General features: G+C 62.9%; 49 protein-coding genes and 1 pseudogene (2 of these 50 cut by a window edge). 29 read left to right on the top strand and 21 right to left on the bottom strand.

The genetic code is table 11. The features are described 5' to 3' along the window. Positions 1–353, top strand: the 3' portion of a protein-coding gene (locus ACSVIK_RS03855; protein WP_442443051.1) for an START domain-containing protein. Its footprint begins 253 nt before the window's first position; 353 of the gene's 606 nt are visible here — the last part of the coding sequence; its start codon lies off the left edge, out of view; its stop codon occupies positions 351–353. A gap of 49 nt (positions 354–402) precedes the next feature. On the opposite strand, the gene gltA is transcribed toward ACSVIK_RS03855, so the two are convergent. Then, a complete protein-coding gene (gene gltA / locus ACSVIK_RS03850; RefSeq protein ID WP_442443050.1) occupies positions 403–1,683 on the bottom strand; it encodes a citrate synthase in 1,281 nt (426 codons plus the stop codon). A 361-nt stretch (positions 1,684–2,044) separates the two neighbouring features. Between gltA and sdhC the strand changes: the two genes are divergently transcribed. From sdhC to ACSVIK_RS03790, 12 genes are all read left to right on the top strand, one after another. Further along, on the top strand, positions 2,045–2,419 hold the full coding sequence (gene sdhC / locus ACSVIK_RS03845; RefSeq protein WP_003240853.1) for a succinate dehydrogenase, cytochrome b556 subunit: 375 nt from the start codon (positions 2,045–2,047) through the stop codon (positions 2,417–2,419). Continuing rightward, a complete protein-coding gene (gene sdhD / locus ACSVIK_RS03840) occupies positions 2,413–2,781 on the top strand; it encodes a succinate dehydrogenase, hydrophobic membrane anchor protein (RefSeq protein WP_442443049.1) in 369 nt (122 codons plus the stop codon). Before sdhC ends, sdhD begins: the two co-directional genes overlap by 7 nt. A 3-nt stretch (positions 2,782–2,784) precedes the next feature. Continuing rightward, positions 2,785–4,557 (top strand): succinate dehydrogenase flavoprotein subunit, encoded by a 1,773-nt coding sequence (sdhA, locus tag ACSVIK_RS03835; protein ID WP_442443048.1) that lies wholly within the window; start codon positions 2,785–2,787, stop codon positions 4,555–4,557. Positions 4,558–4,568: 11 nt separating this feature from the next. After that, a complete protein-coding gene (locus ACSVIK_RS03830) occupies positions 4,569–5,276 on the top strand; it encodes a succinate dehydrogenase iron-sulfur subunit (RefSeq protein WP_442443047.1) in 708 nt (235 codons plus the stop codon). A 250-nt stretch (positions 5,277–5,526) separates the two neighbouring features. Then, the gene (locus tag ACSVIK_RS03825) at positions 5,527–8,358 is read left to right on the top strand and encodes a 2-oxoglutarate dehydrogenase E1 component (protein ID WP_442443046.1); all 2,832 of its coding nucleotides are present in this window, start codon (positions 5,527–5,529) and stop codon (positions 8,356–8,358) included. Positions 8,359–8,423: 65 nt separating this feature from the next. Beyond that, positions 8,424–9,665 (top strand): 2-oxoglutarate dehydrogenase complex dihydrolipoyllysine-residue succinyltransferase, encoded by a 1,242-nt coding sequence (gene odhB, locus ACSVIK_RS03820; protein ID WP_442443045.1) that lies wholly within the window; start codon positions 8,424–8,426, stop codon positions 9,663–9,665. Positions 9,666–9,756: 91 nt separating this feature from the next. Continuing rightward, the gene (lpdA, locus tag ACSVIK_RS03815; RefSeq protein ID WP_442443044.1) at positions 9,757–11,193 is read left to right on the top strand and encodes a dihydrolipoyl dehydrogenase; all 1,437 of its coding nucleotides are present in this window, start codon (positions 9,757–9,759) and stop codon (positions 11,191–11,193) included. 238 nt (positions 11,194–11,431) lie between these two features. Continuing rightward, a complete protein-coding gene (gene sucC / locus ACSVIK_RS03810) occupies positions 11,432–12,598 on the top strand; it encodes an ADP-forming succinate--CoA ligase subunit beta (protein WP_268177728.1) in 1,167 nt (388 codons plus the stop codon). Next, the gene (gene sucD, locus ACSVIK_RS03805) at positions 12,598–13,485 is read left to right on the top strand and encodes a succinate--CoA ligase subunit alpha (protein ID WP_003240843.1); all 888 of its coding nucleotides are present in this window, start codon (positions 12,598–12,600) and stop codon (positions 13,483–13,485) included. The genes sucC and sucD overlap by 1 nt, the downstream gene beginning before the upstream one ends. A gap of 346 nt (positions 13,486–13,831) precedes the next feature. Further along, positions 13,832–15,145, top strand: coding sequence for a branched-chain amino acid transport system II carrier protein (gene brnQ / locus ACSVIK_RS03800; RefSeq protein WP_442443043.1), 1,314 nt, complete (start codon positions 13,832–13,834; stop codon positions 15,143–15,145). Positions 15,146–15,248: 103 nt separating this feature from the next. Beyond that, the gene (locus ACSVIK_RS03795) at positions 15,249–15,983 is read left to right on the top strand and encodes a DUF599 domain-containing protein (RefSeq protein WP_442443042.1); all 735 of its coding nucleotides are present in this window, start codon (positions 15,249–15,251) and stop codon (positions 15,981–15,983) included. Beyond that, the gene (locus ACSVIK_RS03790; protein ID WP_442443041.1) at positions 15,980–16,372 is read left to right on the top strand and encodes an MAPEG family protein; all 393 of its coding nucleotides are present in this window, start codon (positions 15,980–15,982) and stop codon (positions 16,370–16,372) included. Before ACSVIK_RS03795 ends, ACSVIK_RS03790 begins: the two co-directional genes overlap by 4 nt. Before the next feature lie 193 nt (positions 16,373–16,565). On the opposite strand, the gene ACSVIK_RS03785 is transcribed toward ACSVIK_RS03790, so the two are convergent. Next, the gene (locus ACSVIK_RS03785) at positions 16,566–16,856 is read right to left on the bottom strand and encodes a hypothetical protein (RefSeq protein ID WP_442443040.1); all 291 of its coding nucleotides are present in this window, start codon (positions 16,854–16,856) and stop codon (positions 16,566–16,568) included. A 271-nt stretch (positions 16,857–17,127) separates the two neighbouring features. On the opposite strand from ACSVIK_RS03785, the gene ACSVIK_RS03780 reads away from it, so the two are divergent. From ACSVIK_RS03780 to ACSVIK_RS03760, 5 genes are all read left to right on the top strand, one after another. Continuing rightward, positions 17,128–18,369 carry an MFS transporter gene (locus ACSVIK_RS03780; RefSeq protein WP_442443039.1) on the top strand — a complete coding sequence of 414 codons (1,242 nt, stop codon included), beginning with the start codon at positions 17,128–17,130 and terminating at the stop codon, positions 18,367–18,369. 139 nt (positions 18,370–18,508) lie between these two features. After that, positions 18,509–20,407: a molecular chaperone HtpG gene (htpG, locus tag ACSVIK_RS03775; RefSeq protein ID WP_442443038.1), complete on the top strand. Its 1,899-nt coding sequence runs from the start codon at positions 18,509–18,511 to the stop codon at positions 20,405–20,407. Between the two features lie 244 nt (positions 20,408–20,651). After that, positions 20,652–24,332: a PAS domain S-box protein gene (locus ACSVIK_RS03770; RefSeq protein WP_442443037.1), complete on the top strand. Its 3,681-nt coding sequence runs from the start codon at positions 20,652–20,654 to the stop codon at positions 24,330–24,332. Further along, the gene (locus ACSVIK_RS03765) at positions 24,329–25,330 is read left to right on the top strand and encodes an HD-GYP domain-containing protein (RefSeq protein WP_442443036.1); all 1,002 of its coding nucleotides are present in this window, start codon (positions 24,329–24,331) and stop codon (positions 25,328–25,330) included. Before ACSVIK_RS03770 ends, ACSVIK_RS03765 begins: the two co-directional genes overlap by 4 nt. Before the next feature lie 81 nt (positions 25,331–25,411). After that, complete coding sequence (locus ACSVIK_RS03760) at positions 25,412–26,197, top strand: dienelactone hydrolase family protein (protein WP_442443035.1); 786 nt, start codon at positions 25,412–25,414, stop codon at positions 26,195–26,197. A 377-nt stretch (positions 26,198–26,574) separates the two neighbouring features. Here ACSVIK_RS03760 and ACSVIK_RS03755 read toward each other — a convergent pair whose 3' ends face one another. The 3 genes and pseudogenes from ACSVIK_RS03755 to ACSVIK_RS03745 all read right to left on the bottom strand — a co-directional run. Then, positions 26,575–27,435, bottom strand: a complete 861-nt coding sequence (locus tag ACSVIK_RS03755) for a pirin family protein (protein WP_442443034.1) — start codon at positions 27,433–27,435, stop codon at positions 26,575–26,577. Continuing rightward, the gene (locus ACSVIK_RS03750) at positions 27,432–27,833 is read right to left on the bottom strand and encodes an OsmC family protein (RefSeq protein WP_442443033.1); all 402 of its coding nucleotides are present in this window, start codon (positions 27,831–27,833) and stop codon (positions 27,432–27,434) included. The genes ACSVIK_RS03755 and ACSVIK_RS03750 overlap by 4 nt, the downstream gene beginning before the upstream one ends. 57 nt (positions 27,834–27,890) lie before the next feature. Next, a pseudogene (locus ACSVIK_RS03745) lies at positions 27,891–28,796 on the bottom strand (methyl-accepting chemotaxis protein); the annotation flags it as partial. A 725-nt stretch (positions 28,797–29,521) separates the two neighbouring features. Between ACSVIK_RS03745 and ACSVIK_RS03740 the strand changes: the two are divergent. Further along, the gene (locus tag ACSVIK_RS03740; protein ID WP_442443144.1) at positions 29,522–30,532 is read left to right on the top strand and encodes an amidohydrolase family protein; all 1,011 of its coding nucleotides are present in this window, start codon (positions 29,522–29,524) and stop codon (positions 30,530–30,532) included. A gap of 427 nt (positions 30,533–30,959) precedes the next feature. Here ACSVIK_RS03740 and ACSVIK_RS03735 read toward each other — a convergent pair whose 3' ends face one another. Together ACSVIK_RS03735 and ACSVIK_RS03730 are read right to left on the bottom strand one after the other, a co-directional pair. Then, on the bottom strand, positions 30,960–31,271 hold the full coding sequence (locus ACSVIK_RS03735; protein WP_442443032.1) for an SCP2 sterol-binding domain-containing protein: 312 nt from the start codon (positions 31,269–31,271) through the stop codon (positions 30,960–30,962). A gap of 57 nt (positions 31,272–31,328) precedes the next feature. Next, positions 31,329–32,027, bottom strand: a complete 699-nt coding sequence (locus tag ACSVIK_RS03730; protein WP_442443031.1) for a histidine phosphatase family protein — start codon at positions 32,025–32,027, stop codon at positions 31,329–31,331. A 219-nt stretch (positions 32,028–32,246) separates the two neighbouring features. On the opposite strand from ACSVIK_RS03730, the gene sohB reads away from it, so the two are divergent. Together sohB and ACSVIK_RS03720 are read left to right on the top strand one after the other, a co-directional pair. Continuing rightward, positions 32,247–33,266, top strand: coding sequence for a protease SohB (sohB, locus tag ACSVIK_RS03725; protein ID WP_442443030.1), 1,020 nt, complete (start codon positions 32,247–32,249; stop codon positions 33,264–33,266). A 30-nt stretch (positions 33,267–33,296) separates the two neighbouring features. After that, the gene (locus ACSVIK_RS03720) at positions 33,297–34,286 is read left to right on the top strand and encodes a YhdH/YhfP family quinone oxidoreductase (RefSeq protein WP_442443029.1); all 990 of its coding nucleotides are present in this window, start codon (positions 33,297–33,299) and stop codon (positions 34,284–34,286) included. A gap of 33 nt (positions 34,287–34,319) precedes the next feature. On the opposite strand, the gene ACSVIK_RS03715 is transcribed toward ACSVIK_RS03720, so the two are convergent. After that, the gene (locus ACSVIK_RS03715) at positions 34,320–34,757 is read right to left on the bottom strand and encodes a hotdog fold domain-containing protein (protein ID WP_442443028.1); all 438 of its coding nucleotides are present in this window, start codon (positions 34,755–34,757) and stop codon (positions 34,320–34,322) included. Between the two features lie 104 nt (positions 34,758–34,861). Between ACSVIK_RS03715 and ACSVIK_RS03710 the strand changes: the two genes are divergently transcribed. Beyond that, positions 34,862–35,446, top strand: coding sequence for a TetR/AcrR family transcriptional regulator (locus ACSVIK_RS03710; protein WP_442443027.1), 585 nt, complete (start codon positions 34,862–34,864; stop codon positions 35,444–35,446). Here the strand turns inward: ACSVIK_RS03710 and ACSVIK_RS03705 are convergent. Both ACSVIK_RS03705 and ACSVIK_RS03700 read right to left on the bottom strand, forming a co-directional pair. Next, positions 35,443–35,940: a DUF934 domain-containing protein gene (locus tag ACSVIK_RS03705; protein WP_442443026.1), complete on the bottom strand. Its 498-nt coding sequence runs from the start codon at positions 35,938–35,940 to the stop codon at positions 35,443–35,445. The genes ACSVIK_RS03710 and ACSVIK_RS03705 overlap by 4 nt on opposite strands. Next, positions 35,924–37,582: a nitrite/sulfite reductase gene (locus ACSVIK_RS03700; RefSeq protein ID WP_442443025.1), complete on the bottom strand. Its 1,659-nt coding sequence runs from the start codon at positions 37,580–37,582 to the stop codon at positions 35,924–35,926. Before ACSVIK_RS03700 ends, ACSVIK_RS03705 begins: the two co-directional genes overlap by 17 nt. Before the next feature lie 491 nt (positions 37,583–38,073). On the opposite strand from ACSVIK_RS03700, the gene ACSVIK_RS03695 reads away from it, so the two are divergent. Continuing rightward, entirely contained in the window at positions 38,074–39,105 is a 1,032-nt protein-coding gene (locus tag ACSVIK_RS03695; RefSeq protein ID WP_442443024.1) for an ABC transporter substrate-binding protein, read from the top strand. On the opposite strand, the gene ACSVIK_RS03690 is transcribed toward ACSVIK_RS03695, so the two are convergent. Then, complete coding sequence (locus ACSVIK_RS03690) at positions 39,106–39,333, bottom strand: DUF2970 domain-containing protein (RefSeq protein ID WP_442443023.1); 228 nt, start codon at positions 39,331–39,333, stop codon at positions 39,106–39,108. A gap of 150 nt (positions 39,334–39,483) precedes the next feature. Between ACSVIK_RS03690 and ACSVIK_RS03685 the strand changes: the two genes are divergently transcribed. Beyond that, positions 39,484–40,890, top strand: coding sequence for an NAD(P)/FAD-dependent oxidoreductase (locus ACSVIK_RS03685; RefSeq protein WP_442443022.1), 1,407 nt, complete (start codon positions 39,484–39,486; stop codon positions 40,888–40,890). 19 nt (positions 40,891–40,909) lie between these two features. Here ACSVIK_RS03685 and ACSVIK_RS03680 read toward each other — a convergent pair whose 3' ends face one another. From ACSVIK_RS03680 to ACSVIK_RS03670, 3 genes are read right to left on the bottom strand one after another with little or no spacing between them, the layout of a single operon-like run. After that, positions 40,910–41,806: an alpha/beta hydrolase gene (locus ACSVIK_RS03680; protein WP_442443021.1), complete on the bottom strand. Its 897-nt coding sequence runs from the start codon at positions 41,804–41,806 to the stop codon at positions 40,910–40,912. A gap of 28 nt (positions 41,807–41,834) precedes the next feature. Next, positions 41,835–42,893 carry an RNA methyltransferase gene (locus ACSVIK_RS03675; RefSeq protein ID WP_442443020.1) on the bottom strand — a complete coding sequence of 353 codons (1,059 nt, stop codon included), beginning with the start codon at positions 42,891–42,893 and terminating at the stop codon, positions 41,835–41,837. A gap of 15 nt (positions 42,894–42,908) precedes the next feature. Further along, the gene (locus ACSVIK_RS03670) at positions 42,909–43,934 is read right to left on the bottom strand and encodes a DUF5924 family protein (protein ID WP_442443019.1); all 1,026 of its coding nucleotides are present in this window, start codon (positions 43,932–43,934) and stop codon (positions 42,909–42,911) included. A 140-nt stretch (positions 43,935–44,074) separates the two neighbouring features. On the opposite strand from ACSVIK_RS03670, the gene ACSVIK_RS03665 reads away from it, so the two are divergent. Then, on the top strand, positions 44,075–44,374 hold the full coding sequence (locus ACSVIK_RS03665) for a DUF1883 domain-containing protein (RefSeq protein WP_268183847.1): 300 nt from the start codon (positions 44,075–44,077) through the stop codon (positions 44,372–44,374). A 77-nt stretch (positions 44,375–44,451) separates the two neighbouring features. After that, complete coding sequence (locus ACSVIK_RS03660; RefSeq protein ID WP_442443143.1) at positions 44,452–44,538, top strand: hypothetical protein; 87 nt, start codon at positions 44,452–44,454, stop codon at positions 44,536–44,538. 41 nt (positions 44,539–44,579) lie between these two features. Here the strand turns inward: ACSVIK_RS03660 and osmE are convergent, their stop codons facing one another. Together osmE and metH are read right to left on the bottom strand one after the other, a co-directional pair. Continuing rightward, positions 44,580–44,912 (bottom strand): osmotically-inducible lipoprotein OsmE, encoded by a 333-nt coding sequence (osmE, locus tag ACSVIK_RS03655; protein WP_268183851.1) that lies wholly within the window; start codon positions 44,910–44,912, stop codon positions 44,580–44,582. A 113-nt stretch (positions 44,913–45,025) separates the two neighbouring features. Next, the gene (gene metH, locus ACSVIK_RS03650; protein WP_442443018.1) at positions 45,026–48,748 is read right to left on the bottom strand and encodes a methionine synthase; all 3,723 of its coding nucleotides are present in this window, start codon (positions 48,746–48,748) and stop codon (positions 45,026–45,028) included. A gap of 292 nt (positions 48,749–49,040) precedes the next feature. Here metH and ACSVIK_RS03645 point away from each other — a divergent pair, with 292 nt between their 5' ends. From ACSVIK_RS03645 to nfuA, 3 genes are all read left to right on the top strand, one after another. Continuing rightward, positions 49,041–51,320 carry a fatty acid cis/trans isomerase gene (locus tag ACSVIK_RS03645; protein WP_442443017.1) on the top strand — a complete coding sequence of 760 codons (2,280 nt, stop codon included), beginning with the start codon at positions 49,041–49,043 and terminating at the stop codon, positions 51,318–51,320. A 148-nt stretch (positions 51,321–51,468) separates the two neighbouring features. Then, entirely contained in the window at positions 51,469–52,488 is a 1,020-nt protein-coding gene (locus tag ACSVIK_RS03640) for an acyltransferase family protein (RefSeq protein WP_442443016.1), read from the top strand. A 70-nt stretch (positions 52,489–52,558) separates the two neighbouring features. Then, positions 52,559–53,143 carry a Fe-S biogenesis protein NfuA gene (nfuA, locus tag ACSVIK_RS03635; protein ID WP_442443015.1) on the top strand — a complete coding sequence of 195 codons (585 nt, stop codon included), beginning with the start codon at positions 52,559–52,561 and terminating at the stop codon, positions 53,141–53,143. Positions 53,144–53,455: 312 nt separating this feature from the next. Here the strand turns inward: nfuA and ACSVIK_RS03630 are convergent, their stop codons facing one another. The 5 genes from ACSVIK_RS03630 to ACSVIK_RS03610 form a co-directional block, all read right to left on the bottom strand. After that, complete coding sequence (locus ACSVIK_RS03630) at positions 53,456–53,965, bottom strand: HPP family protein (RefSeq protein WP_442443014.1); 510 nt, start codon at positions 53,963–53,965, stop codon at positions 53,456–53,458. Further along, positions 53,959–54,195: a DUF1272 domain-containing protein gene (locus ACSVIK_RS03625; RefSeq protein WP_442443013.1), complete on the bottom strand. Its 237-nt coding sequence runs from the start codon at positions 54,193–54,195 to the stop codon at positions 53,959–53,961. The genes ACSVIK_RS03630 and ACSVIK_RS03625 overlap by 7 nt, the downstream gene beginning before the upstream one ends. Beyond that, the gene (locus ACSVIK_RS03620; RefSeq protein ID WP_442443012.1) at positions 54,188–55,210 is read right to left on the bottom strand and encodes a GlxA family transcriptional regulator; all 1,023 of its coding nucleotides are present in this window, start codon (positions 55,208–55,210) and stop codon (positions 54,188–54,190) included. Before ACSVIK_RS03620 ends, ACSVIK_RS03625 begins: the two co-directional genes overlap by 8 nt. Positions 55,211–55,337: 127 nt before the next feature. Next, positions 55,338–55,610 (bottom strand): hypothetical protein, encoded by a 273-nt coding sequence (locus tag ACSVIK_RS03615; RefSeq protein WP_268183866.1) that lies wholly within the window; start codon positions 55,608–55,610, stop codon positions 55,338–55,340. A 206-nt stretch (positions 55,611–55,816) separates the two neighbouring features. Further along, positions 55,817–55,916, bottom strand: the final stretch of a protein-coding gene (locus tag ACSVIK_RS03610; RefSeq protein ID WP_442443011.1) for a catalase family protein. 1,064 nt of this gene lie beyond the right edge of the window; 100 of the gene's 1,164 nt are visible here — the last part of the coding sequence; its start codon lies off the right edge, out of view; it ends in the stop codon at positions 55,817–55,819.

Raw genomic sequence — 55,916 nt, 5'->3', positions numbered from 1 at the left:
TGCAACGTGAAGGCGACAAGAGCTGGCTGTACACCCAATTCAAGATGCCCTGGCCGGTAGAGGCGCGCGACTCGGTGATCGAGGTGACGACGCGCAAGGAAGCCGACGGCAGCGTGACGCGCATGCTCGAAGGTGACCCAGGGCGTTTGCCCAAGGTAAAGGGCTACGTGCGTGTACCCAGCCTGGAGGGGGAATGGCTGCTCAAGCCGGAAGGCGAGCATCGGGTGGAAGTGATCTACGAAGCCCATACCGAGCCGGGTGGCAGTGTGCCGTCCTGGCTGGCCAACAGCTTCGTGGTCGATGCGCCGTTGCAGACGCTCAAGGCCCTACGGGCCAAGGCGGAGGCAAAGTAGTACAAATGAAAAGGGCTGCCATTGGCAGCCCTTTTTCTTTCAGCGGCGATCAGCCCCGGTCGTCGGGCAGGTCGCGCTTGGTATGGCCAGTGTAGAGCTGGCGCGGACGGCCGATCTTGTACGGGCCGGAGAGCATTTCCTTCCAGTGCGAGATCCAGCCGACGGTGCGTGCCAGGGCGAAGATCACGGTGAACATGGAGGTGGGAATACCGATGGCCTTGAGGATGATGCCCGAGTAGAAGTCCACGTTCGGGTAGAGGTTGCGCTCCTTGAAGTAAGGATCGTTGCGCGCGATCTCTTCCAGCTTCATCGCCAGTTCCAGTTGCGGGTCGTTGATGCCCAGCTCGGCCAGGACTTCGTCGCAGGTCTGCTTCATGACCTTGGCGCGCGGGTCGAAGTTCTTGTACACGCGGTGGCCGAAGCCCATCAGTTTGAACGGATCGTCCTTGTCCTTGGCCTTGGCCACGAACTTGTCGATGTTCTCCACGCTGCCGATCTCGTCGAGCATGGTCAGCACCGCTTCGTTGGCGCCGCCGTGTGCCGGGCCCCAGAGGGCGGCGATGCCGGCGGCGATACAGGCGAAGGGGTTGGCGCCCGAGGAGCCGGCCAGACGTACGGTGGAGGTGGAAGCGTTCTGTTCGTGGTCGGCGTGGAGGATGAAGATCTTGTCCATCGCCTTGGCCAGCACCGGGCTGATCGGTTTGATCTCGGCCGGGGTGTTGAACATCATGTGCAGGAAGTTTTCCGCGTAATTGAGGTCATTGCGCGGGTACATCATGGGCTGGCCCATGGAGTACTTGTAGGCCATGGCGGCGATGGTCGGCATCTTGGCGACCAGGCGCATGGCGGAGACTTCACGGTGCTGCGGGTTCTTGATGTCCAGCGAGTCGTGATAGAAGGCGGACAGGGCGCCGACCACGCCGCACATGATGGCCATGGGGTGAGCATCACGGCGGAAGCCGTTGAAGAAGGTCTTGAGTTGCTCGTGCACCATGGTGTGGTTCTTGATGGTGCTGACGAACTGGGCTTTCTGCGCCTGGGTAGGCAGTTCGCCGTTGAGCAGCAGGTAGCAGGTTTCCAGGTAGTCGGATTTCTCGGCAAGCTGTTCGATCGGATAGCCGCGATGCAACAAAATGCCTTTTTCACCGTCGATGTAGGTGATCTTCGACTCGCAGGAGGCGGTGGCCATGAAGCCGGGATCGAAGGTGAAGCGGCCCGTGGAGGTCAGCCCTCGCACGTCGATTACGTCGGGACCAACGGTGCCGGTCAGAACAGGCAGGTCTACGGGGGCATCGCCCTCGATGATCAACTGCGCTTTTTTGTCAGCCATGTGTGGCCTCCTAGTTATGCTTGAAATCATCAGACAGCCCCCCACGCAGGGCCCGCACCACTATAGTGGGATAAATCCGAATGTCAATTTGCGAAAACCCCGTCGCAGAAGGCTTCTGGCGCGGTTTTCAACGAAAAAAGCGGGCTATTTACGCCATTTGTACGAAGGCTGCAATGCGCTTTTTGGGGGAGGGCATTGCATTGTCATTAGTCTGCTAACTGTCTATACTCTGCGCCCGACCGTCAGGGGCTTTAGGGCCATATAATGGCGGTCGTCACTCCTTGGGTGATGGGTACCTGACCAGTGCACTTCCCAACAACTTTGCCCTGATAGTTAGGGGCTCTCAGTGTGATAAAAAGCCGTGAATAGCCAACGACCTGTAAACCTAGACCTTAGGACTATCAAGCTCCCGATCACCGCTTACACGTCCATTCTTCACCGTATCTCCGGTGTCATCCTCTTCGTCGGTATCGCCATTCTGCTGTTCGGCCTCGACAAGTCGCTGACCTCCGAAGAGGGCTTCGCCCAGGTGAAGGAATGCCTGACCAGCCCGCTGGCCAAGTTCGTGATCTGGGGTCTGTTGTCCGCTCTGCTGTACCACCTGGTGGCCGGTGTGCGCCATCTGATCATGGACATGGGCATCGGTGAGACGCTGGAAGGCGGCAAGCTGGGCTCGAAAATCGTCATCGCCGTCGCGGCGATCGTGATCGTGCTGCTGGGGGTGTGGATATGGTAACTAACGTCACGAATTTCTCGCGTTCGGGCCTCTATGACTGGATGGCGCAGCGCGTTTCTGCAGTCGTTCTCGCGGCTTATACGCTGTTTTTGCTGGGCTATGTGATCTGCAATCCGGGCATGGGTTACGCCGAATGGCACGGCCTGTTCTCGCATACCGCAATGCGCATCTTCAGCCTGCTGGCACTGGTTGCACTGAGCGTGCACGCCTGGGTTGGCATGTGGACCATCTCCACTGACTACCTGACGCCGATGGCGCTGGGCAAGTCGGCGACCGTGGTGCGTTTCCTGTTCCAGGCCGCGTGTGGCATCGCCATGTTCGCGTTTTTCGTCTGGGGCGTGCAGATTCTGTGGGGTTTCTGATTCATGGCTAGCATCCGTACTCTTTCCTATGACGCCATCATCGTAGGTGGCGGCGGCGCCGGCATGCGTGCTGCGCTGCAACTGGCTCAGGGCGGTCACAAGACTGCCGTGGTCACCAAGGTGTTCCCGACTCGTTCGCACACCGTTTCCGCTCAGGGTGGCATCACCTGCGCCATCGCTTCGGCCGACCCGAACGACGATTGGCGCTGGCACATGTACGACACCGTCAAGGGCTCCGACTACATCGGTGACCAGGACGCCATCGAATACATGTGCTCCGTTGGCCCGGAAGCCGTGTTCGAGCTCGAGCACATGGGCCTGCCGTTCTCCCGTACCGAACAGGGCCGCATCTATCAGCGTCCGTTCGGTGGTCAGTCCAAGGGGCCGGACAATCCGACTCAGGCTGCCCGTACCTGCGCCGCTGCCGACCGTACCGGTCACGCGCTGCTGCACACCCTGTACCAGGCCAACCTGAAGGCTGGCACCTCGTTCCTCAATGAGTGGTACGCCGTTGACCTGGTGAAGAACCAGGACGGCGCCATCGTCGGCATCATCGCCATCTGCATCGAGACCGGCGAAACCGTCTACATCCGCTCCAAGGCCGTGGTTCTGGCCACTGGCGGTGCCGGTCGTATCTACGCCTCCACCACCAACGCCCTGATCAACACCGGTGACGGCGTGGGCATGGCCCTGCGTGCCGGCGTGCCGGTGCAGGACATCGAGATGTGGCAGTTCCACCCGACCGGCATCGCCGGCGCTGGTGTACTGGTCACCGAAGGTTGCCGTGGTGAGGGTGGTTACCTGATCAACGCCCATGGTGAGCGCTTCATGGAGCGTTACGCGCCGAACGCCAAAGACCTGGCCGGCCGTGACGTGGTTGCCCGCTCCATGGTCAAGGAAGTCATCGCCGGCAACGGTGTTGGCCCGAACAAGGATCACGTACTGCTCAAGCTCGATCACCTCGGTGAAGAAGTGCTGCACAGCCGCCTGCCGGGCATCTGCGAACTGTCCAAGACCTTCGCGCACGTCGACCCGGTGGTCGCGCCGATTCCGGTCATCCCGACCTGCCACTACATGATGGGCGGCGTTGCCACCAACATTCATGGCCAGGCCATCACTCAGGATGCCAGCGGCAAGGACACCATCATCGAAGGCCTGTTCGCCGTGGGCGAAGTGGCCTGCGTATCGGTGCACGGTGCCAACCGCCTGGGCGGCAACTCGCTGCTCGACCTGGTGGTGTTCGGTCGCGCCGCTGGCCTGCACCTGGAAAAAGCGCTGAAAGAAGGCGTGGAAGTCCGTGGTGCCAGCGAAACCGACATCGAGCAGTCGCTCGCTCGCCTGGCTGGCGTCAACGAGCGCAGCACCGGTGAAGAAGTGGCTCCGCTCAAGCGTGAGCTGCAACAGTGCATGCAAAACTACTTCGGCGTGTTCCGCACTGGCGAGTACATGCAGAAGGGCATCCAACAACTGGCCGACCTGCGCGAGCGTATCGCCAAGGTGAAGATCTCCGACAAGAGCCAGGCGTTCAACACTGCGCGTATCGAGGCGCTGGAACTGCAAAACCTGCTCGAAGTCGCCGAAGCGACTGCTGTGGCTGCCGAGGCTCGCAAAGAGTCCCGCGGTGCGCACGCTCGCGAAGACTTCGAGGAGCGCGACGATCAGAACTGGCTGTGCCATTCGCTCTACTTCCCGGGCGAGAAGCGCGTAGCCAAGCGTGACGTGAACTTCGCGCCGAAGACCGTTCCGGCATTTGAACCCAAGGTTCGGACTTATTAAGGGTGACCGATATGTTGCAAGTCAGTGTTTATCGCTACAACCCGGAGAAGGACGCTGCGCCCTTCATGCAGGACTTCCAGGTTGATACCGGCGGCAAGGACATCATGGTTCTCGACGTGCTGGCGCTGATCAAGGAGCAGGACGAGGGGTTCTCCTATCGTCGCTCCTGCCGCGAAGGCGTGTGCGGCTCCGACGGCATGAACATCAACGGCAAGAACGGCCTGGCCTGTATCACGCCGATCTCCGCTGCTGGCCTCAAGGGCGGCAAGCTGGTGATTCGTCCGCTGCCGGGCCTGCCGGTGATTCGTGACCTGGTCGTCGATATGAGCATCTTCTACAAGCAGTACGAGAAGGTGCAGCCGTTCCTGCAGAACGATACTCCGGCTCCGGCCATCGAGCGTCTGCAGAGCCCGGAAGACCGCGAGAAGCTCGATGGGCTGTACGAGTGCATTCTGTGCGCGTGCTGCTCCACCAGCTGCCCGTCGTTCTGGTGGAACCCGGACAAGTTCCTCGGTCCCGCTGCGCTGCTGCAGGCCTATCGTTTCCTGGCCGACAGCCGTGACACCAAGACCGCTGACCGTCTGGCGTCGCTGGATGATCCGTTCAGCGTGTTCCGCTGCCGTGGCATCATGAACTGCGTGAACGTGTGCCCCAAGGGCCTGAACCCGACCAAGGCCATCGGTCACGTGCGTAACATGCTGCTGCAGAGCGGCACCTGATGCGCAAATCGCTGTACCCGTAGCACCTGCAGTACCGGCTTCGGCCGGTATTGCAGCAAAAGCCGGAATCACAGCCCAAAAAGCCGTGATTCACATTTGAAAAACATGACGACCAGCAGGGGCATCCGGGCTGGTACCCGGACTATCTGCGGGAACCCAAGTGGCTTTATCCGAGTCGCAGCAACATGACTTTGATTGGAGCCATGCGGTATTCACGCCGGTGGTGTCCCCTTACCGAGGGTGACCAAGCATGCAAGAAAGCGTGATGCAGCGCATGTGGGAAAGCGCCCACCTATCCGGTGGTAACGCTGCCTACGTGGAAGAGCTCTATGAGCTCTACCTGCACGATCCCAACGCTGTGCCAGAAGAGTGGCGCACTTACTTCCAGAAACTGCCGACCGATGGCAGCGGTACCACGGACGTATCGCACTCGACCATCCGTGATCATTTCGTTCTGCTCGCCAAGAATTCGCGCCGTGCTCAGCCGGTTTCCGCCGGGGCTGTGAGCAGCGAGCACGAAAAGAAGCAGGTGGAAGTGCTGCGCCTGATCCAGGCCTATCGCATGCGTGGTCATCAGGCAGCTCAGCTCGACCCGCTGGGGCTGTGGGAGCGCACTGCGCCCTCCGACCTGTCGATCAATCACTATGGTCTGACCGACGCCGATCTGGACACCACCTTCCGCACCGGCGAGCTGTACATCGGCAAGGAAGAAGCAACGCTACGCGAAATTCGCGATGCGCTGCAGCAGACATATTGTCGCACCATCGGTGCCGAGTTCACCCACATCGTCGATTCCGGCCAGCGCAACTGGTTCGCCCAGCGTCTGGAGAGCGTGCGCGGTCGTCCGCAGTTCTCGCCCGAGCTGCGCGGCCACATCCTCGAGCGCGTGACCGCTGCCGAAGGCCTGGAGAAGTACCTGGGCACCAAGTACCCGGGCACCAAGCGTTTCGGCCTCGAAGGCGGTGAAAGCCTGATCCCGATGATGGATGAGATCATCCAGCGCTCAGGCTCCTATGGCACCAAGGAAATCGTCATCGGCATGGCCCACCGTGGCCGCCTCAACGTGCTGGTCAACACCCTGGGCAAGAACCCGCGTGATCTGTTCGACGAGTTCGAGGGCAAGAAGACCGAAGGCCTGTCCTCCGGTGACGTGAAGTACCACCAGGGCTTCTCCTCCAACGTCATGACCCAGGGCGGCGAAGTGCACCTGGCGCTGGCGTTCAACCCCTCGCACCTGGAGATCGTTTCTCCGGTGGTCGAGGGTTCTGTGCGTGCCCGTCAGGATCGTCGCAGCGACGCCACTGGCGACAAGGTACTGCCGATCTCCATTCACGGTGATGCCGCTTTCGCAGGGCAGGGCGTGGTCATGGAGACCTTCCAGATGTCGCAGACCCGTGGTTACAAGACGGGCGGCACCATCCACATCGTGATCAACAACCAGGTCGGCTTCACCACCAGCAGCCCGCTGGACGCGCGCTCCACCGAGTACGCCACCGACGTGGCCAAGATGATCCAGGCGCCGATCTTCCATGTGAACGGCGACGACCCGGAAGCCGTGGTGTTCGTCACCCAGTTGGCGGTCGACTACCGCATGCAGTACAAGCGTGACGTGGTCATCGACCTGGTCTGCTACCGCCGCCGTGGCCACAACGAGGCCGACGAGCCGAGCGGCACCCAGCCGCTGATGTACCAGCAGATCGCCAAGCAGCGCACCACCCGTGAGCTGTATGCCGAGGCCCTGGTCAGCGCTGGCGTTCAGACCAGTGAAGAGGTTCAGGCCAAGGTCGACGACTACCGTACTGCGCTGGACAACGGCCAGCATGTGGTCAAGAGCCTGGTCAAGGAGCCGAACAAGGAGCTGTTCGTCGACTGGCGCCCCTACCTGGGCCATGCCTGGACCGCGCGTCACGACACCCGTTTCGACCTCAAGACCCTGCAGGATCTGTCCGCCAAGCTGCTGGAGATACCAGAAGGCTTCGTGGTGCAGCGTCAGGTCTCGAAGATTCTCGAAGATCGTCAGAAGATGGGCGCCGGTGGCCTGCCGATCAACTGGGGCTTCGCCGAGACCATGGCTTACGCCACCCTGCTGTTCGAGGGCCATCCGATCCGCATGACCGGCCAGGACATCGGCCGTGGCACCTTCTCGCACCGTCACGCGGTGCTGCATAACCAGAAGGACGCTGCCGCCTACGTTCCGCTGAAGAATCTGTACGACGGTCAGCCCAAGTTCGAGCTGTACGATTCCTACCTCTCCGAGGAAGCGGTACTGGCGTTCGAGTACGGTTATGCCACCACCACGCCGAATGCGCTGGTGATCTGGGAAGCCCAGTTCGGTGACTTCGCCAACGGCGCTCAGGTGGTGTTCGACCAGTTCATCTCCAGCGGTGAAACCAAGTGGGGCCGTCTCTGTGGCCTGACCATGCTGCTGCCGCATGGCTATGAAGGCCAGGGCCCCGAGCACAGCTCGGCGCGCCTGGAGCGTTACCTGCAACTGTGCGCCGAGCACAACATGCAGGTCTGCGTACCGACCACGCCGGCTCAGGTCTACCACATGCTGCGTCGCCAGGTGATCCGCCCGCTGCGCAAGCCGCTGGTGGTGCTCACGCCGAAGTCGTTGCTGCGTCACAAGCTGGCCGTGTCGACCCTGGAAGAACTGGCCGAAGGCTCCTTCCAGACCGTGATCGGCGAGATCGATGCACTGGATCCGAAGAAGGTCGAGCGCATGGTGCTGTGCAGCGGCAAGGTCTATTACGACCTGCTGGAGAAGCGTCGTGCCGAAGGTCGCGAAGACATCGCCATCGTGCGTATCGAGCAGCTCTATCCGTTCCCGGAAGAAGATCTGACCGAGGCCCTGGCGCCGTACAAGAACCTCAAGCACGTGGTCTGGTGCCAGGAAGAGCCCATGAACCAGGGCGCCTGGTACTGCAGCCAGCACCATATGCGTCGTGTCATCACCGCGCACAAGAGAACCCTGTTCCTCGAGTACGCCGGCCGTGACGCTTCGGCAGCCCCCGCTTGCGGTTACGCGTCGATGCACGCCGAGCAGCAGGAAAAACTGCTGCAGGACGCCTTTACTGTTTAACGCCTTCATCCGGGAGGTGGCAGGTGCCACCTCCCGGCCAAACCGAATTTAAGGAAACACACACAATGGCTATCGAGATCAAAGCCCCAACCTTCCCGGAATCGGTTGCCGACGGCACCGTCGCTACCTGGCACAAGAAGCCGGGTGATGCGGTCAAACGTGATGAGCTGATCGTCGACATCGAAACCGACAAGGTGGTGATCGAAGTCCTGGCCGAGGCCGACGGCGTTCTGGCCGAGATCATCAAGAACGAAGGCGACACCGTTCTCTCCAACGAGCTGCTGGGCAAGCTCAACGAAGGTGAGGCTGGCGCTTCCGCTCCGGCGGCCAAATCGGAGGAGTCGAGCAAGGCCGCCGAGCCGGCTGCAGAGGCCGCTCCGGCTGCCGCTTCCGGTGACGACGCCATCCTCTCGCCGGCCGCGCGCAAGCTGGCCGAAGAGAACGGCATCGACCCGAACAGCATCGCCGGCACCGGTAAGGGTGGCCGCGTGACCAAGGAAGACGTGGTCGCCGCCGTCGAAGCGAAGAAGAAGGCCCCGGCCGCTGCCGCCAAGCCTGCTGCTGCCCCGGCCGCTGCCGCCGCTCCGGTAGTCGCCACTGGCGATCGCACCGAGAAGCGTGTGCCGATGACCCGCCTACGCGCCAAGATCGCCGAGCGTCTGGTCGAGGCTCAGTCCTCCATGGCCATGCTGACCACCTTCAACGAAGTGGACATGACCGAAGTCATGGCCCTGCGCTCGAAGTACAAGGAGCTGTTCGAGAAGTCCCACAATGGCGTGCGCCTGGGCTTCATGTCGTTCTTCGTCAAGGCTTGCACCGAGGCGCTGAAGCGCTTCCCGGCGGTCAACGCCTCCATCGACGGCAACGACATCGTTTACCATGGTTATGCCGATGTCGGCGTCGCCGTGTCCAGCGACCGTGGCCTGGTGGTGCCGGTACTGCGCAACGCTGAGCTGATGAGCCTGGCCGAGATCGAGAACGGCATCGCCACCTTCGGCAAGAAGGCCCGTGACGGCAAGCTGTCCATCGAAGAAATGACCGGCGGCACCTTCACCATCACCAATGGTGGTACTTTCGGTTCGATGATGTCGACCCCGATCGTCAACCCGCCGCAGGCCGCCATCCTGGGTATGCACAACATCATTCAGCGTCCCATGGCGATCAACGGTCAGGTGGTGATCCGTCCGATGATGTACCTGGCGCTGTCTTACGACCATCGCCTGATCGATGGTAAGGAAGCCGTGACCTTCCTGGTGACCATCAAGAACCTGCTCGAAGATCCGGCTCGCCTGCTGCTGGACATCTAAAAATCAGCGGCAAGCTGCAAGTTCCAAGCTGCAAGTTGCTCAGCTTCGACTTGTGGCTTGCCGCTTGACGCTTGAGGCTTAGGAGAAAGTTATGACCCAGAAATTCGACGTGGTAGTCATCGGCGCTGGCCCAGGTGGCTACGTAGCGGCCATCAAGGCTGCACAACTTGGTCTGAAGACCGCCTGCATCGAGAAGTATCAGGGCAAGGACGGCAAGATCGCCCTCGGTGGTACCTGCCTGAACGTCGGCTGCATCCCCTCCAAGGCGCTGCTGGACAGCTCCTGGAAGTACCACGAAGCGAAAGAAGGCTTTGCCGTTCACGGTATCGAAGCCAAAGGCGTGAGCATTGACGTGCCGGCGATGATCGGGCGCAAGGCCACCATCGTTAAGAACCTGACCGGCGGCATCGGCGCGCTGTTCAAGGCTAACGGCGTGACCCTGCTGGAAGGCCACGGCAAGCTGCTGGCCGGCAAGCAGGTGGAAGTCACCGGCACCGACGGCAAGACCCAGGTGGTCGAAGGCGCCCACGTGATCATCGCTTCCGGTTCCAAGCCGGTCGAGATCCCGCCGGCCCCGGTCGACCAGGACGTGATCGTCGACTCCACCGGCGCCCTGGAATTCCAGGCCGTACCGAAGAAGCTGGGCGTGATCGGCGCTGGCGTCATCGGTCTGGAGCTGGGCTCGGTATGGGCTCGCCTGGGCTCGGAAGTCACCGTACTGGAAGCCATGGACAAGTTCCTTGCCGCTGCCGACGAGCAGATCGCCAAGGAAGCCCAGAAGACCCTGACCAAGCAGGGCCTGGACATCCGCCTGGGCGCTCGTGTGACCGCTACCGAAGTCAAGAAGAAGCAGGTGACCGTCACCTTCACCGACGCCAATGGCGAACAGAAGATGGTGTTCGACAAGCTGATCGTGGCCGTGGGCCGTCGCCCGGTGACCACCGATCTGCTGGCTGCCGACAGCGGTGTGGATCTGGACGAGCGTGGTTACATCTACGTCAACGACCAGTGCGAAACCAGCGTTCCGGGCGTCTACGCCATCGGTGACGTGGTGCGTGGCGCCATGCTCGCGCACAAGGCCTCGGAAGAGGGCGTGATGGTGGCTGAGCGCATCGCCGGTCACAAGGCACAGATCAACTACGATCTGATCCCGTCGGTGATCTACACCCACCCGGAAATCGCCTGGGTCGGCAAGACCGAGCAGCAACTGAAAGGCGAGGGCGTGGCCATCAACATCGGTACCTTCCCGTTCGCGGCCAGTGGTCGTGCCATGGCGGCCAACGACACCACCGGTCTGGTCAAGGTCATCGCCGATGCCAACACCGACCGCGTGCTGGGCGTTCACGTGATCGGCCCGAGCGCGGCCGAGCTGGTACAGCAGGGCGCGATCGGCATGGAATTCGGCACCAGTGCCGAAGACCTGGGCATGATGGTCTTCTCCCACCCGACCCTGTCCGAGGCGCTGCACGAAGCCGCCCTGGCAGTGAACGGTGGCGCCATCCATATCGCCAACCGCAAGAAGCGCTAAGCGTGACAGTGGCCGACAGGTTCGGCCACTTCGAGTTTCGTGCAGGGTCATCGACAGATGAGGCTTTTCGCCCCGTCATCCTGTCGGCCCTGCAATGCAGAACCACGTCGGAAGGCCCGCAGCCGGTTGCTCAACCTGTTGCGGAATGCCCGGCGGACTGCTTAGGCAGTCACAGGTGGCGCGGTATCACAAGTACAGCGCCGAATGCGCAATACCTAAACGAAGACGGTAGACAAGCATGAATCTTCACGAGTATCAGGGTAAGCAGCTGTTCGCTGAATACGGCCTGCCTGTATCCAAGGGCTTCGCGGTGGACACCCCGGAAGAAGCCGCAGAGGCCTGCGAAAAAATCGGCGGCAGCGAGTGGGTCGTCAAGGCTCAGGTCCACGCTGGTGGCCGCGGCAAGGCCGGTGGCGTAAAGCTGGTCAAGAGCAAGGACGACGCCAAGGCGTTCGCCGCCAACTGGCTGGGCAAGCGTCTGGTGACCTACCAGACTGACGCCAATGGTCAGCCGGTCAGCAAAATCCTGGTCGAATCCTGCACCGACATCGCCAAGGAACTGTACCTGGGCGCGGTCGTCGATCGTTCCAGCCGTCGCATCGTGTTCATGGCCTCCACCGAAGGTGGCGTGGACATCGAGAAAGTGGCTCACGAAACCCCTGAGAAGATCCTCAAGGCCACCATCGATCCGCTGGTTGGCGCTCAGCCCTACCAGGGTCGCGAGCTGGCGTTCCAGCTGGGCCTGGAAGGTGATCAGATCAAGCAGTTCACCCACATCTTCGTCAACCTGGCCAAGCTGTTCCAGGACTACGACCTGGCCCTGCTGGAAGTGAACCCGCTGGTGATCAAGGCCGACGGCAACCTGCACTGCCTGGACGCCAAGATCAACATCGACTCCAACGCCATGTACCGTCAGCCCAAGCTGCGCGCCATGCACGACCCGTCCCAGGACGACGCTCGTGAAGCCCATGCGCAGAAGTGGGAGCTGAACTACGTCGCGCTGGAAGGCAACATCGGCTGCATGGTCAACGGTGCTGGCCTGGCCATGGGCACCATGGACATCGTCAACCTGCACGGCGGCAAGCCGGCCAACTTCCTCGACGTTGGCGGCGGTGCGACCAAGGAGCGCGTGACCGAAGCGTTCAAGATCATCCTGTCCGACAGCAACGTGGCTGCCGTTCTGGTGAACATCTTCGGCGGCATCGTGCGTTGCGACATGATTGCCGAAGGCATCATCGGCGCCGTGAAAGAAGTCGGCGTGAAAGTCCCGGTCGTCGTCCGTCTGGAAGGCAACAACGCTGAGCTGGGCGCCAAGGTCCTGGCCGAAAGCGGTCTGAACATCATCGCGGCAACCAGCCTGACCGACGCTGCCCAGCAGGTCGTCAAGGCCGCGGAGGGTAAGTAATGAGCATCCTGATCAACAAAGACACCAAGGTCATCTGCCAGGGCTTCACCGGCTCGCAGGGCACCTTCCACAGCGAACAAGCCATCGCCTACGGCACCAAGATGGTTGGCGGCGTGACCCCCGGCAAGGGCGGTTCCACTCACCTGGGCCTGCCGGTGTTCAACACCGTCAAGGAAGCCGTTGAAGCCACTGGCGCTGAAGCGTCGGTGATCTACGTTCCGGCTCCGTTCTGCAAGGACTCGATCCTGGAAGCGGCCAACGGCGGCATCAAGCTGATCGTGTGCATCACCGAAGGCATTCCGACCATCGACATGCTGGAAGCCAAGGTCAAGTGCGACGAGCTGGGCGTACGCCTGATCGGCCCGAACTGCCCGGGCGTGATCACTCCCGGCGAGTGCAAGATCGGCATCATGCCGGGTCACATCCACCTGCCAGGCAAAGTCGGCATCGTGTCCCGTTCCGGCACCCTGACCTATGAAGCCGTGAAGCAGACCACCGACGCCGGCTTCGGCCAGTCCACCTGCGTGGGCATCGGCGGTGACCCCATCCCGGGTTCCAACTTCATCGACATCCTCAAGCTGTTCCAGGAAGACCCGAAAACCGAAGCCATCGTCATGATCGGTGAAATCGGTGGTTCGGCCGAGGAAGAAGCGGCGGCCTTCATCAAGGCCAACGTCACCAAGCCTGTAGTTTCCTACATCGCTGGTGTGACCGCTCCGCCCGGCAAGCGTATGGGCCACGCTGGCGCCATCATCTCCGGCGGCAAAGGCACTGCGGACGAGAAGTTCGCCGCCCTGCAGGACGCCGGTGTGAAAACCGTGCGTTCCCTGGCTGACATCGGCAAGGCCCTGGCCGAGCTGACCGGCTGGGAAGTCAAGAACGCCTAAGCGTTCTTGGCGGATCGAGAGAGGCCACCTTCGGGTGGCCTTTTTCATTTTGCGCGAGCTGCCAGACCATGAGGCTGGGGAAGGTACATGGGGCAGGGCAGCCGTATGTGGAGCTCTGCAACTATCACGCATGCGACAGCGAGTTACGGCACTTCGACAGCTTTGCCCCATCCTCAGCTGCTGTAGGGCCGTTTTCGTTACCATGGCCTGCTAACCCTGTCCGTGGCGCCACAAGCGCCGGGCGACGCTCCCAGTGGTTCGAGCCAAACGCTCGAGCGACGTTTCCCTTGATCCCTGAAGGAAACCTGCGCGACTTTCTGAATTCCTGCCTGTGGTATTTCTCTCTATGACTCGTTTGAAAGGCCTGGATGTCCTGGCCCTTGGTTTCATGACTTTTGCGCTGTTTCTTGGCGCCGGCAACATCATCTTCCCGCCCAGCGCCGGATTGGCCGCAGGGGCCAATCTGCTGCCTGCCGCCCTGGGCTTTCTGCTGACGGGCGTGGGCCTGCCGTTGCTCACCGTGGTGGCGCTGGCTCGTGTCGGCGGTGGCATGGACAACCTGACCGCGCCGCTGGGCAAGGTGGCCGGCTCGCTGCTGGCGGTCGCCGTGTACCTGGCCATCGGCCCGCTGTTCGCCACCCCGCGCACCGCCGTGGTGTCTTTCGAGATGGGCGTGGCACCTTTCACGGGTGACGAGGCGCTGCCTCTGGCGCTCTACACCCTGGCTTACTTTGCCGTGGTGCTGTTCCTTTCCCTCAATCCAGGGCGCCTGGTGGATCGCATCGGCAAATTCATCACCCCGGTGCTGCTCAGCGCCTTGCTGGTGCTCGGCGGTGCGGCACTGTTCGCGCCGGCCGGCGAGATCGGCGTGGTCAGCGCCAGCTATCGCGAAGCGCCGCTGGTGCAAGGCTTCCTGCAGGGTTACCTGACCATGGATACCCTGGGCGCGCTGGTGTTCGGTATCGTCATCGCCAGCGCCATTCGTGATCGCGGTGTCAGCGACAGTGCTCTGGTGACGCGCTACTCGATGATCGCCGGGGTGATCGCGGCCATTGGTCTGTCGCTGGTGTATCTGGCGCTGTTCTACCTCGGCGCCACCAGCCAGGGCATAGCCGGTGACGCGGAGAACGGCGTGCAGGTGCTGACCACCTACGTCAATCACACCTTCGGCACCACTGGCAATCTGCTGCTGGCCGTGGTCATCACCCTGGCCTGCATGACCACGGCGGTGGGGCTGCTGACGGCCTGTGGCGAGTTCTTCAGCAAGCTGCTGCCGGTTTCCTATCGCCTGGTGGTGGTCGTTTTCGGTCTGTTCAGCCTGCTCGTGGCGAACCAGGGACTGACCCAGCTGATCAGCTTCTCCATCCCGGTGCTGGTGGGCTTGTATCCGCTGGCCATCGTGCTGATCGCCCTGAGCCTGGCCAACCGTCTGTGGTGTTCGCAGACGCTGGTGTTCGTGCCGGTGATGGCGGTGACGCTGATCTTCGGTGTGGCCGACGGCCTGGCCGCATCGGCCTTTGCTGAGCATGTGCCGGCCTGGTTCGGCCAGTTGCCGCTGGCCGGGCAGAGCCTGGGCTGGCTGGTGCCGGTGCTGGTCACCCTGGTAGTGGTCGCCTTGCTCGACCGCATCCTTGGCAGCCGGCAGACCAGCGCCGCCTGAATCGACGAAACGCCGCGAAATCGCGGCGTTTCTCTTTGCCTTTTGTCGAACCAGCAAGCTTGCGCTCCGGCTATAATTCGCGGCAGTCATACAAGGAGTTGGCATGCCCATCAGCAACACGCTTGTTCCCCATTTTCTCGCCGCGCTCTGGTTCGTTCTGTGCTGGGTCGGCTATACCCGCTATGCCTCCTGGAAGGGCCGTACCACACCTTGCCTGGCCAGTGTTCTGCACCTCTATCGCGAGGACTGGATGCGGCGCATGCTGCTACGCGAGAACCGCATCGCCGATGCCAACGTGATCGGCAACCTGGAGCGTAACGCCTCGTTCTTCGCCTCCAGCACGCTGATCATCCTCGCCGGTATTCTCACCGTGCTGGGCGCCTCCGACCGCGCCCTGTCGTTGCTGGCAGACATTCCCTTCGTGCAGCCGGTCAGCCGTGGCCTGTCCGAGATCAAGCTCTTGTGCCTGGGGATCATCTTCGTCTACGCCTTCTTCACCTTCAGTTGGTGCATGCGCCAGTACAACTTCGCTGCGGTGCTGGTGGGCTCGGCGCCCATGGTGGGTGAGCGGCACGTCACCGAGCCGGAGCGCAGGGCTTTCGCCGAACGGGCTGCACGGGTGATTTCCATGGCCGCCAACCAGTTCAACTTCGGCTTGCGTGCCTACTATTTCGGCATGGCCAATCTGGCCTGGTTCATCAACCCCTGGTTCTTCATGCTGGTCACCACCGGTGTGGTGCTGGTGCTGTATCACCGAGAATTTCACTCGGACGTGCTGGAAGTGATGGTCTACACCCCTACGCCGGCCGCCGAGGCGGCCAAGGAGAAAAGCGAATGACGATACCGTTCTGGTGCATCTTCATCAGCGCCTTGCTGATCTTCATCGCCAAGGCGCCGGTGGCCAAGGCCATGGCCGAGGAGGGGAGTGGTCGCTACGACAACCATCATCCGCGCGCTCAGCAGGCACGCCTGACCGGCTTCGGCGCGCGTGCCCTGGCAGCGCATCTGAACAGTTTCGAGGCCTTTCCGCTGTTCGTCGCCGGGGTGCTGATGGCTCACGTCAGTCAGACCAATGGGCTACTGGTGGATGTGCTGGCGATCACCTTCGTGGCCAGCCGCGTGCTCTATCTGCTGCTGTACTGGTGGGATCTGCACTGGCAGCGCAGCCTGGTATGGATCGTCGGTTTGGCCTGCAGCCTGCTGCTGATGCTCAGCCCGGCGCTATGAAACGAAAGAGGCCCGCAAAGCAGACCGTGTGAAAACGTAGCGAGCGAAGGTCAGGCAAGGCAAAAAACGGCGAAAAAGCGCAGTTTACGAGTTGTAAATGAGCATTTTGAGTCGTTTTTTAACGCAGCATGACCGAGCGCAGTAGTTTTCACACAGTCTGAAAGCGGGCCTCGTTGCATGCTTGATAGGGCGATCAATTGCCGTCAACGGCATCCTTGGCTTCGTCGCCGGCATCTTCGACGGCGTCTGCTGCGTCATCGGCTGCGTTCTGAATCTTCTCGCCAGTGGTGGGCTCGTTACCCAGGGCTTCGTTGGTTTTCTGCTCGATGGCCTCGCCGCTCTCCTTGGCAGCATCGCCGAGGTTCTCCATGGCTTCGGAGGCTGACTCCTTGGCCGACTCCATCTTGTCTTCCGGGGTCTTCTCGCAGGCGGCCAGACCCAGGGCGGTGGCAAGCAGCAGGGCGTAAGTCAGATGTTTTTTCACGATAGCACTCCATGTCTGAGAGTTATGGTGCGGGGCAAGGCCCATACGCAGTCCTTGGAGCCACCCGAATACAACGAAGTTCCCGGCGCTGGCCCCATCCAAGGTTGAGGGCGCTCGCCGTGAGCGGGTGGAGCCCAGAGAATTGCTGAAATCATCGACTTCTCGGTGGATTACCCAGGGGGCGGCCATTATCGTGGTGCCTGGTCGCAGGGCAGCTTGCTGCGATGATGCGCTCTGCCTGCGCAGGCTATAGAATACAAGGAATTGCTGGATGGATGCGTTACTGATTATCGGGGGCTTGCTGTTGATCCTGGCAGGCCTGGTTTGGCTGGTCATGCGGGCTTTCTCCACCAGCTTGCTGTGGGGCTGGGGCAGCCTGATCCCACCGCTGACGCTGCTGTATATCCTGCGGCACTGGGCCAAGGCGCGTAGCGCCCTGATGCTTGTGGGGCTGGGCATCATCCCGCTGGTGGTGGGCATGACGCTGTTGGCCAGCAAGGATGCTGACCGGCTCGCGGCCATCTTGCGTCTGGACTGGTTGCAGCCCGAGGTACAGGCGCCGCGCGAATTGGCCATCGATTTGCGGGGCAAACTCAACGGTTTGCCGTTCCAGCCGCAACAGGGCGAGTTGATCGAGGGTGTGCTGCGGCTGCGCGAGGGTATGGATTTCTTCGCCTTGCGCGAACTGACCATTCGCCTGCCGCAGCCGGTCAGCGGCCCGGTGCGCGTCGATGTGCTGCCACAAGACACAGGCACGCTGCCGGAGGTGGAACTGAGCTGGCTGCTGCCGGAGCAGGATCTGCCCGAGGCACGCCGCCTCGCTCGTGGTTATACCCTGCACCTGGATCTGCGCCCAGAGGCGCCGAACCGCCTGATCGGTGACTTTCATCTGGTGCTGCCGCCGCGTTTCAAGACCAGCCTGAGCGGCCGCGTGGAGCTGTACACGGATCGCCTGCGCTACCGTGACGGTCGGGTGGATCGCCGTTTCGATTCGCGTGACACCATCGCCTACGTGCTCCGTGACTACTTGCAGCGACGCTTCGCCACCGAGGCGGTGGAGCTGTCCAGGCTGCCGACCTTCAGTTTCAAGGGGGAACGCCTGGAGCTGGAGATCGAGGCACAGGTCGGTACGCGGCTCGAGCGTTTGCCGGTCACGCTGAACAAGGGCGCGCAGGGCTGGGTGGTCGAGGCCGATCACTTCCCACCCTTGCCGGCGACCAATGCCCAGCCGGTGGCCGAGAGACCCCAGGTCGTCGAGGAACCCCGAGTCAGCCGGCCGCTGGATCGTCGTGAGCGCTTCAGTCTGGCGCGTCTGCAGCGAAGCCCGGAGCTGTACCGTAATCTGCGCATGCGCCTGGTGCGGGCCAATGGCGGTACGGTGGAGGGGCGCTTCGTCGGCATCGACAGCGACGGCAGCATTCGTCTCAGTCAGCAGATGGGCAGCGGCGGCGGGCAGGCCAGCTTCAGCTTCGCGCCGGACGAGATCGGCCGCCTGGAGCTGTTGGAGCCTTAGCGGCACTCTGTTGCCGTTTCGCCGCGAGTGGTGTGCGAAACGGCAACAGACCCTAAGCCCTTGAAATCCATCGTACTGGCCCCATCTGTAGGTCATCCGCCGCCCGGCGGCTCAGACCAGCATGTGGAGTTAGACGACCATGAGTGTGGAAACTCAAAAAGAAACCCTGGGCTTCCAGACCGAGGTGAAGCAACTGCTTCACCTGATGATCCATTCCCTTTATTCGAACAAGGAAATCTTCCTGCGCGAGTTGATTTCCAACGCCTCCGATGCCGCTGACAAGCTGCGTTTCGAGGCGCTGGCCAAGCCCGAACTGCTCGAAGGCGGCGCCGACCTGAAGATCCGCCTGTCCTTCGACAAGGATGCCAAGACCGTCACCCTCGAGGACAACGGCATCGGCATGAGCCGTGATGAGGTCATCACGCACCTGGGCACCATCGCCAAGTCCGGCACCGCCGACTTCCTCAAGAACCTGTCCGGTGATCAGAAGAAGGATTCGCACCTGATCGGCCAGTTCGGCGTGGGCTTCTACTCGGCCTTCATCGTTGCCGACAAGGTGGAGGTGTTCACCCGTCGCGCCGGCCTGTCGGCGGCCGAAGGCGTGCACTGGTCGTCGCAAGGCGAGGGTGAGTTCGAGGTGGCTACCGTCGAGAAAGCCGAGCGTGGCACCCGCATCGTCCTGCATCTGAAGGCGGGCGAGGAAGAGTTCGCCGATGGCTGGCGTCTGCGCAACATCGTGAAGAAATACTCCGACCATATCGCCCTGCCCATCGAGCTGCCGAAAGAGCACCACGGTGAAGACAAACCCGCCGAGGTGGAGTGGGAAACCGTCAACCGCGCCAGCGCCCTGTGGACCCGTCCGCGCAGCGAGGTGAAGGACGAGGAGTACCAGGAGTTCTACAAGCACGTTGGCCACGATTTCGAGAACCCGCTGACCTGGAGCCACAACAAGGTCGAGGGCAAGCTGGAATACACCTCGCTGCTCTACGTGCCGGGCCGTGCGCCGTTCGACCTGTACCACCGCGAAGCACCCAAGGGCCTCAAACTCTACGTGCAGCGCGTGTTCATCATGGATCAGGCTGATGAGTTCCTGCCACTGTACCTGCGCTTCATCAAGGGTGTGGTGGACTCCAACGACCTGTCGCTGAACGTCTCCCGCGAGATCCTGCAGAAAGACCCGGTGATCGACTCGATGAAGTCGGCACTGACCAAGCGTGTGCTGGACATGCTGGAGAAACTGGCCAAGGACAAGCCGGACGACTACAAGACCTTCTGGAAGGCCTTCGGTCAGGTGCTCAAGGAAGGCCCGGCCGAAGACTTCGCCAACAAGGAGAAGATCGCAGGTCTCTTGCGCTTCGCCTCCACCGCGGGCGAGGGCGACGAGCAGAGCGTGTCGCTGGCCGACTACCTGGGCCGCGTCAAGGAAGGCCAGGACAAGATCTACTACCTCACCGGCGAATCCTACGCGCAGATCAAGAACAGCCCGCATCTGGAAGTCTTCCGCAAGAAGGGCATCGAAGTGCTGCTGCTCACCGATCGCATCGACGAGTGGCTGATGAGCTACCTGACCGAGTTTGACGGCAAGCAGTTCGTCGATGTGGCTCGTGGCGACCTGGATCTGGGCAAGCTGGACTCGGAAGAAGACAAGAAGGCCCAGGAGGAAGTAGCCAAGGCCAAGGAGGGGCTGATCGAGCGCCTCAAGGGTGCGCTGGGCGAGCAGGTGGCCGAGGTGCGTGTGTCCCACCGTCTCACCGATTCGCCGGCGATCCTGGCCATTGGCGAACAGGATCTCGGCCTGCAGATGCGCCAGATTCTCGAAGCCAGCGGGCAGAAGGTGCCGGACTCCAAGCCCATCTTCGAGTTCAACCCGGAGCACCCGCTGATCGAGCGCCTGGATGCCGAGCCCGACGAAGACCGCTTCGCCGACCTCTCGCATATCCTCTTCGATCAGGCCGCTCTGGCTGCCGGCGACAGCCTGAAGGATCCGGCTGCCTACGTGCAGCGCCTGAACAAACTGCTGGTCGAGCTTTCCGCCTGACTCCGAATGCTGGGAGCTTGCTCCCAGCCCGTTTCAAGAAACGCCGCGCTCCGTATTGGAACGCGGCGTTTTTATTGTCTAGGTTTATCGGCAAGACCGCTTCGTCAGCCGCACTTGCCCATTACCCAGGGTAGCTCCAGCGCCGGGCGCACGAGGTTTTTCTATCAGCCCCATAGATTGACAGGCCGAAGGTTGTCGGCTGTGATGGTGGCGCTTTGCCTTTAATTGCTCGGTTCGGGGTTCTATGGCGCTCTTCGATTTACTCTTCATCATGGGCGCGGATCCTGCCGTTCTGGTTCTCAGCAACTATGACCCCGGTCTGGTGCTGCTGTCGTTGACCATCGCCGTGTTCACCGCTGGCATGGCCCTGCAACTGGCTGGCGAGGCACGCGACAGTACCCAGCCCATGGCTCGCCACGTCACCATCCTCACCGGATCACTGGCGCTCGGTGGTGGCATCTGGGCCATGCATTTTCTCGGCATGCTGGCCTTCGAGCTGTGTGCCACCGTGCATTTCGACCTGGGCATCACCTTGCTGTCCCTGTTGCCCAGCCTGGGGGCTTCCTGGGTGGCGTTGAGCCTGCTGGCACGGCGTGATCTGAGCCTGCTGCAGCTCTGCGTAGGGGGCGTACTGGTCGGTGCGGGCATCGGCGCCATGCACTACAGCGGCATGGCCGCGATGGAGATGGCGCCGCTGCTGCGTTACGACCCCTGGATGTTCGCACTGTCGATCATCGTGGCTATCGCCCTGGCCATACTCGCCTTGTGGATACGCTTCGGCCTGGAGGGGCGACTACCCGCATTCTGGACCCTGGCCATCAGCGCCCTGGTCATGGGGCTGGCCATCAGTGGCATGCACTATACCGGCATGGCGGCTGCGCGTTTCGTCGGCACGCCCGAGTTCGCCGAACCGACGGGGGTGATGGACAGTGGCTATATCGCCGTTGCTATCACCCTGCTGACCGTTACCCTGACCGTCTGCGTGGTGGCCGTGAACACCTTGCTGCGTTATCGGCGCATGAGCCAGCAGCTCAAGGCCAGCGAACAGCATCTGCGCTCGATCTTCGACACGGCTCTGGATGCCATCGTCACCCTCGACCCTCAGGGCATCGTGCGTTCTGCCAATCACTCGGTCACGCGCCTGTTCGGCTGGGCGCCGCAAGAGCTGCTGGGCATGCATATGAGCACGCTGGTACCGCATCGCCTGGTGGAAAGCATCGAGGGCCTGCTCAGCGACTACCTGCGCACGGGGCAACTGTCCATGGCCAAGGGCGAGCACGAGCTGATCTGCCTGACTCGTGACGGCGAGGAAAAGCCGGTGCGTATCAGCGTTGGCATCACCCAGACCGGCAGTAACCCTCTGTTCGTGGTCTTCGTCTCCGATATCAGCGAGCGCCAGCGCATGGAGAAGGCGTTGCGCGAAAGCGAACTGCAATACCGCTCGCTGATCGGCAACATTCCTGGGGTGTCGTTCCGCTGTCTGCTTGATCGCGACTGGAGCATGCTGTTCATCAGCGACGCGGTGCAAACGCTGACGGGCTGGAGTGCCGAGGATTTCATCTCCCGGCGTTGCTCCATCGCCGATCTGTATCACCCGGATGACTACCAGCGCGTGGCCGATGAGGTGAACCGTGCCATCGAGCAACAGCGCAACTACACGGTGGAGTACCGGCTGTTCGACCGCGATGGCCGTGAGCACTGGATCTGGGAAAGTGGCAGTGCTGTGTGCGATGAGGAGGGCGTGGCGCGCTGGATCGATGGCGTATTGCTCGATCAGACCGAAACCAAGCGCCGCAACGCCGAATACGAAGGCAAGGTCACCGCCATCAGCAAGGCCATGGCCATGGTGGAGTTCGATCTCGATGGCCGGGTGCTGGCGATCAACGACAATGCTCTGGCGCTGTTCGGCTACTCTCGCGAGGAAGTGATTGGCCAGCCCCATGCCATGTTCTGCGACCCTGAGCTGGCGGCCAGCGAGTCCTACCGGCAGGGCTGGGAGGAACTGCGTGCCGGGCATTTCCGCATGGGCGAGTATAGGCGGCTTGGCAAGGGCGGGCGCGAGTGCTGGATCCAGGCCAGCTACAACCCGATTCTCGATAGCGATGGCAAGCCCTTCAAGGTGGTCAAGCTGGCCACCGACCTGACCCCAAGGCGCCTGATGGAGCAGGAACTGCGTGCCGCCCGTGACCGCGCCGAGGCCGCCGCCGCCGCACGCAGCAGCTTCCTGGCCAACATGAGCCATGAGATCCGCACCCCGATGAATGCCATCATCGGCTTTACCGAGCTGCTGCTGAATACCTCGCTGTCCGCCGAACAGCGGCGTCATCTGAAGACCGTGCATGACGCTTCGCGCTCGCTGCTGGGGCTGCTCAATGACATTCTCGATACGGCCAAGCTCGACCGCGGCGCCGTCGAGCTGGAGGCCCTGGACTTCTCCCTGCGCGAGCTGTGCGAACAGGTCTGCGCCACCCAGCGCCTGGCGGCCGAGAGCAAGGGCTTGCGCTTGTATCTGGATTACCCGGAAACGGTGCCGGAATTCTTCTGCGGCGACTCGCTGCGTATCCAGCAGGTGCTGACCAATCTGCTCGGCAATGCGGTCAAGTTCACCCTTGAGGGCGAAGTATGTCTGACCGTCTCTGGCGAACCGGAGGCGATGCGTCTGGCGGTGAAAGACACCGGCATCGGCATCGCCGCCGATCGTCTGGAAAGAATCTTCGACCCCTTCGCCCAGGCCGATGCCTCGATGAGCCGGCGCTTCGGCGGCAATGGCCTTGGTACCACCATCTCACGCCAGTTGGTTGAGCTGATGGGCGGCCGATTGCGTGTGGAGAGCGTCGAAGGGCAGGGCAGCTGCTTCAGTGTCGAGCTGCCCCTGCGTGCCGGCAAGCAAAGGGCATCGCCGCAGCACGTAGCATTACCGGAGTTGGGGCACCTGACCATTCTCGCCGCCGATGACGTGCCGCAGAACCTCGAGCTGCTGCAAATCAACCTGCAACGCCTGGGGCACCGCGTGCACTGTGTCGGCGATGGCGAGCAGGCGCTCGCCGCCTTCGCCGAAGGCAGCTTCGATCTGATTCTGATGGACGTGCAGATGCCCGGCATGGATGGCCTGGAAGCCTCGCGGCGCATTCGGGCGCTGGAGCTCGAACAGGCGCGCCCGGCCGTGCCGATCATCGCCCTGACTGCCAGTGTGCTCGACCATGACCGCCAGGCGGCGCTGGATGCCGGCATGAATGGCTTTGCCGCCAAGCCCTTGGACATGCAGGCACTGCTCTGGGAAATTGCCCGGGTGCTTGGCCTGACCCAGGTACCGGCCAGCGTCAGCCATCTGCACAACGGCGCTGGCCTGTTCGACTGGGCACGGGGCAGCCTGCGCTGGGGCGGCGCACTGCGCATGGCCGAGGCCATTCATGCCTTCGTCGCTGAACAGAAAGACCTGCCTGCGCATATCGATGAGGTGCTCGGCGCCCAGGACTGGCAGGCCGGCCGGGCTTTGGCGCACCGGCTGCGCGGTGTGGCTGGTAACCTGGCATTGACCGGCCTGGCGGAGCTGGCACTGCGCCTCGAACAGGGTTTCGAGGCCGAGGACGAGGCAACGCTGCGGGAGCTGGCCGGGCGTGTCGAGCAGACCTTGCAGGCCATCGCCGCAGCCGTACCCTTGCCGCCGGGCGGTCTGGCGCCGGTCACCCCTGTGCAGCCCCTCGACAACGCCACCTTGCGCCTGGCTGGCCTGCAATTGCGTCAGGCCATGCTGCGTGGCGGTTTGGACGATGCCGCCATGCAGATACTGGAGGGTGGCTGCAGCGATGTGGCGAGCGTGGCGCGCATCCGCCAGGCTCTGGACGATTTCGACTTCGATCTGGCACTCGCCGAGCTGAATGAACTGTTGCTGCAACTGCAGGACGAGGAAATACCCGAATCATGACCCAGACCAACGATACCCGTCCGCTGCTGCTATTGGTTGACGACGAGCCGACCAACCTGCAGGTGCTGCGCCACATCCTGCAGGACGATTACCGCCTGCTGTTCGCCAAGGAAGGGGCGCGTGCACTGGAAATGGCCGCGCGGGAAATGCCCGACCTGATCCTGCTCGACGTGATGATGCCCGGCATGGCCGGTTATGAAGTGTGCGAAACCCTGAAGGCCGACCCCTCGTTGCAGTCGATCCCGGTGATCTTCGTCACCGCCCTGGCCGATACCGATGACGAGGCCCATGGCTTCGAGGTCGGCGCCGTGGACTACATCACCAAACCGGTCAGTCCCTCGATCGTTCGCGCCCGGGTGCGCACGCACCTGTCCCTGGTGCGCCTCGACGAGCTCAAGCGCACGCGCCTGCAGATCGTCCAGCGCCTGGGCATGGCGGCCGAATACAAGGACAACGAGACCGGGCTGCATGTGATCCGCATGAGCCATTTCTCCAAGGTGCTGGCCCTGGCCGCTGGCTTCAACGAGAGTGCGGCGGAGGAGCTGCTCAACGCCGCGCCCATGCACGATGTCGGCAAGATCGGCATACCCGATGCCGTGCTGCGCAAGCCGGGCAAACTCGACGAGCAGGAATGGCAGATCATGCGCCAGCACGTCGAGATCGGCGCGCGCATCATCGGCGAACACAGTTCCGGCTTGCTGCGCACCGCCCAGCGCATCGCCCTGTCGCACCACGAGAAATGGGACGGCACTGGCTACCCCAACGGCCTCAGCGGCGAAGACATCCCGCTGGAGGGTCGCATCGTCGCCATTGCCGATGTGTTCGACGCGCTGACCAGCGTGCGCCCCTACAAGCAGGCCTGGCCGGTGGAAGAGGCCGTTGCCTTCCTGCGCGAGCAGAGTGGCCGCCACTTCGATCCGCGCCTGGTCGAGCTGTTCATCGGCTGCCTGCCGGAAATCCTGCAGATCAAGGAACGTTGGGCCGAACAGGGTGCCTGATCATTCTGTACAAGGTTGCGCGGCCAAGGCCTGGCCGACGGGCCAAGTGGCTCACCCATTTACCACTGAGGATGCTTACCCATGCAGAAGAAAACCCTGGCTCCGCTCCTGTGTGCCACGCTCGGTGGCCTGGCAGAGGCGGCGGTCGTGGCCAAGCCCATACCCTACGAAATCGACGGTGACGCCTTCGAGGGCGTGCTGGTCTATGACGATTCGGTCAGCACCCCACGCCCCGGTTTGTTGGCTGTGCCCAACTGGATGGGGGTGAACGAGGACACGGTGAAGAAGGCGGCGCGCGCCGCCGGCGACAAGTACGTGGTGTTTCTCGCCGACATGTACGGCAAGTCCATTCGCCCGAGCAATGCCGAAGAAGCCAAGGCCGCTGCCACGGCGGTGCGCAGTGATCGGGCGCTGATGCGCAAACGTGCCCAGGCGGCGGTCGAGGTACTCAAGGCGCAAAGCAGCGAGGTGGCGCTGGATGTCAGCAAACTGGGCGCCATCGGTTTCTGCTTCGGTGGTGGCACCGTGCTGGAGCTGGCCCGTTCGGGCGCGCCGCTGAAAGGCTTCGTTTCCTTCCATGGCAATCTGGATACGCCCAACCCAGCCGATGCCAAGAACATCAAGGCGCCGGTGCTGGTGCTGCACGGGGCGGACGACCCGGCCGTGCCGCAAGAGCAGGTCGACGGCTTCATCGCCGAGATGAAGGCGGCCAAGGCTGACTGGCAACTGGTCAGCTATGGCGGTGCGGTGCACTCGTTCACCAACCCCAAGGCCAACGTGCCGGGCTCTAATCAGTACCATCCGGTGGTGGCGGCGCGGGCGTTCAGGGCCATGAACGATCTGTTCGATGAGGTTTTTGCCGAGTAGTGACGCTCGTTTGGATGCCACGTTGAAGGCAAGGCTGTGCGCCCCCGGCGCAGCCTTTCATTCATGGGCATACTGGGACGCCGGCTGCTCGGAAACAGTACGCCGTTGGTGGGAGTATTGAGCGTGAGCCGTGGTGCCGAACTGGGCATGGCCCGGCGGACTGTTCGCTTAGGCTCCTAAGTCCGCCCTACGGCTGCCCTCATCAAGCACCGGGAATAACCGCAGGTTAAGGCGCGTGCAGAGCCTGCCCAGGAAGGCGAACGGAATCGTCGTGGAAGAGGTTGAGCAACAAAAGCCAGATGACCGGGCTGAGGGTTTTGGTTACTTTTGTCGGGCCGGCCATCCGGGCAAAAATTGACTCGCCTAAGGTGCCTATTTCAGCCTGGCAACTCGATCCGCGTGGTTTCCCCCTGCACCTGCGGCCAGTCGCCGGCGGCCCAGCGCTGACGCGCCTGGTCGATCAGCTCAGGGGTGCTGGCGACGAAGTTCCAGTTCATCCGCCGTGGGCCGATGGGCTCGCCTCCGATCAGCGCCAGGTGGCATTCGCCGCAGGCGCTGATCAGTGGCGTCTCACCGGTTGGGATCACGGCCATGGTATGGGCGGGCAGGGCCTCACCATCCAGTTCGGCTTCATTATCGATCAGATAGAGCGCACGCTCACTGTACTCGTCCGGGATCAGCAGGCTGGCGCCGGCGGCCAGGCGCAGCTCGGCGTAGAGGGTGGGCGAGCGTACCGGCACGGGTGATTCGAGGCAGAAACCGCTGCCGGCGATCAGGGTGATGCGTATCCCCATGGCCTCGCTGCGTGGCAGCGAGGCGGCAGAGTGATGGCTATAGCTCGGCTCGCACTGCTCCTCGCTTTCCGGCAGCGCCAGCCAGACCTGCAGACCGTGCAGGCGCTTGCTATGAGTCAGTTGCGCTGGCGGGGTGCGTTCGACATGGGCGACGCCGCGCCCAGCGGTCATCCAACTGACGTCACCGGGGGCGACCAACTGATCCGAGCCCAGGCTGTCCTTGTGCTGCAACTGGCCCTCGAACAGGTAGGTGAGGGTGGACAGGCCGATATGCGGATGCTGGGCGATGTTCATGCCGCTGCCGGCTGGGTAGTCCTGCTCCAGCATATGGTCGAAGAAGACGAACGGGCCGATGCTGCGGGCACGCGCCGAGGGCAGCGGGCGCAGGATCGGCTGGCCGGCAATGTCTTCGGCGCGTGGTTTGATCAGTTGCAGGCCGCTCATGCCGAGGCCCCGGCCAAGCGTGTTTCGATCTGGATATCGGTGCTGGTCATCAGTTTGTGGATCGGGCACTTGTCGGCGATGCGCAGCAGTTGCTGGCGCTGGGTCTCGTCCAGAGGGCCCTTGAGCGACAGCTCGACAATCAGGTGATAGTTACCCTCGCGTTCTTCGCTGTCGTCGCGCTCGACGCTAACGTCGATACCCTCCAGCGGCAGGCCGCGCTGGCGTGCATAAAGCAGCAGGGTCATGGCCTTGCAGGTGCCGAGCGAGGCGTCGAACAGATCGTGCGGATCAGGCCCGGCGCCGTCGCCGCCCAGTTCGGGGGCAACGTCGCCGAGCAGTTGGTGGGCGTCGATACTGATCTGTTGCTGCAGGCCCTTGCTGTTATGAATGCGGATCATGGCGCTTCCCGGAAGGCGTGACGGCAATGCCCGCAAGCCTAGCCCAGGCAGAGCTCTTCACACCAGTGCCGACAGACGCACGTCGGCACCCAGAACGCGCAGCAAACGCCCCTGGCCATCGAGGATGGGCACCGATACGGTGAAACAGAAATCATCGGTGGCCGAAGAACGGTAGACCTTGGTGATATGGCTGGCCATGCGCTCGGCCACGGCGCGAAACCAGGGGCGTTGCCCCCAGTCCCGACCACGGCAACTGACTGCTTCGTCGTGAGGTACGTCAGCGGCGAAGACATTCTCGGAAATCTGCACGCCACGCTGGTCGACCAGGTAGAACAGCTCGAAACGCCTGTCGCGTGCCAGGGTGTCTTCGAGCAAGCGCTCGGCGGTAGCCACATCGCCAGCCATTTCGGGACGCTGCGCCAGTTGCTCGACGCTGGCGCGCACGGCGTTGTGGATTTCCAGGCGGAAGTCGCCGAGCCCGGCGAGCAGACGGTCACCGTCTTCGCGCACGGCCTGGCTGTGATGCAGCACCTGGCCAGCCTTGCCGAGCAGATCGCCTGCCACACGGGCGATGTTTTGCACGTCGCCATTGATCGAGCGCACGGCCTGGCCGATCTGTTCGGTGCCGGCGGCGATCTGCCCGACCTGAGCGTCCAGGCGATCCATGACCTGGCGCGTGCTGTCCAGCCCTGAACTGACGGCGAGGATGCCGGAGCGGCCATCGGCCACGGCCTGGTGCATCTGCTGGCTGGCGTCGTCGAGCTGTTGCATGCCCTTGCGGAAGCCTTCGATGATGTCGCTGACCTGGCTGGTGGCTTCGGTTGTATGGCCGGCCAGACGGCGTACTTCTTCGGCGACCACGGCGAAGCCACGGCCATGCTCGCCGGCCCGCGCGGCCTCGATGGCGGCATTGAGGGCCAGCAGATTGGTCTGCTGGGAAATGCTGGCGATCACGCCGATAACCTTGCTCACTTCGTCGAGCTGCGCGGTCAGTTGCCCGATCACCTGGATCAGTTGCGCCTCGCTGGCATCGATCACTTCGACCTGGCCGAGCACGGCCTTGCCGCTGTCCTGGCAGCGATGCAGGGTGGCGGAGACTTCGCTGGACAGCCGGGCGACCTCGCCGGCACCGGGAACCAGCTCGGCATCGAGGGTGGTGGTGACCTGTTCACTGGCACTGGCGATCAGCTCCGAAGACTGCGCCAGGGTTTGCCCGCTCTGCTGATTGGCAGCGGCGATACTCGCCAGTTGCGGTGCATGGGCGGCGATGCCGACGGCGGCTGTCAGGCTGCTGCGGATGCGCTGCTGCAGGCCGGCGCTGAACAGATTCAGGCGGGTCATCCATTGCTGCTGTTCCGGCAGGCGGATGGTGAGATCGTGTGCTTGGAACAGGGCCTCCAGAGCGGCCTCATCCTGGGCTTTGCGGGTCGGTTTGCGCAGCAACTGCATCATGGCTGTTCCCCCTTCGATTTGTCTGGGGCTCTGCAAGCCAAGTGCCATCATCTCTTTGGCGTAGCCACTGCCCTGGCGAGGCATCGAGCGCTCGCCGCTGTGCAGCGTTGGTGCAGTGATGCTCGTCGCGCTCCAGTGCAGGGCGAAGACAGCAGGGTACGGCGAACTTGCCGCCTGCCACGGCGGTCTATGCTGCCATACCGTCAGGAGGACTCGTCTTGCTCACTCTTCGTTCGATGCCGCTGCTGCTGGCCCTCGGCGCGATGCTCGCCAGCGCTGCCCAGGCCCGTGAATACCGTTACAGCGATGCCCATTTGCACTACGTGGATTTCTTCCAGGAAAGCGCCGGCATGGACGAGCTGCTGGAGAAGATGGCGCAGAACAACGTCGATCACGTGATGTTCTCCGGCATTCCGGTGGTCAAGAAATGGGACGAGGACGAGCCCAAGCGCCCGCGCTACTACGCCGGCGACGACGCCAATGCCTACTGGTACAGCGCCACTGACGTGTTCATCGCCGAGGCCTACAAGCGTCTGCCGGCCGAACAGCGCCGTCGTTTTCACCCCTTCCTGTCCGGCTTCAACCCCAATGACAAGAATGCCGACGCGCACATCCGGCGCATGCTCGAACTCGATCCTGGGTTATGGCAGGGCATCGGCGAAATCTTCACCCGACACGACGACCTCACCGCACTGATCCACGGCCGTGCGCCGCGGGCTGACAACGAGGCGCTGGCGCGGGTGTTCCACCTGGCCGCCGAATACGACCTGCCGGTAATGCTGCATTCCAACATCACTTCCAAGCGTGAGCGCAATCCGCTCTATCTGCAGGAGATCGAGACGCCGCTGCGCAATCACCCGCATGTGCGTTTCATCTGGGCGCACGCCGGCACCAGCGCGGAAATTCATCGCCACCAGGAGAAACTGGATTTCCTCCTGCCCACACTCGAGCGCATGTTGGACAATTACCCCAACCTGTACATCGACCTGTCCTGGACCGTGCTACGCCCCTATTTGCTGGACGAGAACGGCAAACCGGATCCGGATTGGGTACACCTGGTCAGCAGCTACCCCGAGCGCTTCATGATCGGCTCGGATGTGGTTGGCCGCTTCGGCAGCCTGGGCGAGTACATGACCGGCTTCGATCCCTTCCTCGACGCCTTGCCCGAAGACGTGGCGCACAAGGTGGCGCGAGACAACTTCCTCTCCATATTGCCGCGCCGGGTACGGGCGGAGTTGTCGGAGTAGCCGCTAGTTCCAGCGGTATACGGCGGGCATGAAGTACACATCTAGTTACATGGGGGCAGAAAGGGTGCTAGCAGTAGGGCGATGAGTTGACTTTTACTTGCTCTTTTTCTGGTTCTTCGCATTTCAGGGGGCGGGATGCTGGGCTGACACCGCACTGGCAAGTTTATGTTGGCCTGTGTTGGTGTTCTTGACGCCGCTTTGGGGTTGTCAGAGGCGGCGAGGACTGGCCATCTGGGACAAAAGTGACTCGCCCGGGAGGGCGAAACCAAAAACATCAGCAAAAACGCGGCAATTCGGAACAAACACAAGAACAACTAACACAGTATTGTCAGTCCGATCCAAGCATTCCCCCTGAAAATACGATGAACCATAAAAAAACCGGAGTGCCAGGACTCCGGTTTTCGTGTGTTGCGAGCAGCCCGCCGAATCAGACCGGGAACAGTTCGCCCAGCTTCATCGCCAGCATCATGTCGCCTTCGGCGCGCAGCTTGCCGGCCATGAAGGCCTGCATGCCGTCGGTTTCACCTGTGGTGATGCCCTTGAGGGTTTCGCTGTCCATGATCAGGGTGACGTTGGCGTTCGGGTTGTCGCCTTGTTCGATGGCGCAGGCGCCATCCTTGACGATCAGCGCGTAGTTGTCGCCGTCTTCGATGTTGAACTGGAACACCAGATCCAGGCCGGCAGCGGCGCTGGCGTTGAACTTCGATTGCATGTTTTGGACGATGTCAGCAACGCTCATGGTCTTATCCTTCTTTATCATGGGTTTCGCGCGGCGCTAAGGCCGTATGTTCCGGGCTCATCGGTAGGTGATGAGCTCCGGTGCCTTCAGCAGCTGTAAATGCAGATGGCTGTTGAAGGAAGCCAGGGTCACCTCGCGGCCGCGAAACTTCAGCAGGCTGAGCGAGGTGTTGACGATTTGCCAGTTGAGCTCGAATGCCTTGCGCGCGGGCACCTCGGTGATCAGGCGCAGCAGGGCGGTGATGGTGCCGCCGGAAGTGAACACGGCGATGTTCTGCTTGCTGTCTGCGCGCTCGAGTATGCGCTGCAGGCCGCCTTCGACCTGCGCCACGAAGGCCTGCCAGCTTTGTAGATCGGGGCGATCGTGTTCGCCCGAGACCCAGCGCTCGATCAGCTTGGCGAACAGGCGCTGGAATTCGGCACGGTTGTTGGCGCCATTGCGCAGGATGTCGAGGGCTTCGGGTTGTTCGTCGAGAATGCCGGGCACCAGGCTGCGGATCACCGCGTCGGCGTCGAATTCGTTGAAGGCATCGTCGATTTCCAGAACGGGGGCGTGCTCGATGTGCTGCAGTGCGGCTTGCGCGGTGTGCTGCTGACGCCGCAGGCTGCCACTGATGCAACGGTCGAGGCGAACGCCGAGCCTGGCCAGATGTTGCCCGAGCACTTCGGCCTGGCGCACGCCGGTGGGTGACAGCACGTCGTAGTCATCGGCACCGAATGAAGCCTGGCCATGTCGAATCAGGTAGATGCTGCCCACGTCCGTCTTCGTCCCGGCGTGTTGAAAGTTTCGCGAGGTTATGGGCAAGCCGGGTGGACTGTCAACGGAAAAACATACGCTTGTTTGAATTCGTGGAAAACTTTCGTAGGGTGCGCACGCCCATGGTCGATACGTCGCCGCGTCGGTATGCTTGAACGCTCGAAGGCGTCGCATCGCTTGCCGGTCAGCCGCGCCAGAATCGTTTGCAAAGGGGGATCTGTGGAGTTTCTAAGCGAATATGCCGGCTTTCTGGCGAAAACCCTCACCGTCGTGGTGGCCATCGTCGTGGTGCTGGTGTTCATCGCCGCCCTGCGCGGCAAAGGGCGGCGCGGTAGCGGTCACTTGCAGGTGGACAAGCTCAACGATTTCTACAAGGGCCTGCGTGAGCATCTGCAGCAGACGGTATTGCGCAAGGACGAGCTGAAGGCGTTGCGCAAAGCCGAGGCCAAGGCGGCCAAGCAGGAGAAGAAGGCGCCAAGTGACAAGCCACGGGTGTTCGTGCTGGACTTCGATGGCGACATCAAGGCCTCGGCCACCGACAATCTGCGCCACGAAGTGACTGCGCTGCTGTCCATGGCCAAGGCCGAGGATGAAGTGGTGCTGCGCCTGGAAAGCGGTGGCGGCATGGTGCACGGCTACGGTCTGGCTTCCTCGCAACTGGCGCGCATTCGCGAGGCCGGCATCCCTCTCACCGTCTGCGTCGACAAGGTGGCGGCCAGCGGCGGCTACATGATGGCCTGCATCGGCCAGAAGATTCTCGCCGCTCCTTTCGCCATCCTTGGCTCCATCGGCGTGGTGGCGCAGTTGCCCAACGTGCATAGACTGTTGAAGAAACACGACATCGATTTCGAGGTGCTGACGGCCGGTGAGTTCAAGCGCACCCTGACGGTATTCGGCGAGAACACCGACAAGGGCCGGGAGAAGTTCCAGGAGGATCTGGAAACCACCCACGAGCTGTTCAAGGGTTTCGTCGCCCGCTATCGCCCGCAACTGGACATCGACGCCGTGGCCACTGGCGAGGTCTGGCTGGGCATGGCGGCACAGGAGCGTCTGCTGGTGGACGAGCTCAAGACCAGTGACCAGTATCTGGCCGAGCGTGCCACGCAGGCCGAGCTGTTCCGTCTGCATTTCGCCCAGAAGAAGAGCCTGCAGGAGCGTGTCGGGCTGGCCGCCAGCGTGGCCCTCGATCGCTTCGTGCTGACCTGGCTGAGCCGCCTGCAACAGCAGCGCTTCTGGTAGGCTGAACGAAGACAATGACAGGAGACCGAGATGAGTGAATTCAAGGCATTGCTGGTCAGTGAAGCGGCTGACGGCGGTTTTCAGCGGCAGGTGGTGCAGCGCCGCCTGAGTGACCTGGCGGATGGCGACCTGCTGATCCGTGTGCGTTATTCCTCGCTCAACTACAAGGATGCTCTGTCGGCCAGCGGCAATCGCGGCGTCACCAAGCAGTATCCGCACACCCCGGGCATCGATGCCGCCGGTGTGGTCGAGGCGTCCAGCGTGGGCGAGTTCGCCGTCGGCGACGAGGTGATCGTCACCGGCTACGACCTGGGCATGAACACGGCCGGTGGTTTCGGTCAGTACATCCGTGTGCCGGCGGCCTGGGCGATCAAGCGCCCGCAGGGTTTGTCGCTGCGTGAGGCCATGCTGCTGGGCACTGCCGGTCTGACGGCGGCGTTGTGCGTGGACAAGCTGGAATGCGCTGGCGTCGCACCGCGCGACGGTGTGGTACTGGTCACCGGCGCTACTGGCGGTGTGGGCAGCGTGGCGGTGATGTTGCTGAAGAAGCTCGGCTACCGCGTCGCAGCGGCCACTGGCAAGGCGGATCAGGCCGACTTCCTGCGCAGCTTGGGCGCCGACGAGATCGTCAGCCGCGAGGAGCTGCAACAGGGCGTCGAGCGGCCACTGCTCAAGGAACGCTGGGCAGCAGCGGTGGACACGGTCGGCGGCGATATCCTGTTCAACGTGGTCAAGTCGTTACGCCGTGGCGGCAGTGTCGCCTGCTGCGGGCTGACCGCAGGCGTCGGCTTTCAGGCCTCGGTGATGCCCTTCATCCTGCGTGGCGTCAATCTGCTGGGCGTGGACTCGGTGGAGCTGCCGCTGGTGGTCAAGGCCTCGATGTGGGACAAGCTGTCGCTGCAGTGGAAGCTGGATCTGGCGCCGCTGGCTCGAGAGGTCACGTTGCAGGAACTGCCGGCCGCGATCGAGCAGATCCTGGCCGGCGGCATGGTCGGCCGGGTGCTGGTGCGGCTGGATTGAGCGAAAGGCCCGTCGACGACGGGCCTTTGCGTTTCACGCACGGCTGACGTACATGGTGATCCGTGCGCGAAACACCGGCTTGTCGCCGACATAGGCCTGCACCGGCACCTCGATGTCGCCGAGCTGGCTCCAGTCCAGCGCGCTGCCGTCGGCCACGGTGCGGACATCGCCGTCGGCCTTGGCCAGGTACTCCACCGTCATGCCCTTGGGAATCCAGCGGCAGCCTGCCGGGATCGAGGCGTCGGTCATGCTGCCGGCAGCCAGCTCGGCGGCGTTGCACAGGGCGATGGCGTGCACCGTGCCGATATGGTTGAGCACCTCGCGACGTTTGGGGAAGGTCACCTCGGCATAGCCGGGGCGCAGCTCTACCATCTGCGGGGCGATACTGGCGAAGTAGGGGGCGACCTGGCCGATCATTGCACTGAACTGCGCCGGGCCTGCTTGCTGGAACATCTGCAACATCTGACTCATGACTCTCTCCTGCGGGTTTGCAATTGAAGATGAGCGCGCGCCAGGGCAGTATACGAGCGTTAGAAAATGATTCTAGAAAAATATTCTAGTCATCAGGGAGTGGCATGGCCCGTTCATCGCGTAAAGACGAGATTCTTCAGGCCGCACTGGCCTGTTTCACCGAGCAGGGCGTCGATGCCACCACCATCGAGATGATCCGTGACCGCTCAGGCGCCAGCATCGGCAGCCTGTATCACCACTTCGGCAACAAGGAGCGCATCATCGCCGCCTTGTACCTGGCCGGCACCGCGCAGTATGCCGAACGCCTCGAGCACGGCTTCGCCCAGGCAAGCAGCGCCGAAGCCTGTGTCAAGCTGCTGGTGACCAGCTATATCGATTGGGTTGTGGCCAATCCGGACTGGGCGCGCTTCATCCTGCACAGTCGCGGTCGAGTCGAGGCGGGCGAAATGGGCGACGCGCTGCGCGAAGCCAATCGTCTGCATTTCGCGCGTATTCTCGCGGCGCTGGCCGAGTACCGTCAGCAGGGGGCTTTCAAGGCCATGCCTGACGACTGCTTCGCCTCGGTGGTGATCGGCCCGAGCCAGGATCTGGCCCGCAACTGGCTGGCTGGACGCAGCCAGAGCCAGTTGGGGGCATGTCGTGAACTCCTGGCACAGATCGCCTGGGAGTCGGTGCGGGCGAGTTCTTAGGCGCGGCGGCGGAACAGCGGCAGCGGCTGGTCGGCCGAGGCCTGGTAGACCTCGTCGTACTCCTCGAAGGCCTTGAGCGCATCGACGGGATCCTTGTCCGCGCGCAGGGCGAAGGCGTCGAAGCCGACACGCCGCAGGGCGAACAACTGATCACGCAGCACATCGCCAATGGCACGCACTTCGCCGGTGTAGCCGTAGCGGGTGCGCAGCAGGTAGGCAGTGGAGGAGTGGCGGCCGTCGGTGAAGCTCGGGAACTCCAGGGCGATGACCTGGAAGTGTGCCAGGTCATCAGCGATTTCCTCGATTTCGTCGCCGGCCTCCAGCCACACGCCCAGACCGCCATCGCGAGCCTTGAGGGCGTGAGCGTGTTCGACCCACAGCGCCAGTGGCACGATGATGTCATCGCAGTTGGGGATGGCGTCCAGGGTCACGTCCTTGGCCAGCAGGTGCCAGGTTTCGTCGATCACCTGACCGTTCTTAATGATTCGCTGCATAGACGCGCTCCTTGAACGGGTCGATACCGATGCGGCGGTAGGTATCGAGGAAGCTTTCTTCTTCGGTGCGTTGCTCGACGTAGACCTTGATGATCTTGTCGACCACGTCCGGCATGTCGTCCTGGGCGAAGGACGGGCCGAGAATCTGCGCCAGGCTGGCTTCGCGACCGGCGTTGCCGCCGAGGGAGACCTGATAGAACTCCTGACCTTTCTTGTCCACGCCGAGGATGCCGATATGGCCGACGTGGTGGTGGCCGCAGGCGTTCATGCAGCCGGAGATGTTGAGGTCGATGTCGCCGATGTCGAACAGGTAGTCCAGGTCGTCGAAACGGCGCTGGATGGCTTCGGCCACCGGAATCGACTTGGCGTTGGCCAGCGAGCAGAAGTCACCGCCCGGGCAGCAGATGATATCGGTCAGCAGGCCCACGTTCGGCGTGGCGAAACCTTGTTCGCGCAGCTCGTTCCACAGGGTCAGGAGCTGACGCTGCTCGACGTCGGCGAGAATGATGTTCTGGTTGTGGCTGTTGCGCACTTCACCGAAGGCATAGCGGTCGGCCAGATCGGCGATGGCGTCGAGCTGCTTGTCGGTGACGTCGCCAGGCGCCACGCCGGTGGGCTTGAGCGACAGGGTCACGGCCACGTAGCCGGGCTTCTTGTGGGCGAAGGTGTTGCGCTGGCGCCAGCGGGCGAAGCCCGGGTGCTCGGCGTCCTGCTGGGCGAGCAGGACGTCTTCATCCTGCAGCGACAGATAGGCCGGATCGACGAAGTGCGTGGCGACGCGGGCGACTTCGGCCTCGGTCAGGGTGGTCGGGCCATCCTTGAGGTGCGCCCATTCGGCATTCACGCGCTCGGCGAACACCTCGGGGGTCAGTGCCTTGACCAGGATCTTGATACGCGCCTTGTACTTGTTGTCGCGACGGCCATAGCGGTTGTACACGCGCAGGATGGCATCGAGGTAGCTGATCAGGTGCTGCCACGGCAGGAATTCGTTGATGAAGCTGCCTACGATCGGGGTACGGCCCAGGCCGCCGCCGACGGAAACGCGAAAGCCCAGCTCGCCGGCCTCGTTCTTCACCGCTTCCAGGCCGATGTCGTGCACCTCGATGGCGGCGCGGTCGCTGACGGCGCCGTTGACGGCGATCTTGAACTTGCGCGGCAGGTGCGAGAACTCGGGGTGGAAGGTCGACCACTGACGGATGATTTCGCACCAGGGGCGCGGATCGACGATCTCGTCCTTGGCCACGCCGGCGAACTGGTCGGTGGTGGTGTTGCGGATGCAGTTGCCGCTGGTCTGGATGGCGTGCATCTGCACGGTGGCCAGTTCGGCGAGAATCTCCGGCACGTCTTCCAGCTCCGGCCAGTTGAACTGCACGTTCTGGCGGGTGCTGATGTGCGCGTAGCCCTTGTCGTAGTCGCGGGCGATCTTGGCCAGCATGCGCACCTGCTTCGAGGACAGCAGGCCATAGGGCACGGCGATGCGCAGCATGGGCGCATAACGCTGGATATAGAGGCCATTTTGCAGGCGCAGCGGACGGAATTCCTCGCCGCTCAGCTCTCCGGCGAGGTAGCGGCGGGTTTGATCGCGAAACTGCTTGACGCGATCCTCGACGATCCGTTGATCGTACTGGTCATATACGTACATGAAGGGTCCTGTTTTCAGGCTGCTTACTGCCAATCAGCGCGCACGGCCGCGCACTCCCCGAGGAGCCGGGGCACGATACCAGCTCAGGTTTATGCGTAAAAGTGATGTTTGAATATATAAACCTAGGTTTGGGGAATAAGACGGAGGTGAAGCATAACCAGAAGGTTTGAGCCTTGGCCGCGCCTGGTCTTAACTGCAATTGTGTCCCCCACGAACATAACAACAGGTGGAGCCATGAGCGAGCACAGTGAAACTCAGCATAGCGACAGCGTCGTCGATGCCTGGGCCATCTTCTGTCTGATCCTAATCGTCGTCGGTACCGCCATCTTCTGGGTCAGCGGCCAATAGCACGGCGCTTCGGGCGCTCGCTGTCGGCGTCTGCGGCGAATGGTAACAAGTACTGTCGTCCCATCCTGTCGTCGCTGCCGATATACTGCGCCTCGCGAAATGGGAGGCGCATGGTGAACAGGTGGTGGCTAGGGATTGGGCTGATGCTGTGCTGCACGCTGGTGCAGGCAGGTAAAGATGGTCTGTCGGTGGTGTTCCTGAATCCCGGATTCAGCGACGAACGGTTCTGGAGCGATTACTCGCGTTACATGCAGGACGCCGCCGACGATCTGGGCATGGACTTGCGCGTGCTCTATGGCGAGCGCGACAACCAGCGCATGCTGGCTAATGCGCGCCGGGTGCTGGACGGCAAGCACCCCGATTATCTGATTTTCACCAACGAGCAATTTTTCGGCCCGCAGGTTCTGCGTCTGTTCGAGAACAGCGAGGTGCGCCTGTTCGCCTTGCACAGCACTCTGAGCCCGATGCAGCAGGCCTTGATCGGCGGCAGCCGCGAACGTCATGGCAACTGGCTGGGCAGTCTGATTCCCAATGACGAGGAAGCCGGCTACCTGATGGGCCGTGAGTTGATCGCCCTGAGCCAGGGAAAGCGGACGCAGATGCTGGCATTTTCCGGAGTCAAGCAAACACCATCATCGACTCTGCGCCTGGCCGGGTTGCGGCGTGCGCTGGATGAGGCGCCCCATGTACGCCTGGTGCAGGCGGTGTATGGCGAATGGCAGGAGCAGCGGGCCTATCAGCAGGCCATGAGCCTGCTGCCGCGCTATCCGGATGTCGAGTTGGTGTGGACGGCCAACGATGCCATGGCATTCGGCGTAATGCGCGCTGCCAACGAGCTGGGCCGACCCCTTCGCTACGCCACCTTGAACAATTCTGCGCGGGTCTTCCAGGCACGCATCGATGGGCGCGTCGAGGTGCTGCTCAGTGGCCACTTCCTGCTCGGTGCCTGTGCCATGGTGATGCTTCACGATCATGCCAAGGGGCTGGACTTCGCGGCGCGCGGCGGCAAGGATCAGGTAGCCCGGCTGTTGCGAGTGATCGATGATGAGGACGCGCGCATCTTGCAGGCGCGTCTTGCCCGGCAGGACATGGGGCTGGACTTCAGGCGTTTCAGTTCGGTCGGCAAGGCCGGCATGCGCGCCCCGAGCTGTTCCATCGAACCCTTGCTGGAGTGATCAGCCCACCGCCAGGTGCATGATCAGCTTGACGATGCCCAGCAGCACCAGGACGAATACGCCGGTGAACAGCACGCCGAGCAGGATGAAGTGGCTGGGCTTGCCGCGGCTGAAATCGCGGCTGCGGTTCTTGCCACTCTGCACGCCGAAGGCAGCAGCCAGCACGCTGTGCAGCATTTCCCAGAAGCTCAGCGGGGGTTGTTGGGGCTCTTTGTCCTGATCACTCATAAGCCTTTCTCCTTCGCTGCTCAAAGCATAGCCGAGCTTGCGCATGGCGGCGCCAACTCACAGGCAACTCTTTCCGGCATCCCGCGCCTGGCAGGGCACCGCCAGACCATGGTGCAATGCGGCTTGCACCGACAGTCAATGGAGGGGGGGATGAATTCCTGGCGCAATATCAGCCTGTGGATGGATCAGCTCGATGATCCGCTACAGGCGCGGCCCAGCCTGCAGAGCGATTTACAGGCCGACGTGGCGATCATCGGCGCCGGTTATACCGGGCTGTGGACTGCCTATTACCTCAAGCGCCAGGCGCCGCAACTGCGCATCGTGATGCTGGAGGCCGAGACGGCTGGTTTCGGCGCTTCCGGGCGCAATGGCGGCTGGCTGATGGGCAATCTGCTCGGTGAGGATCGTCTGCTGGGCGAGCTGCCAGCGGTCGAGCGCAAGGCGTCCTTCGACCTGCTGCACGGCATTCCCGATGAAGTGGCCTCGGTGGTTGCCCGTGAGGGAATCGACTGCGATCTGCGCAAGGGCGGTGTGCTGTATTGCGCGGCGCGCTACCCCGAGCAGGAGGTGCGCCTGCGCGAATACCTCGGGCACCTGCGTGCGCTGGGCCTCGGTGAGGATGACTATCGCTGGTTGGCACCGAACGAACTGGCCGCGCAATTGCGCCTGGCCAATGCCTATGGGGCGCTGTACAGCCCGCATTGCGCGACCATCCAGCCGGCCAAGCTGGCACGTGGCCTGGCGCGCTGTGTCGAGGGCATGGGGGTGGAAATCTACGAGCGCAGCCCGGTGATCGATTGGCAGCCTGGTCAGGTGTATACCAGGCAGGGTCAGGTCATCGCTGACTGGGTGGTGCCGGCCGTCGAGGGTTACGCCGCCAACTTGCCGCCGCTGGGCAACCATCAACTGCCGGTGCAGAGCCTGATCGTCGCCACCGAGCCGCTGCCGGCGGATATCTGGGCTGGTATCGGCCTGGATCGGGGCCAGGCCTTCAGCGAGTTCAGCCGTCAGGTCACCTATGGTCAGCGCAGCCTCGATGACCGCCTGATCTTCGGTGCGCGCGGGGGCTACCGTTTCGGCGGACGCTTGCGTAACGACTTCAACCTCAGCGATGACGAGCAGAGCCTGCGCCGCTACCTGATGGGGGAACTCTTCCCCCTCTTGCGCAAGGTGCGCTTCACCCACTCCTGGGGCGGCAACCTGGGTATGGCGCGGCGCTTCCAGCCGCACATGCTGCGCGACACACGCAACCGCATCGCCTTGTCCGGCGGTTATGGCGGGGAGGGTGTCGGGGCCAGCAATCTGGGCGGGCGTACCCTGGCCGATCTGATTCTCGGGCGCGACAGCGAACTGCTGCGTCAGCCCTGGGTGCTGCACGATAGCCCGATTTCCCATCTGCGCCGCTGGGAGCCTGAGCCCCTGCGCTGGCTCGGCTACAACGCGATCATCCGCAGCTTCGTGCACGAAGACGAGGTGCTGGCCAATCCTCGTAGCCCGGCCTGGCGACGCCGCCTTGCACAAAGTCTGGCGGCAGGGTTGGAAAGCCTGATGTCCTGAGCGGTCGTATCCGAGCGCTTCAAGGCAGGCCCAGCGAGCTGAGGAAGCTATCGACCCGCGTCGTATAGGTAGGGTCTGCCCCCAGGTCCGCGTTGATCTCGCTATGGGAGCGATCCTCGCGCACCACGCTGACCGTCACACCGAGCTGGCGCGCTTTGGCCGCATAGGCGTCGGCCTGCGGGCAGGCGTCGCTGCGCCGGGTCGAGCACACCGCCAGCAGTGGGCGAGCGTCCTTGCGCAGCACATGCAATGGCGAGGCTTTCTGCCAGTAGCTCTTGTCCTTACCGAAGGCACGGTCATACAGCGGCAGATGACGCCCCTGCATGACGGCCGGTACGTCGAAGGCGGCACTGTCCAGGGCGACCGTGCCCAGCCAAGAAGGCGACACCCCGGGTGCCAGTTGCGGGTCGCTGCTCAGCAGGGCGACCAGATGGGCACCGGCGGAATGACCCATAAGCACCAGGCGCGCTGGGTCGCCGCCCCAACCGTGGGCCTGGCGCTGTACGGTCGTCACGGCCTGCGCCACGTCACTGGCCTGGGTCAGCGGGTCGGCATCCGGTAGCAGGCGGTAGTTGCTCGATACCAGAATGTAGCCCTTGCCCAGCCAGTGCCGAGCCTTGTTCTCGACCACTGCGTCGCGGGCCTTGTCGCCGGTGTACCAGCCGCCACCGTGCACCATGAACAGGATGGGCGCGCCTTGTGGGTTGGGCGGCAGGTAAACGTCGAAAACCTGTCTTGGATTTGTGCCGTAGGTTTGCTCGTGGAGGATTCGGCTGCCGGCGGGCAACTCGCCGAGCAGTTGTTGCTCGGCGCGTGCTTCGCGGCGTTCCTGGAGTTTGTCACGCAGGATTCCAGCCTGACTGGCGATGGGCAGGCACAGTGAGGCGAGGATGAGCAAAGCGGGAAAGCGGGGCATGGAGCACTCCTTCAGAGAACGCCAGGCCTCATGTTAGTGCAGGTCGGCTCGGCGATTGGCGATCGAGATTACGAACCTTGATCAGTTCGGTGGCGCGGGCGCGCAATTGTCCGCAGCCACCATCGACATCCTGGCCTGCCGAGTTGCGCACCTTGGTCAGCACGCCACGGCTGTGCAAGTAGCGCACCATCTCGACGATGCGCTCGCCATCCGGGCGCTGGTAGTCGTCCGCTTCCAGGCTGTTGTAGGGGATCAGGTTGAGCACGGCGAACTTGCCCTTGAACAGGCGCAGGATGTTGTCCATCTCTTCCTGGCTGTCATTGATGCCCTTGAGCAGTGTCCACTGGTACTGAATGGGGTAGTCGATGCTGCGAGCGTAGGCTTCGCCCAGTTCCACCAGCTCTTCGGGGTCGATGCGCGGCGCCTTGGGCAGCAGGCGCTGGCGCAGTTCGGCGTCGGTGGTATGCAGCGACAAGGCCAGGGCAGGGCGCACGCGCTGCTTGGGCAGGCGCTCGAACACGCGCGGGTCGCCCACCGTGGAGAACACCAGGTTGCGCTGGCCGATACCGCCCTCGGTGCCGAGCAGGTCGATGGCCTCCAGCACATTGTCGAGGTTATGCGCCGGCTCGCCCATGCCCATGAACACCACTTTCTTCACCGGACGGAAGCGTCGGCCCAGGGCCACCTGGGCGACCATCTCGGCGCTGCTGAGCTGGCGCAGCAGGCCGCTCTTGCCGGTCATGCAGAACACGCAACCGACGGCGCAGCCGACCTGGCTGGAGATGCACAGACCGTCGCGCGGCAGCAGCACGCTTTCCACCATCTGCTTGTCGGCCAGTTCCACCAGCAGGCGGGCCGAACCGTCGGCGCCGGGGTGCTCGGAGCGCAGGCGAGCCAGGCCATTGAGATCGGCGGCCAGCACCGGCAGGCCCTGGCGCACCGACAGCGGCAGGAAGTTCTCGGTCTTCTGATGCTTGGTGCCGGTGTCCAGCGGCTTGCCTTGCAGCCAGGCACGGGTGATGCGCCCGATATGCTGGGGTTTGGCGCCGAGATCGGCGAGGCGTTGGGTGATATCGGAGAGCTGCATGGGGCGCGGATGCTATCACTTGGCCGGGGCGTCGACCACGTCGAAGCGCAGCACGCCGATCATCTGCCCGGCCTCGGTCACCACCTCGACCTGCCACTGGCCCAGAGCATCGCCGGGAAAGTGCAGCTTGTGCGTCCAGGCGCGGTAACCCTGCTTGCGCCCGCCATGGATCTCCAGGGCAATGCGATCCACCTCGCGACCGTTGTGCCGCCATACATGGTAGATGCGCTCGTTCAGGCCGCGTGGTGCGTTGATCGCGGTGTAGGCGTAGAGCCCGTCGTCCTGCAGTTGCGCCAGGGTCACGCTTTGCAATTGTTCGCCCGGCGTGCGCAATTGGCCGTCGAAGCGATCGCTGATGGCCACCTCGGTCAGCCACAGGGTGGCCGGTGGCACCCACACGCGCGCCATCCAGCCGCCGGCAGCGAGCACCAGCGGCAGCAGTGCGAAGGTGAGGATACGGCGCCAGCCAGAGGAGCCGATCAGCCCGGACAGGCTGGGTAGCGCCAGCAAGGTGGCGAGCGCCAGAGAAATGCCATAACTCTGCGGCGTACTCAGGTGGAAGATGATCGGCAGCGCGGTGAGCATCACCGCGAACAGCGTCAGGGTGTGGAAGCTCAGCAGCAGCCAGCGCCGGGGCGCCAGCCAGCGGTAGTAGATGGGGTCGGTGATCGAGGCCAGCGCGGCCGCGGCCAGCATGCCACTGAACAGCAACTGCCCGCTGTTCCAGGTGGTGGTGATGAAGAAGAACGGCAGAACGAAGAACAGGCTTTCCTGATGGATCATCTGCGTGGCGTAGCGCAGCAACGGCAGCGGCAGCTCGAAACCGAAGCGCTGGGCGATACGCTCACGCAGCAGGTTTTCCAGGATCAACCAGACCCAACTGACCAGCAACACAACGCCCAGTACCTTGGCCAGGTGGGCCTGGCGATCCACCAGCAGGAAGCTGGCAACCCCCGAGCAGAAACCGAACAGGGCGATCAGGCCTGGGTAGCGGTGCATCCAGGCGAGCAGGGTGGGGATCTTGTCGAGCAGGGCTTTCATCTGGGGCAACGCAGGTGGAGTGCAAGGCGGGCATGCTAGGCAGGCTGGCGGCGTGGTGCAAGCGGATCGTCGACGGCGCTGGCGATGCCGCGTCGCTTGCGGCACTATTGCGCCCCCGTTTCACCACCGAGTCCGAATCGATGAAATTCATCCACCAACGCGAGCAACTGGAAGAGGGCGATCTGGTGGTCATCCAGTGTTCGCAGCCCTGCAATATCCGCCTGATGAACGATGCCAATTTCCGTGCCTTCAAGAACCGTGGCCGGCACAGCTACCACGGCGGTGCCTTCATCAAGTTCCCGGCGAAGATCAGTGTGCCGTCCAGCGGCTTCTGGAATATCACCATCGACACCGTCACCCGCAAGGCGGTGAGCATGACGCGCAAGCCGCAGCTCGAGTACAGCATCACCATCAAGCGTCAGCGCCGCGAAGGCGTTTGAGTCAGGCAGAAAAACTCTAAACCTCGGTGCTCCGGGTCAGGTCACAGCTGTGTGAACTGGATAAAAAGGAGCACCCCATGCTGAAATTTCTCGGTAGCACCGTCGGTATCATCTTCATCATCGGCCTGATCGTGGTCATTGGCCTGTTCAAGCTGCTGTTCTGAACCTCGCTCGCCCCGCTGCCAGGCAGCGGGGCGAGCCTTCATCACAGGCGACGCTGGTTGTCCTGGTGCTGTGCGCAGGTCATGAAGCCCTTGCTGTCGACCCGGCCGTTGGCGTCGAAATTCACGTAGTAGGGCTGCTCCACACCTTTGGCATAGAGCACGTACTCGTTGCAGGTGCCGCCGGTGTAGCGGTTCTGCTCCTGTGAGGAGGGCGGGCCTCCGATGGTGCGAACCTGCTCCTGGGTCATGCCATCTTCGACCTGCTTGACCAGGGGTTCATCGCTAAAGGTCACGTAATCGACGGGGTTCTCGAAGGTCGAGCAGCCGCCGAGGGTGGCGGCTACGGTCAGTACTGCCAGGCTGTGCTTGTACATGTCGTCGCTCCAGGGTTTGAGCCGCAATGGCTCGACACTGATATGGAGCGACGTGCTGGCGCCGGAGTTCGAGTTTTTTCGGCGCCGGCCACCCGTGCAGGGCGCCACCGCCCTCAGTCGTCGTAACCCAGGTTCGGCGCCAGCCAGCGTTCGCTGGCCGTGATGTCCTGGCCCTTGCGCTGGCTGTAGCGTTCGATCTGATCCTTGTCTACCTTGCCGACGGCGAAGTACTGCGCCTCGGGGTGGGCGAAGTACCAGCCGCTGACCGCCGCTGCTGGGAACATGGCGTAGTGCTCGGTGAGGAACACGCCGCTGCGCCCGGCCTTGTTGTAATCGGCCTCGGGGTCGAGCAGCTTGAACAGCGTGGCCTTCTCGGTGTGATCCGGACAGGCCGGGTAGCCCGGGGCAGGGCGGATGCCCTTGTACTGCTCGCGAATCAGCGCCTCGTTGTCCAGTTGCTCGTCCGCCGCGTAGCCCCAGTATTCCTTGCGCACGCGCTCGTGCAGCCACTCGGCGCAGGCCTCGGCCAGGCGATCGGCGAGGGCCTTGACCATGATCGAGTTGTAGTCGTCGCCCTTGGCCTCGTAGGCCTTGGCCACTTCCTCGGCGCCAATGCCTGCAGTGGTGATGAAGCCACCCACATAATCCGTAACGCCGCTTTCCTTGGGCGCGACGAAGTCGGCCAGGGACAGGTTCGGCTTGCCATCGGGCTTGATGGTCTGCTGGCGCAGGTGGTGCAGGGTGGCCAGCTTCTCGCCGTTGTCGCCGTAGACTTCGATGTCGTCGTCACGCACCTGGTTGGCCGGCCAGAAGCCGAACACGGCGCGGGCCTTGATCAGTTTTTCATCGATCAGCTTGCGCAGCATCGCCTGGGCGTCGTTGAACAGGCTGGTGGCCGCCTCGCCGACGATTTCATCGGTGAGGATGCGCGGGTACTTGCCGGCCAGATCCCAGGAGATGAAGAAGGGCGTCCAGTCGATGTACTCGGCCAGCACCTTGAGGTCGATATCGTCCAGCACCTGGGCGCCGGTGAACGTGGGCTTGGGTGCGACGTAGCCGTTCCAGTCGAAGGCCGGTTTGTTGGCGATGGCGTTGTCGTAGCTCAGGCGCTCGGTGCGGGTGGCGCGGGCGGCAGTGCGTTCGCGCACTACGGCGTAGTCCTCGCGGGTCTTCTGCACGAAGTCGGCTTTCAGTTCCTTGGACAGCAACTGGGTGGCCACGCCCACGGCGCGCGAGGCGTCGGTGACGTAGACCACGGCATCGTTGCTGTACTGCGGGTCGATCTTCACCGCCGTGTGCGCCTTGGAGGTGGTGGCGCCGCCAATCATCAGCGGCAGGTTGAAGCCCTGGCGCTGCATTTCCTTGGCGACGTGCACCATCTCGTCCAGCGACGGGGTGATCAGACCGGACAGGCCGATGATGTCGCACTTCTCAGCGATCGCGGTCTGCAGGATCTTCTCAGCCGGCACCATCACGCCCAGATCGACGATATCGTAGCCATTACACCCGAGGACGACGCCGACGATGTTCTTGCCGATGTCGTGCACGTCGCCTTTAACAGTAGCCATGAGGATCTTGCCCTTGGCTTCCGGCTTGTCGCCTTTCTCGGCTTCGATGAAGGGGATCAGGTGCGCCACGGCCTGCTTCATCACCCGGGCGGACTTGACCACCTGGGGCAGGAACATCTTGCCCGAGCCGAACAGGTCGCCAACCACGTTCATGCCGCTCATCAGCGGGCCTTCGATCACTTCGATGGGGCGCGCGCACTGCTGGCGGCATTCCTCGGTGTCTTCGACGATAAAGGCGGTGATGCCCTTGACCAGCGCGTGTTCCAGGCGCTTGTCCACCGGCAGCGAGCGCCACTCTTCGTTCTCGACTTCCTTGGCGGCGCCGTCGCCCTTGTACTTGTCGGCGATGGCCAACAGCGCTTCGGTGGCGCCGTCGTTACGGTTGAGCACCACGTCCTCGACCGCGTCGCGCAGCTCCTTGGGAATCTCGTCGTAGATCTCCAACTGACCGGCGTTGACGATGCCCATGGTCAGGCCGTTCTTGATCGCGTAGTAGAGGAACACCGAGTGGATCGCCTCGCGCACCGGGTTGTTGCCACGGAAGGAGAACGACACGTTGGACACACCGCCGCTGGACAGGGCGAACGGCAGGTTGTCGCGGATATAGGCGCAGGCTTCGATGAAGTCCACCGCGTAGTTGTTGTGCTCCTCGATGCCGGTGGCCACGGCGAAGATGTTCGGGTCGAAGATGATGTCTTCCGGCGGGAAGCCCACTTCGTTGACCAGAATGTCATAGCTGCGCTGGCAGATTTCCTTCTTGCGCGCGGCTGTATCGGCCTGGCCGACTTCGTCGAAGGCCATCACCACCACGGCGGCGCCATAGCGCTTGCACAGCTTGGCGTGGTGCTTGAACTGCTCGACGCCTTCCTTCATGGAAATCGAGTTGACGATGCCCTTGCCCTGGATGCACTTCAGGCCGGCTTCGATCACCTCCCACTTGGAGGAGTCGATCATGATTGGCACGCGGGAGATGTCCGGCTCACCGGCGATCAGGTTGAGGAACCTGATCATGGCGGCCTTGGAGTCGAGCATCCCTTCGTCCATGTTGATGTCGATGACCTGCGCGCCAGCTTCCACCTGCTGCAGGGCGACTTCCAGGGCCTCGGTGTAGTTCTCCTCGCGGATCAGGCGGGCGAATTTGGCCGAGCCGGTGATATTGGTGCGCTCGCCGACGTTGACGAACAGCGAGTTGCGGTCGATGGTGAAGGGCTCCAGGCCCGACAGGCGGCAGGCCTTGGGAATGTCCGGAATCACCCGCGGCTGGTACTTGGCGACCGCTTCGGCGATGGCCTGGATATGCCCCGGCGTGGTGCCGCAGCAACCGCCGATGATATTGAGGAAGCCCGAGGCGGCGAATTCCTCCACCACCGCTGCCATCTCGGCGGGCGACTCGTCGTACTCGCCGAAGGCATTGGGCAGGCCGGCGTTGGGGTGCGCGGAAACGTGGGTGTCGGCCTTGTTCGACAGCTCTTCCAGGTACGGACGCAGATCCTTGGCGCCAAGGGCGCAGTTCAGGCCCACGGAGATGGGTTTGGCGTGCGCCACCGAGTTCCAGAACGCTTCGGTGGTCTGCCCGGACAGGGTGCGGCCGGATGCGTCGGTGATGGTGCCGGAAATCATGATCGGCAGCTCGACGCCATCTTCCTCGAACACCTGCTGCACGGCGAAGATCGCCGCCTTGGCGTTCAAGGTGTCGAAGATGGTTTCGATGAGGATCAGGTCGGCGCCGCCCTCGATCAGGCCGCGGGTGGCTTCGGTGTAGTTCTCCACCAACTCGTCGAAGGTGACGTTGCGGTAACCGGGGTCGTTGACGTCCGGGGAGATCGAGCAAGTGCGGCTGGTCGGGCCCAGAACGCCTGCGACGAAACGCGGGCGATCCGGGGTTTCCAGAGTCTTGGCGTCGCAGACTTCACGAGCCACGCGGGCGCCGGCGACGTTCAGCTCATAGACCAGCTCCTCCATGTCGTAGTCGGCCTGCGACACGCGGGTGGCGTTGAAGGTGTTGGTTTCCAGGATGTCGGCGCCGGCATCCAGGTAGGCCTTCTCGATCTCGGCGATAATCTTCGGTTGAGTCAGCAGCAGCAGGTCATTGTTGCCCTTGACGTCGCTCGGCCAGTCGGCGAAGCGCTCACCACGGTAATCGGCTTCCTCCAGCTTGTAGCTCTGGATCATGGTGCCCATGCCGCCATCGAGGATCAGGATGCGTTCCTTGAGGGCTTGTTGGAGGGCTTGCAGCCGGGCGCTGCGATCGCTGAGCGTGCTGGACATGGTCAACCTGTCTGGCCTGGAGAAAAAGGGGGGCAAATCATAGCAAGGATGCAGCGCTTTCGGACGATGGTGGGTTTTCCATGAATTTCATTCATGTTTGTGCAGGCAGTTCAGCAGCTATCGATGAGCATGAGGCGCTGGCATGCCTTCTCGCGAACGGCGCAGGTAATGGGTCGATGGCTCCCCGGTTGGCAGGGGTGAATAGCTTTCAGGGCATTTATGACCGGCGCCCCGCTGTAGCGAAGCGCCGTTATCGGTAGAATCGAGCGCATTCCCTCCCTGGACGACCCCGATGCCCCTTCGCTCGCTGCTTGCCTTCACGCTGTTGTTGGCTTCCCTGGGTGTGCGCGCCGCTGCCATTTCCTATGTCGATGAGGTGCAGCCGATCCTCACGCAGAAATGCGTGGCCTGCCACACCTGCTATGACGCCCCCTGCCAGCTCAACCTGGGCAGCGCCGAAGGCGTGCAGCGCGGGGCGACCAAGGCCCTGGTGTATGACGGCACACGCACCGACGCACAGCCGACCACGCGGCTGTTCTATGACGCCCACGGCGAGGCGGCCTGGCGCCGCCGCGATTTCCATTCCGTGCTCGATGCCCAGGGTGGCCAGGCCGCTCTGCTGGCACGCATGCTGGAACTGGGGCGCAGCCAGCCACTGCCGGCCAATGCCAAGTTGCCGGCCGATCTGGACATCGCCATCACCCGCAGCAACACCTGCCCGTTGCCAGGCGAGTTCGACGACTATGCGCGCAAGAATCCCCATGGCGGCATGCCGTTCGCCGTCACCGGTCTGAGCGATGCCGAGTACGCCACGCTGACGCGCTGGGTGGAGCAGGGCGCGCCGGTGCAGAGCCAACCGATCAAGCCGACGGCGGCTGAGCAGCGCCAGGTGGACGACTGGGAGCGTTTCCTCAATGCGCCGGGCGCGCGTGAGGCGCTGGTGTCGCGCTGGCTCTACGAACACCTGTTCCTTGCCCACCTGTATGTGGAAGGGGGCGAGCAGACGCACTTCTTCCAACTGGTGCGCTCGCGCACGCCCAGCGGCCAGCCGGTGGATCCGATCGCCACGCGGCGGCCCAATGACGATCCCGGCACCACCTTCTACTACCGCCTGTGGTCGATCCAGGGCGTGATCGTGCACAAGACCCACATCACTTATCCGCTGAGCGCGCAGAAGCTCGAACGGGTGCGCCAGCAGTTCTTCGCCGAGGACTGGACGGTGGATGCATTGCCCGGTTACGGCGCGCAGCGCCGGGCCAACCCCTTCGCCACCTTCGCCGCCATCCCGCCCCGTGCGCGCTACCAGTTCATGCTGGATAACGGCGAATACTTCGTGCGCACCTTCATTCGCGGCCCGGTATGCCGAGGGCAGATCGCCACGGACGTGATTCGCGACAACTTCTGGGCCCTGTTCCAGGATCCTGAGCATGACCTCTACATCACCGATGCCGAGTATCGCCAGCAGGCCACGCCGTTGCTGGCCATGCCGGGGCAGTTCGACGACATCGGCGACCTGCTGGGCCTGTGGCTCGATTACCGCGACAAGCGTAACGAGTACGAGGATCTGCGCCGCGCCGCCTACGCCGATGCTCCCGCGCCTGGCTGGTCGAGCATCTGGAGCGGCAACGACAATGCGCTGCTGTCGATCTTCCGCCAGCACGACAGCGCCTCGGTGCGCAAAGGGCTGCTGGGCGAGATTCCACAGACCCTCTGGCTGCTGGATTACCCCTTGCTGGAGCGCACCTATTACCAGCTCGTGGTCAACTTCGACGTCTATGGCAACGTCTCGCACCAGGCGCAGACACGGCTGTACTTCGACCTGATCCGTAACGGCGCCGAGGTCAACTTCCTCCGCCTGCTGCCGCCCGAGTCGCGCCGGGCCTATCTGGACGACTGGTATCAGAACAGCGGCAAACTCAAGATGTGGCTGGATTACACCAAGATCGACCATCGCACGCCGAGTGCGCTCTATCTGCCCGGCCCGGATGCCAAACGCAGTTTCGCCGGGCAATTGCTCAGCCGTTACGCCGGCCTCGATGCGCGGCCTGACCCGATCAACCGCTGCGTCAATGGAAGCTGCTACCGCGAAGGGCTCAAACCGCAACAGCGCGATGTGGAGCAGAGCCTCAGTCGTCTGGCCAGCCGCCCGGCTGCCGGGCTCAAGGTGATCGAGCAGATGCCGGAGGCGACCATGCTGCGTGTCGAGTTCGCCGACGGCTCGCGGGAGATCTACAGCCTGCTGCGCAACCGCGCGCACAGCAATGTGGCTTTCATGCTCGGCGAGGAACTGCGTTACCAGCCTGGGCTGGACACCCTGACCATCTACCCGGAAGTGCTCTCCAGCTACCCCAACTTCCTCTTCAACCTCAAGGCCGAGGAGGTCGAGGATTTCGTCGGGCAGATGCAGCAGGTGCGCGACGCCAAGGGCTTCGAGGCCATCACCCAGCGCTGGGGCATCCGCCGCAGCCATCCGCAGTTCTGGTTCTACTTCCACGACCTGGATCAGCGTATTCGCGAAACCCAGCCCATCGAAGCCGGGGTGTTGGACATGAACCGCTACGAGAACTTGTAACCCCACCAGCAGCCGGCAGTGGCCTTGTGCCGCTGCCAACGCTCGTCGGGTTTCGCCGACCTTTCTCTCACCGCAGCGGTCGGACGCTGTGGTTGCCTGCTTGCAGGCAGTCTCGTGACGATTTCAACGAGAGGGGAATGGCGTTTCCATGTTGGTTTCAGTTCAGGCACTGCGGGCATTGGCGGCCTGGGTCGTGGTCTTTCACCATGTCATGCAGGTGTTCTTCAACTTCAAGGCCGACAGCTTCATCGGGCGGCTGTTTGCCGAACGCGGAGCCATTGGCGTCGACATCTTCTTCGTCATCAGTGGGCTGGTGATCCATCTTTCCAGCCGGGGCAAAGCCATCACGCCCTGGCGCTTCATGCTCAATCGCGTGCTGCGCATCGTGCCGGCCTACTGGCTGTATTCACTGATTGCCGCTGCGATCATCGCCTTTGCCAACCCGGTGATGCCGGTGCAGGCGTTCGACCTGCATCACCTGCTGCTGTCGCTGTTCTTCATTCCCGCCGAAAACCCGGGCGGCTTCGGCCTCTATCCCACACTCAACGTTGGCTGGACGCTGAACTACGAGATGTTCTTCTACCTGCTGTTCGCCCTGGCGTTCTGCGTCCCCGCGCGGCTGCGCCTGCTGTGCATCGCCGCCATGCTGGTGAGCTGCGCGTTGCTGGCGCGGCAGCCCTGGGTGAGCGACTTCTACCGCAACAGCATCGTCTACGAGTTCCTCTTCGGTATGGCCCTGGGCATGGCCTACGAGCGTGGCTGGATTCGCCAGGGGGTGTGGCTGCCGCTGCTGGTGATCGCCGCGTCGCTGCTGACCATCTACCACTTCGACAACTCCATGCGCCTGCTGCATTGGGGCGTTCCGAGTGCATTGATAGTCGCTGCCTGCATCGCCCTGGAACCCTGGTTCAAGGACAATCGCCTGCTGAGCCGGATGGGCGACTGTTCCTACTCGGTCTATCTGCTGCATGTGATCATCCTGTCACTGGGCTGGTACGTGCAGGCCAGCCTGGATCTCGCGCCGGCGCTAGTCATCGCCGCCTGCATCCCGCTGATCGCAGTGGCCGGGTGGGGCAGTTACGAGTGGATCGAGCGGCGTTTCTTCCTGCGCGCCAAGGCCTGGGTCGAGGCACGTTCAAGCCGTCGAGCGCTGCAGTCGCTATCCTGAGTAAATTAGTAGGACTATATTCACGGCGTCACTTGGCGTACACTGCGCCGCATGACCGTGAGGAGTTGCCATGAGCACTATTACCATTACCGATGCCGCCCATGACTACCTGGCCGAGCTGCTGAGCAAGCAGGACACTCCGGGTATCGGCATTCGTATCTTCATCACCCAGCCGGGTACGCCCTACGCGGAAACCTGCATCGCCTATTGCAAGCCGGGCGAACAGAAAGCCGAAGACACCCCGGTCGGCTTGGCCAGCTTCACCGCCTGGATCGACGCGCTCAGCGAGCCCTTCCTGGAAGATGCCGTGGTTGACTACGCCACCGACCGCATGGGTGGCCAACTGACCATCAAGGCGCCGAATGCCAAGGTGCCGATGGTCAACGAGGACAGCCCGCTCAACGAGCGCATCAACTACTATCTGCAGACCGAGATCAACCCGGGCCTGGCCAGCCACGGCGGCCAGGTATCGCTGGTCGACGTGGTGGAAGAGGGTATCGCCGTGCTGCGTTTCGGCGGTGGTTGCCAGGGCTGCGGCCAGGCCGACTACACCCTCAAGGAAGGCATCGAGAAGACCCTGCTCGAGCGCATTCCCGAACTCAAGGGCGTGCGGGATGTGACCGACCACAGCAATCGTGAGAATGCCTACTACTGAGGCACATTCGCGACAGCTCCAACAGAAAAGGCGCCTGATACGTTCGGCGCCTTTTTTGTTTTTGGCGGAATGGGCGTGGGAGGTTGGCCATGGAACCTAGGCTGGCTCCGTACGTGCCTGAACCACAGTTATACCCTGCCAAACGGCGTACTGCTCGCGAGCATCCCCGTTAGGTAGCCAGGCGTAGGGCGGACTCAGGAGCGCCAGCGAACAGTCCGCCGGCCCAAATTGCGTTCTGCAGAATTAGGCCGCACCGGGACGCCGGTCGCTCGGAAGCAGTACACCGCTGCAAGATACAAAGAACCTTTCCCCTCACCAATACTTGGGATAACGCCCTGCCCGAGTGGCGTTGTTGTACAGCAGCGCCACCAGCACAAGGATCAACGCACCGCTGAGCGTGGGGAACAGCAGGAAGCTCCAGCCCGGCTGGGCCAGAAAGATGATCACCGGGTTCGAGCCCGCCGGCGGATGCACGCTGCGGGTCAGCATCATCAGGGCAATGGCTGAGCCCACCGCGATGGCCAGCGACCAGGTATCAGGTCCCAGCAGATGCAGGCAGAGCAGGCCCACCAGGCTGCTCAGGACATGCCCCAGCAACACGTTGCGCGGTTGCGAGAAGGGCAGATCGGGGTAGCCGAACACCAGCACGCAGGATGCACCGAAAGAACCCAGTAGCAGGCTGGCCGAGAGCAGGTCGGCGCTGACCGCGATGCTGCCAATGGCAAGAAAACCGCCGAGCCAGGCCAGGGGGATCTGGCGTGCCGGTGGCAAGGGCGGCAGTGGTGCCTGGTCGCCGCGTAGCTTGGCGAAGAATTTCAGCATGCTGTGGCTCTCCTCACGCGAGTGCTGGAAGCAGGGTTGCTGATCAGTTTGGCGGGTGGGCGAATCGGGCGGCGCACCAGTTCGCCATCGCAGTTGGGGCAATGCCCAGCCAGGCGCAACTCGGCGCAGTCGCCGCAGAAGGTGCACTCGAAGGAGCAGATGCGGGCGTCCGGGGTGTCCGCTGGCAGGTCGCGGTCGCAGCATTCGCAGTTGGGGCGTAGTTCAAGCATGGACCGACTCCGGGGTTGGCTGGCCGAAGCGCTGCAGATAATCCTGCGGGCTGATGGCCAGATGTTTGTGAAAGCTGCGGCGCAGGTTCTCCGGATGGCCGAAGCCGGTCAGCCGTGCCACGGTGGCGATCGAGGCCTGGGCGTCCTGTAACAACAGGCGGGCGGCCTCCAGGCGTACCCGTTCGACGTAGCGCCCCGGGCCCATGCCCAGTTCTTGGACGAACAGGCGTGACAGGGTGCGCGGTGTCATGTGCGCCTGGTTGGCCAGCGCCTCGAGCGACAGGTCGCTGCCGAGGTTGAGGGGGATCCACTCGAGCAGGGCTGTCAGGCGCGGTACGCGGCTGGGTTCGGGGGTGAGCAGGGCGCTGAATTGCGCCTGCCCACCGGGGCGGCGCAGGAACATCACCAGGCGACGCGCGACGGCCAGCGCCATGGGTCGCCCCTGATCGGCTTCCACCAGTGCCAGGGCCAGGTCGATGCCGGCGGTGACACCTGCGGAGGTGAACAGGTGCGCCGAGCCGCCGTGATCCTTGGGGTCGTAGGTGTGCAGGCAGTCGGCGAGCACTTCGACCTGCGGGTAGCCCTGGCGCAGGGTTTCGGCATCGGCCCAATGGGTGGTGGCGCGGCGGCCATCGAGCAGGCCGGTGGCGGCGAGGATCAGTGCGCCCGAGCAGATCGAGCCCAGGCGGCGGATGCGCGGCTCGCTGTCGCGCAGCCAGGTCAGCAGGGCCAGGTTCTGGCATTGCGCCGCTTCGCCCAGGCCGCCGGGTATCAGCAACGTATCCAGCGAGTCGGCCGCACGTTCACGCCAACTGCCATCGGCCACCAGTTGAAAACCGGCCGAGGTACGGATCGGGCCCGCTTCGTCGGCGAGCAGTTGCAGTTGGTAGGCGGGCGGCAGGCCCTGGCGCTGGCGCTCGACGTTGGCCGAGGCGAACACCTGCAATGGCCCGGTGACGTCGAGGCTCATGACATCGGGGTAGATCAGGCTGGCGATGGTTCTGGGCGCATCCATGGGGAACCTCCTGGGGACGGGAGGCAGTGTGCGCTGAGGCGGGGGATGGCAACAAGGACATCAGGCCCACGAATCTTGCCAATTTCGCGGCCTTTGGGGGCGCCACGCGGGCGCCCCGGGCGGCAGGTTAAGCCGGCATGCTCCAGGGAGCCAGGTCGAAGCCCTGATTGCGCAACTCCTCACGGGAGCGGTTGAGGGCTTCGGCCAGTTGCTGCGGATCGCTGTAGGTGGCGCTGGACAGTTGAGTGCGACCGAGCACGCGGGTGCTGGTGCGGTCGATCACGCTGATGCTGACCACGGCGCTGCCATCCTGCTGCGGGCTCCAGGCGACGCATTGGAAGGGTTGAAAAGCACGGTCGGCGATCAACAGTGCGTCATTAAAACGTAATGGGGTATTCATGGTGGCGTTCTCCGAATGCTTACCATCAACTAAAAAGGGTGGCCGCGGTTTATCTTTGCTGGCCTTTCAAGTGTGTTGATGAGCGGACTCAGGTGTTAAGTCACATCCATTCGGAAAAAGTTTTCATACTGCGTAAAAGTGCCGCAGGCGTTATTTGAGAACGACGCTTGCAGGCAACTTTTACGACCAGAAGTTCCCGCGTCTTTTTATTCCTGTTGCGCCTCGGTTTGACCTTCCAGGGCGCCGTTGCGCTCGTGCCGGTAGGCGCTGACGGCCTCGTATACCGCCTTGCGCAGCCGGTTGATG

It is taken from the genome of Pseudomonas sp. NCHU5216 (genome assembly GCF_052156495.1).
Taxonomy (GTDB): domain Bacteria; phylum Pseudomonadota; class Gammaproteobacteria; order Pseudomonadales; family Pseudomonadaceae; genus Aquipseudomonas.
This window is presented reverse-complemented; position numbering and strand designations above follow the sequence as displayed.

What these genes read in the sequence shown, in the direction of transcription:
- gltA (WP_442443050.1), bottom strand. Translation starts at nt 1,683, where the DNA reads ATGGCTGACAAAAAAGCGCAGTTGATCATCGAGGGCGATGCCCCCGTA.
- sdhD (WP_442443049.1), top strand. Translation starts at nt 2,413, where the DNA reads ATGGTAACTAACGTCACGAATTTCTCGCGTTCGGGCCTCTATGACTGG.
- sdhA (WP_442443048.1), top strand. Translation starts at nt 2,785, where the DNA reads ATGGCTAGCATCCGTACTCTTTCCTATGACGCCATCATCGTAGGTGGC.
- ACSVIK_RS03830 (WP_442443047.1), top strand. Translation starts at nt 4,569, where the DNA reads ATGTTGCAAGTCAGTGTTTATCGCTACAACCCGGAGAAGGACGCTGCG.
- ACSVIK_RS03825 (WP_442443046.1), top strand. Translation starts at nt 5,527, where the DNA reads ATGCAAGAAAGCGTGATGCAGCGCATGTGGGAAAGCGCCCACCTATCC.
- odhB (WP_442443045.1), top strand. Translation starts at nt 8,424, where the DNA reads ATGGCTATCGAGATCAAAGCCCCAACCTTCCCGGAATCGGTTGCCGAC.
- lpdA (WP_442443044.1), top strand. Translation starts at nt 9,757, where the DNA reads ATGACCCAGAAATTCGACGTGGTAGTCATCGGCGCTGGCCCAGGTGGC.
- sucC (WP_268177728.1), top strand. Translation starts at nt 11,432, where the DNA reads ATGAATCTTCACGAGTATCAGGGTAAGCAGCTGTTCGCTGAATACGGC.
- sucD (WP_003240843.1), top strand. Translation starts at nt 12,598, where the DNA reads ATGAGCATCCTGATCAACAAAGACACCAAGGTCATCTGCCAGGGCTTC.
- brnQ (WP_442443043.1), top strand. Translation starts at nt 13,832, where the DNA reads ATGACTCGTTTGAAAGGCCTGGATGTCCTGGCCCTTGGTTTCATGACT.
- ACSVIK_RS03795 (WP_442443042.1), top strand. Translation starts at nt 15,249, where the DNA reads ATGCCCATCAGCAACACGCTTGTTCCCCATTTTCTCGCCGCGCTCTGG.
- ACSVIK_RS03790 (WP_442443041.1), top strand. Translation starts at nt 15,980, where the DNA reads ATGACGATACCGTTCTGGTGCATCTTCATCAGCGCCTTGCTGATCTTC.
- ACSVIK_RS03780 (WP_442443039.1), top strand. Translation starts at nt 17,128, where the DNA reads ATGGATGCGTTACTGATTATCGGGGGCTTGCTGTTGATCCTGGCAGGC.
- htpG (WP_442443038.1), top strand. Translation starts at nt 18,509, where the DNA reads ATGAGTGTGGAAACTCAAAAAGAAACCCTGGGCTTCCAGACCGAGGTG.
- ACSVIK_RS03770 (WP_442443037.1), top strand. Translation starts at nt 20,652, where the DNA reads ATGGCGCTCTTCGATTTACTCTTCATCATGGGCGCGGATCCTGCCGTT.
- ACSVIK_RS03765 (WP_442443036.1), top strand. Translation starts at nt 24,329, where the DNA reads ATGACCCAGACCAACGATACCCGTCCGCTGCTGCTATTGGTTGACGAC.
- ACSVIK_RS03760 (WP_442443035.1), top strand. Translation starts at nt 25,412, where the DNA reads ATGCAGAAGAAAACCCTGGCTCCGCTCCTGTGTGCCACGCTCGGTGGC.
- ACSVIK_RS03755 (WP_442443034.1), bottom strand. Translation starts at nt 27,435, where the DNA reads ATGAGCGGCCTGCAACTGATCAAACCACGCGCCGAAGACATTGCCGGC.
- ACSVIK_RS03750 (WP_442443033.1), bottom strand. Translation starts at nt 27,833, where the DNA reads ATGATCCGCATTCATAACAGCAAGGGCCTGCAGCAACAGATCAGTATC.
- ACSVIK_RS03740 (WP_442443144.1), top strand. Translation starts at nt 29,522, where the DNA reads ATGCCGCTGCTGCTGGCCCTCGGCGCGATGCTCGCCAGCGCTGCCCAG.
- ACSVIK_RS03735 (WP_442443032.1), bottom strand. Translation starts at nt 31,271, where the DNA reads ATGAGCGTTGCTGACATCGTCCAAAACATGCAATCGAAGTTCAACGCC.
- ACSVIK_RS03720 (WP_442443029.1), top strand. Translation starts at nt 33,297, where the DNA reads ATGAGTGAATTCAAGGCATTGCTGGTCAGTGAAGCGGCTGACGGCGGT.
- ACSVIK_RS03715 (WP_442443028.1), bottom strand. Translation starts at nt 34,757, where the DNA reads ATGAGTCAGATGTTGCAGATGTTCCAGCAAGCAGGCCCGGCGCAGTTC.
- ACSVIK_RS03710 (WP_442443027.1), top strand. Translation starts at nt 34,862, where the DNA reads ATGGCCCGTTCATCGCGTAAAGACGAGATTCTTCAGGCCGCACTGGCC.
- ACSVIK_RS03705 (WP_442443026.1), bottom strand. Translation starts at nt 35,940, where the DNA reads ATGCAGCGAATCATTAAGAACGGTCAGGTGATCGACGAAACCTGGCAC.
- ACSVIK_RS03700 (WP_442443025.1), bottom strand. Translation starts at nt 37,582, where the DNA reads ATGTACGTATATGACCAGTACGATCAACGGATCGTCGAGGATCGCGTC.
- ACSVIK_RS03695 (WP_442443024.1), top strand. Translation starts at nt 38,074, where the DNA reads ATGCTGTGCTGCACGCTGGTGCAGGCAGGTAAAGATGGTCTGTCGGTG.
- ACSVIK_RS03690 (WP_442443023.1), bottom strand. Translation starts at nt 39,333, where the DNA reads ATGAGTGATCAGGACAAAGAGCCCCAACAACCCCCGCTGAGCTTCTGG.
- ACSVIK_RS03685 (WP_442443022.1), top strand. Translation starts at nt 39,484, where the DNA reads ATGAATTCCTGGCGCAATATCAGCCTGTGGATGGATCAGCTCGATGAT.
- ACSVIK_RS03680 (WP_442443021.1), bottom strand. Translation starts at nt 41,806, where the DNA reads ATGCCCCGCTTTCCCGCTTTGCTCATCCTCGCCTCACTGTGCCTGCCC.
- ACSVIK_RS03675 (WP_442443020.1), bottom strand. Translation starts at nt 42,893, where the DNA reads ATGCAGCTCTCCGATATCACCCAACGCCTCGCCGATCTCGGCGCCAAA.
- ACSVIK_RS03670 (WP_442443019.1), bottom strand. Translation starts at nt 43,934, where the DNA reads ATGAAAGCCCTGCTCGACAAGATCCCCACCCTGCTCGCCTGGATGCAC.
- ACSVIK_RS03665 (WP_268183847.1), top strand. Translation starts at nt 44,075, where the DNA reads ATGAAATTCATCCACCAACGCGAGCAACTGGAAGAGGGCGATCTGGTG.
- ACSVIK_RS03660 (WP_442443143.1), top strand. Translation starts at nt 44,452, where the DNA reads ATGCTGAAATTTCTCGGTAGCACCGTCGGTATCATCTTCATCATCGGC.
- osmE (WP_268183851.1), bottom strand. Translation starts at nt 44,912, where the DNA reads ATGTACAAGCACAGCCTGGCAGTACTGACCGTAGCCGCCACCCTCGGC.
- metH (WP_442443018.1), bottom strand. Translation starts at nt 48,748, where the DNA reads ATGTCCAGCACGCTCAGCGATCGCAGCGCCCGGCTGCAAGCCCTCCAA.
- ACSVIK_RS03645 (WP_442443017.1), top strand. Translation starts at nt 49,041, where the DNA reads ATGCCCCTTCGCTCGCTGCTTGCCTTCACGCTGTTGTTGGCTTCCCTG.
- ACSVIK_RS03640 (WP_442443016.1), top strand. Translation starts at nt 51,469, where the DNA reads ATGTTGGTTTCAGTTCAGGCACTGCGGGCATTGGCGGCCTGGGTCGTG.
- nfuA (WP_442443015.1), top strand. Translation starts at nt 52,559, where the DNA reads ATGAGCACTATTACCATTACCGATGCCGCCCATGACTACCTGGCCGAG.
- ACSVIK_RS03630 (WP_442443014.1), bottom strand. Translation starts at nt 53,965, where the DNA reads ATGCTGAAATTCTTCGCCAAGCTACGCGGCGACCAGGCACCACTGCCG.
- ACSVIK_RS03625 (WP_442443013.1), bottom strand. Translation starts at nt 54,195, where the DNA reads ATGCTTGAACTACGCCCCAACTGCGAATGCTGCGACCGCGACCTGCCA.
- ACSVIK_RS03620 (WP_442443012.1), bottom strand. Translation starts at nt 55,210, where the DNA reads ATGGATGCGCCCAGAACCATCGCCAGCCTGATCTACCCCGATGTCATG.
- ACSVIK_RS03615 (WP_268183866.1), bottom strand. Translation starts at nt 55,610, where the DNA reads ATGAATACCCCATTACGTTTTAATGACGCACTGTTGATCGCCGACCGT.